Genomic DNA, 57,671 nt, shown 5'->3' on the forward strand with positions numbered 1-57,671 from the left:
TTTCCAATGAGAATCAATACTTGAGCGATTATATCAAATGGAAGGGGCTTACAGAGGATTTTGAATACTTCAAAGCTCATGCCCATAAGGTTCATCTTGATGAGGACCTGCCATTCGAAAACTATGTATTATAACTAAAGTAACTCGGGGAATGCTGCTATTGCGGTGTTCCCCATAACAAGAAACTTGGTGGTAAACTTTTTCGGTAGCGTTAGTGGTAAACTTTTTCAGTATCGCTACTGGTAAACTTATTCACCAGCGAAAAATGGTCAAATGGTAAAGTTTTTCGCTAGCGAAGTGGTAAACTAATTCGGTAGCGAGTGGTAAACTTTTTCATTGACGTTTACAATGTAGTGTAGAACGGTAAAATGGGATTTTTGTAAAAAAAGAATAGGCCTGAATTGAAGGATCCAATTCAGGCCAAGTACTCACTTATTCTTGTTTATTATGTTCACTTTGTAATTTAGAAATTTTAGAGTGCTTTTCAGCAATCTCAGCTTTTTTTTCAGCGATAAGTTTTTCTTTTCCGGCAATCTCAGCTTCTTTTTCAGCAATAAGCCTTTCTTTTTCGGCAATCTCGGCGTCTATTTTAGCGATAAGTCTTTCTTTTTCAGCAATCTCAGCATCTTTTTTAGCAATCTCAGCTTTGCATTTTTCTTCAGCATCAGTATAACCTGCGGTATACTGAGAATTCATCTGCTCTCTGTAACGACGCTGGCCTTCAAGAATATATTTTTCTTGATCGGCGTAATTTAGTTCGAATATCAACTTTTCTACCTCCTCGATGTCAGGATGATTCTTGGCAAAAAATATGTAGTTAAATTGTAGCACATTTATACCGAATTTATCAGTATATAACCGGAATCTATTGTGGATAAAGGACAGAATATATATATCATAAGTATTTTTGTATACTAACTACCTGTTTGACATGCACATGCTTTGCGTGTATAATATAATTATGATAAAGACATTTGCTGACAAAGAAACTGAAAAGGTTTATAATCAGTTTTTTTCAACAAAATTGCCACAGAATATTCAAAGAGTTGCCTTAAGAAAATTGATTATGATTGATAATGCTGAGGGCGTGGAGGACCTTAGGATTCCTCCTTCCAACAGGCTTGAGAAGCTTGTTGGTGATAGGGAAGGACAATATAGTATTAGGATTAATGATCAGTATCGGATATGTTTTGTTGCTGATAGAAATAATTTTTATAATGTTGAAATAGTTGATTACCATTAAATGAAATTATTGTTGCGATGTATGCGTGTGTTTAATAATAGGAGAGTTGTTATGGGAAGATTTATTGAAGCTCCAACGATGAGTGAAATATTGTATGAAGAATTCATGGAACCGTTAGGAATATCTGCTTATAAGCTGGCACAGGCTATTCATGTTCCTGTATCAAGAATTCAAGATATTCTTCATGATAGAAGGAAAGTGACTGTTGATACATCTCTAAGATTGGCGAGATTTTTTGGGGTGTCGGATCGATATTTTTTAGACATCCAAAATGATATAGATATAAGAAATCTTAGAATATCTATGGCGGATGATATTAAAATGATTCATCCGTATAATACAGCGGTGATGTAAGTGAAAAAACGAACGAATTAGTAGGTCTGAGTTGAGAAAATCAATTCAGACCTTTCTTTCAACTACTGCATGCTTTTTAAATTATGGTATTATATTTATACAAGAACATGTCGAAAAACCATATAGATATTTCTGATATATAACAGGAGATTTTGGTTTATGAAGATGCAAAGAATGAAGACAACTGCATTATTAACAGGGATTTGTATGGTGGTTATGTCGATCATCAGTCCTGCCTATGCATTGGCGGTTGATACGGTGACTCTTCCGCTTGAAGTATATGGGAAAGATGTGGTGTCTGTAGCGCTGCCTGCCATCAGCGAAGGCGGTGAGTCTCCTTTTGATTTTGTTATAGATCCGCAGGGACTTATTTTTGCGACCGATGCAGCCAAGTATGGTGGAGGAAAGGTCGAAGAGGGTGCAACGATACTGTTTAGGAATCATGAAGGAGAATATGATTTCTCAAGGCGAAGTGACAGCCTTACGGTAAAAAACAGAAGTAACGTGCCTGTCGTTGTTACGGTAACGGCAAGTATAGAGGATCTCGGAGACATAGAGATTGCCGGAAGTACAGACTTTGGTGATTCTGATGTTTGCGGTATGTATCTTGCCGTTGTGGATGATGAGGGTAATGAGAAGCCTATTTCGGAGGGCGGTGAAATATCGATCAGTACCGAAATGCGCAAGGCGCCTGATGATGCTTATGTTTACAGGATTGATGAGGAGAACGGAAGTTATTCTTACGAGCTTTCAAGGTCTCCTGAAGAGATAGATTTTGATTCGTATTCTTTTGGACTTACCGGATATTGTAATCCCAACGGAAACTGGCAGGATATTTCAGTACATCCGGTTGTAAGGGTTACTTGGAAGGTTGAACCGGTACTGTCCGAGGAAGAAGAGGAAGAGCCTGAACAGCAGGAAGAGCTTGAAGAAGCCGCAACTGCAGCAAGCAGTGAGCAGACTGAGGAGCAAGAGGAGGCCAAAGAGCCTGAATCTGATACTTCTGAAGCCGGAGTAAAAGAAGCTGAACAGAATAACTCCGAAACTACGGAGCAAAAGACTGACGCAGCGTCTACCGGAGCTTCGGTTGCAGAAAAAAGACCTGTTCTGGGTGAGCAGGTAGATACTGAGCAGGCGAGTACAGCTGCAAGCGTGAGCGCTCCTGTAGAAGAAAAAGCAGAGGAGAGATCTGAGGATGAAGTGACGGCAAAGCATGACGCTGAATCTTCTCGCGAACAGGAGAACACTGACACTTCAGAAAGCATGCAGCCGCCGGCATATGAAGAAAATGCTACAAATTCAGCTTCTGATGAACAATAAAAATCTAGAGACAAAGTTGTCGGCTGATTACTGGAAGCGACTTGATTGCTAATATTTATTGATTACGTTTTGGAGAATTATATGCATAATGCGGAACTTATAAAGCAGATTAATGAAATACTTGCATATATCTGTAATAATGCTGAAAATATGGAGGAAGATGCTGTAAGAGAAAGCTTCTTATCTGTACATAAGACGCTTTGCGATAATTTGTTATGTCAAGAGAATAAAGATGTGTTGAATATGCTGTACAAAGCGGTTAATGAGAACATCAACTATATTGATGGATTAAGAATATTGGCGATGGATGCGATCATAAAATACGCATGTGCCGACGGAAGTGGAGAAATAACCAAGGAAGTTGAGGATAGTCTCAAACTTGCGACAAGTGAACTTGATAAGAAAAATAAGCAGATTGCCAATGTGATGGACTATGTCAGTCAGATTGACTATATCAGAACACGTTATCATTTAAGATATGCAGAGTCTTTGGATAAGTTCAAAGGAAAAGGTGTTGTTTATACCGTTATAACAGGTGACTATGATGCTATAAATGAACCTGAGGTTGGAGACTCAGAGCTTTCATATATTCTGCTGACAGATAAGGAAAGACCTGATTACAATGGAAGATGGGAAATAAGGATAATCGACAATCCGGACAATCTTGACAACGTGCGCTTTTCAAGGTATCCCAAGATGTTTCCGCATATTTTTTTTCCGGAGTACGACTATTCTGTGTATGTCGACGGATCTATTGCACTGAAGAAAGACATCAGAAGCTTTATAGATACCTATAGTAAAGATTGCGGAATGATCTGTTTTCCGTATTTTAGTTCCAAAAGTATAGTTGATGAAGCGAAGCTGCTGGTTGAGCGTGGAAAAGCAGACAAGGCAGTACTTGATAAGCAGATAGAAAATTATATGGTAAGCGGCTATACATCAAAGGGATATATAGCGGAACTTGGCTGCATAGTAAGGGACCACCATGATGAGGCACTTAAGAAAGTGATGCAGGATTGGTGGGATGAATATATGGCCTATGATCACAGAAGGGATCAGATTAGTTTTGATTATGTATGTCAAAAAGACGGATATTTATTTGATCTGTGTGACCTTTCGGTATATTTAAATCCTTGGATGGAAATAAAAAAGATACATTAGTACTTAATTCTTTTTGCACCATTCAAGGAACTTATCACAATCTTTTTCAAAAGAGCTCTTTTCTGATGCAATCATTTTTCTGTAATCTGCAAATTTATCCTGATGTTCTTTGAAGTTATCGCAAATATCGTGAAGAAGCGAATCAAGCTCATCAAGTGAATCAGCGGGGGCTTCAAATTTGTAGTTATCCGGAATCGGAACATCTTTAGAAAAGGCGGCAGCGCCTTTTTTGTTTGTGATTACGCAGCAGCCGTTTGCAGCGGCTTCTCTGGGGATTCTGTCTTTACCCGGATGCTCGCCAAAGTCTACATAAATCTTGCTATTCTGCATCATAAATACCATATGTTCAACATCAAGACCTGTAAGTGCGATCCACTTAAGCCAGGAAGCTTTATCTATAAGAGGTTTTAGTTCGTTATAACCTTTAGCCGGATTGTATAGCGCAATATCCTGTCTTAGATGTGCGGGAAAAAGAAATTGCCCATGAGCATCGTTTATATAGTCGGATAAGTACATCCCGTTGGCATTCGGAATTTTACTCTCTACATAGTCCTTGGAATAATAAGATTGATATAGATGTAGGGAAACTTCATTTCTTATTTGGCTTAGGTTTGATTCTTTAGTAGAAATGATATAGTTATCTACACTCATCCACCATAAAACTTTTTTTGCATTTTTGATAAAAGGAAGAGACAATGTAAGCCCTTCGGGAAATACAAATACGTTATCGGGAGTATCGGCAGCAGCATAATCTGAAATGTGTTCGGTATCATATATCGCATAAGCTTCAGGTGCAGGAACATCTGCACCTAAATCCTCTCCGACAGGGCGATTCAGATCAACATATATCATAAACGCCGTACCCGGTGAGAGCTCGTTTATTCTGTGGCACATCTGATGTGCGAGCTCAGGACCTCCGCTTGTTCTGTTTGCAGGTGCGAGAATGTATACGTTCATGAATTGTTCTCCATGTTTTCCATAATGGTTTTGATAATCACAATGACTCTGTGAAGAACTGTGTCTTCCGCGCAGACTTTCTTGTAACCGTTTAGTGCGATTTCTTCACGTTCTTTATCATGAGTCAGGTAATAATTGGCTTTTTCTATCAGCTCATCGTGAGAACGGTATGTCTCCAGATGAACGCCGGGAGTCAGGAACATATCAAGTTCCGGCTGATAATTGGTCAAAAGAAATCCTCCGCAGCCAAGGATATCCCATATTCTCTGAGGAAGTCCCGATCTTATAGACCTCATTGTCGTATTGAGATTGATCTTGCTTTTCTTGAATATCACAGGCATATCTGTAAATGATTTGGCTAAACCACGTTTACGTACATGCTTAGATAAAACTGTTGTGTCACTTCCCGTAAAAAGGTTGAGATTAAAAGGCTGTATATTATCTGCAAGAAAATTCATAAGTTTTATGCGTTCCATAGCTGTAATGTGATAACCAATATAGTCATCAATTGCAATCTGCCTGTCTAGATTTCTGATACTAAGCGCTGAAGAATAGAAATTTGGATCGGTATCCTTTAAACACTGTATTTCGTTATCGGTAATGGTATTTTCGATATATTCAAGCCCGTATATGCTTTCCTGGAGCTGACACTGCATTTTTTCTTCAAGAGAAGTGCTGATTTCCGAAGGCAAAGATAACTCGCCGTACGGATCTTTTTCTGTATAAAGAGATCCTATAAAAGATACATCATAGTCATAACCTGTAGTATCGCCTATTGTAGCATCCAGTCTGGCTGTTGCGGCACCGAGCGGCAAGTGGAAGATACAGCTTGGGTTAGCGTCTTTTATAGATTCATATTGTTTTTGGTCGAAAAGAAAAACTCTGTTATAAGGGCTCTTGATCGCATTATTGTATATTTCAAGAACGGGGCAATCTACTGAAACGCAGACGTAAGGAAGTTTGATCCTTTCACATACCATTGCAATAAATGGAAAAAAATTTATAGAGAAAACGAATAAAGGCTTATGATCAGCAATGAGATTACCAAGATGGGCAATCTTGCTGTCAACATAAAGGGTGTTTTCCGATAATCCCTGTTTGTCTTCAATTATTGTTAGGCCGACAGCTTTTAGTGCGTCAATATAATCGGGCTCACATATGCTGTCATATCTGTAAAATATTATATTCATAAATTCATTCTACCATAAATGGGATAATTATGATGTTATGTGGACGTTTTTGGATAAAAAATGTTGTTTATAAAAAGTTTATACATTATTTTTTAAAAAAGGGGTTATTTTTTTAGATTTATAGTCGATAATAAAAGTGTAAAAACAAAACAGAGATGGTTTTTAGGCCAGCACTAAGAACTATTTCGAAACGAGCAAACGAGTGGCAAGGATGCCACCGTACAAATTCAAGGAGGAATTATATTATGGTAGTACAACACAACATTACAGCAATGAATGCAAACAGACAGCTTGGAATCACAACAGGAATTCAGGCTAAGTCAAGTGAGAAGTTATCATCCGGTTACAAGATCAACAGAGCAGCAGATGATGCAGCAGGTCTTGCAATTTCCGAAAAGATGAGACGTCAGGTTAGAGGTCTTACACAGGCTTCAGCTAACGCTCAGGATGGTATTTCTGCAGTTCAGACAGCTGAGGGTGCTCTTAACGAAGTACACGATATGCTTCAGAGAATGAACGAGCTTGCTACAAAGGCAGCTAACGACACTCTTCAGACAACAGATCGTGAGTACATCCAGTCAGAGCTTAATGCACTTACAAACGAGATCAATCGTACAGGTGCTGCTACAGAGTTCAACAACCAGGCTCTTCTTGATGGAACATTCAAGAATAAGAACATTCAGGTTGGATCTGAGACATCTGCTGAGAACCAGATTAAGATTGACATCGATAAGATGACTGCAACCGGATTGGGACTTAGCGCAGATGTTACAGGAACTGATGCTACGAATGCAAAAGAAACTATCGACAATATCAAGGGATGCCTTGAGAAGGTTTCAAAGCAGAGATCTGATCTCGGTGCTATCCAGAACAGACTTGAGCACACAATCAAGAACCTTGATAACGTTGTTGAGAACACACAGTCTGCTGAATCTGCTATCCGTGATACAGATATGGCTACCGAGATGGTTAAGTATTCTAACAACAACATCCTTGCACAGGCTGGACAGTCAATGCTGGCTCAGGCTAACCAGACAAACCAGGGTGTTCTTTCACTTCTCGGATAATCTTAGATGGTTCACAAGAAAACTTGGTCATTTGCATAATTGCAACTACCAAAGGGGGCTCCGGAAACGGAGCCCTTTTTCTTTTGAAATTTCTTATTAAGATTTGTATTTGTCTATATACAAAAGTCTGTATTTATTATATAGACCAAGTTTCATTATTCCGTCGTCGTGTGCTGCCCAGGGAGATGACTGATTGGACACAACAATCTTGTAACCGAGTTTCAGATATTCGGTGCACTGGGAAATATCGTAAAAATCAAAACCGTCAAAGATATCATCTCGCCATTCTATTCTTTTGTTACTGATCATAAGAAATCCATCTATTGCTTCAACCGAAGTAATCGCTTGAACTGTTTTTTGGGGATTATAGTCATATGACAGGTTATCAGGAGATAAAGAATATAAATTTCCGACTCTCTTGTCATGCCACATGACCGCATCCGGTGGAAGCGCAGGACTTCCTACAAGGCCTATCATTCCGACAGCGTTGTCAGATTCAAAAATATCAGCAATTTCATAAATGAAAAACGGGTTCAATATACAGACATCTTGGTGAAGAAAAACGTTTATATCGGCTCCGCTTTTGGATTGCCCCATGTTATATCCTTCAGCCATACCTGATGCGTCGCTTATTGAAATCGTTTCTACTTCAAATCCTGCGGGGACAAGTAATTTATTTATGTAATAACAGCATTCGTCGTACATAAGACTGTTATTCACGCAGGTTATAAAACAGATCTTTTGGGGATGGTTGTATGAACGATCCGGATGATAAATCTTTTGCTTATTTATTGGAATATATTCATATTTTTTTTCGGAAAAAGATTTTATCAGCAGGGCTTCATTTTTGTAGCCCGATTTTTCGTAGTAATGCGAAAGTTTTTCTGCAACTGCGAATTTATTACCTGTGCACGATTCATCCAGCATCTGAAGAATGTAAAAAAATGAAGGATTTATATTCAGAATGTTGCCAAAAAATGCGTAAGTTTCATCTTCAGGGAAGCACATCTGTATTCTCCTGAATAAATAAAAAGTCATCTGCTTTAAACTAACGTAGTCATCTACAGAACCTATAAGAGAAAAAATATTTCCCTGTATCCCTGCGGATTTTTCTGTCTGATAGATTATATGGGCGGACAAGAATCTGTCGAAGTCGGTAAAAATCTTAGACAGTTTGTGGTATTCATATGATTCGCAAATGCTGCATATCTCTGCATAAGCAGTATCTGTGCGCTCCGAAAGAAGAGAGTTTATTTTATCCAGTAACTTTTGATGAGAGAGCACATCTTCACTGTATCTTTCTGAAAAGATTTCATAGTCTTTGGCGGTATCAGCCATCATCTCACGGCGCCCTGATTCTGTATAATTGCCGTTACTGTCTTGATATTTTGTTATATCTATTGTAGGGCGAAGTATCATAAGTAATTACCTCGTATTAGACACTCTTTACGATGTCAATTATCTGTCCTACACGTACATCAAAGGAGTGCTCTTTTTGAATTTTGTAATGGGCGTTTTGAGCAATCTGCTTTCGCTCGGATTCATTTGCAAGATAGTAATCAATCTTGTTAAGGAGGTCTTTTCTATCCTCGTAATACACAAAGTCTTCTCCCGGAACGAAGATATTGGCGAGATCTACCTGATAATTGGACATAAGAAAACCACCTGCGCCGAGGATATCATAGGCTCTGAGCGGGATTCCCCTCTGGATACTCCTAAGAGTTATGTTGAGGTTGATCTTGCTAAGTTTGAAGATATAAGGCATTTCAAGAAAATAATCCGCTGCACCCATATTTTCAACGCCTTTTGGGCAGAAAGCCTTGTTTTGCCCGTAAGTATAGAGTCTCATGTCGTGGTGCGCACCTATCATTGTGAGGATTTCTCTTCGCTCGATGATGGTTGCCTGTCTGTTTATTATGTAATTTGCATAGAGGTATGCAGGTGTTTCGGCGCTGTCGGGATAAGGATATATGTTACTTACTTTCTGGATCTCATCGACTATTTCCTGAGGAAGGCATTCTTCTATATAGTTTATTCCGTCGACCTGAAGCTGACCGCGGATAAGCCCGTCAATGTATCCGAGTGAATATGGGCTTAATTTGGGAGCAATCTCATCATAGTATTGCTTTCTTTCTGTATATAAGGAGCCGACAAAAGAGATGTCTGCCGAAAATTTTTCTTTTTCTTTTTTACCCGGAACCATTTTATCAAGGCGTCTTGTTGATGCGGCGAGAGGAAGGTAATGTACGGTTTTTATGCCGCCTAATCTGAATGTCTCGAATTCCTTGGAATCAAACATAAGAACTATATTACAGGGATTTATGACCTGACATGAGTAAAGGAAAACTTCCGGATTGTCATAGACCCAAGAGACATATTTAACGCCGTCAATATTGCAGACTTTGGAAACTACCGGCAGGAAATTAAATGAGAATACGAAGTCCGGATCTGTTGCCCTGATGGTTTTAAGAAAGTCTGCTTCAAAATCGGGATCGTTTGTTGCTTTTTTTTCTTCATAGGCATATGGATATTTTACTATTTCAAGATGATTTCCTTCACTATCCGTGTACTTTTCCAATGCGTCCAGCATGTCCATATTTGCGAAAAAAATTGATATATCAAGATAAAGAACTTTCATGTCAGTCCTCCAAAGATTGGTATTTGGTATAGTTATTACTATCATACCATTGGTTTAATTGAATGTGTGGGAATATTTAGGTATAATTTGATTATGATTTCGGGGATTTTGGGGGATTGCGGATCATGCAGGATAAAATTAAGATGGCTTTTATCGCCTGTGTAAACGATGACCGGGCGGCAAGTGAGTGTGCATGGTATATTGACAGGCTGAATGTGCCTGAAAACATGGAGATTGATTTTATCACTATCAAGGATGCCCCCTCGATGTGCGCCGGCTATAATGCGGCGATGAGATCTACAGATGCTGATTATAAGATCTATATCCATCAGGATGTTTTTATTCTGAACAGGGATTTTCCTATAGACCTGGTCAGAGTTTTTGAAGAAAATGCGCAATATGGGCTTCTTGGCGTAATCGGAGGTTTCCTTCCACCAAACGGATCAGGATGGGATCATTGGACTGTTGGCGCAACTTATGCGGTGAATGAAGACAAGAACCTTGACCTAAGATTTAAAAGGATGACGGAAGAGGCTGTTGTCGAGACAGATGCGGTTGATGGAATGTTTATAGCGACAAATGAGGACATTCCGTGGAGAGAAGACATTTTTGACGGATTTGATTTCTATGATTTATCCCAATGTGAAGAATTTAAGAGAAGAGGGCGCAAGGTGGGCGTGATAATGCAGGACGAGCCCTGGTGTATGCATGACTGCGGGCTGAGTAAGCTTACAAGTTATGATAGTTACAGAGAGAAGTTTTGCAATGAATATAGCGATAAATACAGATTTGATGAGTATTATACAGTGTCATCCGAAAAGGAAGAAATGTATAAGCTTGGATTGCAGTTTCTTGAAACGATTGAAGAAGCGCTTGGTATGGGCAATTACGAATTTGTATACAGAGTGCTTGCGGAGCTTAAGGATAGGCGGAAGCTTGATAATAAACTTAATGCTCTTATGGATGTAAGGGAGCTGTGCGAAATAAATGGCGGAGTCGTTTCTTTTTCACAATTTGGAGGAAGTGTCGGCGAAATAGTCGGAAGGCTTAATGAGTATAAGTTTCAGATGCGAAGGGCGGCTTTGGGAGATGAGAATGCACTGAATTTCTTAAGGACAGAACTTGATGCGGGCATGCTTTCGCAGCAAGGAATCGATTTTTTGAATAGAAGGTTTATGTGAATTTCTATAGGAGTTTATTCAGGCTTTGAAAGGAACTGATCATTTTATATGGATAAGACCGATATAGTACGTTCAATAGATGAAGCGCTTGGTAACAGAGATTTTGAGCGGCTCTTTCAGATAAGGGAAGAGTATGAGAAGGTAGAGAAAAACGATGCGGACCTTGCATATTTTTTTCTTGTTTATGATATGGAAAAAGAAATTACGGGTAATATTTCAGATGGGATAATAAGTGCGGCAGGGAACTTTAAAAATGCAGTAAGGACAATAAAAAAACTAAAGAGCTTCATGATAAGAAGCGAGTGGGCAGAGGAGTTTTCCGTGGACGATGCAGGCGATTATGCATTGTCTGTAGGAGCAAGCTCCAATGAGATACTTCTTTTACACAGTATTTGGACGAGAGACAGCAAAGCCGGTAACAACACGAATGATGCGAATATAAAGAGCAGGATATGCGAGGGTGATGATTATGCGCCTGAAAAGTTCGCGTTTATCATATGCTCCAATGATAAAGATGAATTTGATGAAGCAAAGTGGTGGATAGACAGATTATATGTGCCGGAGGGATGCGGTGTAGAAGTTCTTGAGATAACGGATGCAAGATCTATGTGCAGCGGCTATAACGAGGGAATGGAGTATGCAGCTTCACTTGGAGTAAAGTACAAGATATATATGCATCATGATGTTCGCATAATAAATCAATATTTACTGTACGATCTTATCGATATATTTAAGGACGAATCCATAGGTATGGTTGGAATGGTTGGACCTAAAGAGGTTCCGAATGACGGAGTCATGTGGTCTGACAGGCAGTATGGGAATATTGTTGAAGCAAGGATAAGCAAGATCTTAAATTACAGAGAAGACAATATAACGCTTGCGTATCCCGATAGTAAAAGCGTAGATGTGTCGCTTGTGGACGGCTGCTTTATTGCTACGTCCAAGGATATTCCGTGGAGAGAAGATATTTTCGACGGATTCGATTTCTACGACGCTTCGCAAAGTATGGAGTTTAAGCAAAAAGGTTATAGGATAATCATTCCATATATGGAAACGCCGTGGATATTTCATGATTTTGGTATGCCTGAGCTTGGAAGATACGATTACTATAAAGACATTTTTGTAAAAGAGTATTTACGGGAGAAGTCTTTATCTGAGATAGAAAGCGGGTTTAAAAAGAATTCCGAAGATTATGAGTTATATTATCAATTGGGAAATTATTATCTGAAGGAAAATCCTAATACGGCTTTTTTGTCTTATGAAAATGCATATTGTATGGCATGCAAGAAATATGGTGTTGGTAGCAATGAGGCAACTTCTATGAAGGATGTCTTATGTAAGAGTAAGATGTCGGGAAAGGTCAATGCAAGAAACGTTTCTTTTGTGATATTGTCATATAACTCTCTTGAATATACGAGAGAATGTATAGAATCTGTGCGCGCAAACTGCTATGATGGTGCGGTAGAGATAGTTGTGGTTGACAATAATTCTGGTGATGGAAGTGTCAAGTGGCTGGAAGAACAGGAAGATATTGTTTTTGTTAGAAATAAGGAAAATACAGGATTTCCGAGAGGCTGCAATATAGGAATAAAGGCAGCAAATCCGGATAATGATATTTTTCTTTTAAACAGTGATGCACTTATGCTTCCGAATTCTTTGTATATGATGCGCATGGCATTGTATTCTGATGAAAAGATCGGTGCATGCGGAGCTTCTACGAATAATGCATCGAACAATCAGGTGGTTAATATTCCTCTGAATACGGTGCCTGAATATACGGAATATGCGCGTGTTACCAATATTCCCGCCGAAAATATCGTTGAACTTAAGTCGAAGCTTGTAATGTTTGCTATGCTTATAAAAAGGGATGCATACGATAAGGTGGGAGAACTGGATGAGAGATATACTCCCGGTAATTACGAAGATGACGACTACGGAATGAGGCTTATGGAAGCCGGTTTTAGGAGCGTTATGTGCTGGAATGCTTTTGTTTATCACTATGGAAGCAAAAGCTTTGGAAAGATGTCCGATAAGTACAGAGAGCTTCTTGAGAGAAACAGGATTAAATTCATTGATAAATGGGGATTTACTCCCGAGAGAAGCATGCACTTTAAAGGAAAACATTTGGCTGAGATAAAAAGGAACTTTGATGAGAAGTTCAGTGTTCTTGAAGTTCAATGCGGTTTTGGAGAGATGCTTTCAAGAATAAAATTGATATATCCTTTTGCTGAAGTTAAAGGTATTGAAAGTTACGAAAAGATTGCGACGCTTGGTAAGAATAAACTCGATATTGAGTGTGTGGATCTTTTAAAAGAAGATTTTTCTCCGAATGAAAAATATGACTATGTGATTCTTGATACGTCGGTAATTGACTGTAAAGATGAAGAAGTTTGGAGAAAAAAGCTTTCACTGTATGTAAAAGATACAGGTAAGCTGCTTATTGGATGATTCGGATAATCGGATCATATATGAAATGCAGGGGGTATTATGAATAATTTTATGCTTACGGCGTCTATGATGTGCGCTGATTTTGGGAATCTTGAAAGGGAAGTCAGAGCGCTTGAGGCAGCCGGAATAGATTCTTTTCACATTGATATTATGGATGGTCGTTACGTTAATAATTTCGCCATGTCACTTTATGACATGATAGTAATTGCGCGTGTGAGCAATAAGCCTCTCGACGTGCATCTTATGATCGAACATCCAAGGAATAATATAGATCTTTTTCTAAGATATCTCAGAAAAGGAGATACCGTATATATCCATCCGGAGGCTGAGTATCATCCGTCTGCGACAATACAGAAGATAATTGATCACGGAATGCATCCGGGAATAGCAATAAATCCGGGAACAAGTGTTGAATCGGTAAAAGAACAGCTTCGTATAGTTGACAGAGTTCTTGTTATGGCTGTTAATCCCGGTAATGCCAGCCAGATGTTTCTTCCTTTTGTCGGTGAGAAGATTGATGTACTTCTTCATCTTCGTAAAAAGATGGGGTTTGAACTTTACTGGGACGGAGCGTGCGGAGCAGAGAGGATGCTTGAATATGCTCCCAAGAAAATGGATGGCTTTGTTCTTGGAACAACACTTCTGTTTGGGAAAAAAGCTGAATATGCTGATATCATACCGGCAATAAGGAAACTGGATTTTTCATATCTGAAAAAGGAGTCTGTGTAAATTAAATGATCAACAATAATTCCGATGAAATGAATATGGTACCGCTTGAAAATATCAGTTTTCCCGAGGCTTTTTTCAGACCGGAAGTCAGGAACGGTTTTTATATCTCTACGATGATGAAGCGCTATTGGGCGGGACAGCTTCAGATGCTGGCAGATATTGATAAGTTGTGCAGAGAACATGATATCAAGTGGTTTGCCGAATACGGTACTCTTATCGGAACGGTGCGTCATGGCGGATATATTCCATGGGATGACGATTTTGATATATGCATGCTCAGGGATGATTATGAGCGCTTTTTCGAGATCGCAAGAAAAGAATTACCGAGTGTCTATATAATACTCACGCTTAATGATATAGAGAATGAATATAATAATTATCTTGGAAGAATAGTAAACAGTCATGCTATTGATTGCAGCAAGGAGCATCTTGATTTGTTCAGTGGCTGTCCGTACACTGTGGGCGTCGATATTTTTCCGATGGACGGTGTATATAATGATGCGGAGAAAGAGAAGGAACGTCAGGAGCGTGTTAGGAGGATCATAACTGCACATGATGCGATTTCTGAAAAAGATTCTCTTGGGGAATACACAAATGAAATCGAGAACCTTTTAATAGATGTGGAAAAAGAGAATAACGTTCATTTTCACAGAGGCAAAAAGCTTTTGCATGAAATGGAAGTTCTCATAGATAAAATATTTATGGAATGTCCTGTATCTGAAGCTGATAATGTTGCTTTGATGCCGTTTTATCTTAAGTATGGTGATCACATTTTCCCCAAAAAGTATTTCCAAAGTTCTATTGATATGAAGTTTGAGAATACTATGCTCAAAGTTTCAGCTTACTATGACAGGATATTATCGAGTAACTACGGAAACTATATGGAAATACACAAAAGCGGCGGTATGCATGAATATCCCATATATATCAGTCAGGAAAATCTGTTGAAGGAAAAGTTGGGACACAATCCCTACAGATATACGCTTGATACCAATGAACTTTTGAATTCTGTCAAAAGATATATGGGCAGAATGCTTATGCCTGTGCAGGAAAAAGAAAAGATGACGATTGTGTTCCTTCCGTGCAGGGTGAAGTTGTGGAATACTCTTGAGGGGTTGTGGCACAAGTATAAGTCTGAAGGACACGAGGTGCATGTGCTTCCGATAAATTATTATGATTGTGATTATACGGGAAAGGTCGGGGAGATGCATGATGAGAGAGCTCTTTTCCCTGATTATCTGGGTGCTGAGGATTGCGAGAAGTTTGACTATGCGGGAATTCATCCCGATAAGATTGTGATACAGGTGCCGTATGATGCCTGGAATACAGCGTTTACCGTACATGAATTCTTTTATTCGGGGAATCTTTTAAATGTGACGGATGAGCTTATTTATGTGCCTTGTTATGATATCGACGATCCTGTCGATGACGATGATAAGGCATGTAGGTGTATAGAAATTCTTGCGGAGCAGCCTGCGGTGGTAAATGCGGATAAGGTTCTTCTTAAGTCCGAAAAACAAAGAGAGCTGTATCTAAAGAAATTAATTGGGCTGACAGGAGAAGAAACGAGGGCTTTCTGGGAGCAAAAGATAGATGTTTCGGATTTTGCTGCTGAGCAGGAATCTGATATAGATACCTTTACGAGCGATGAAGGCGAGTGGAATGAGTTTCTTGGTAAGTATGAAGGACGCAAGGTTGTTGTTTATTACTTTAGTATCAGCACTTTGATGGAGTACGGAGAAAAGGCGGTTGATAAATTTGAACGGGCGCTTCAGATTTTTTCAGAGCATACAGACAGAATGACTGTTTTATTTGTTCCTCAGGATTATCTGACGGCGAATCTTGATATTGTTGATGGAACAGTAAGAAAAAGGTATATCGCTTTTGTTGATAAGGTTAAGGATACGGAAGGATGTATCTATGACGAGGAAAACCGTTCGCTTCAGTTCATTGACAGGTGGAATGGTTACTATGGCGATTCGGGAGTGGTTGCCAGAAAGTGTGTTGATATGAAAATTCCCGTAATGCTCGAAGATGTGAATGTATAAACATAAGCGGGCGTTGAGGAGGTTTGTGTGTTTTCGTTTTCAGTGTGCATGATCGCAAAAAATGAATCGAAGAATATCGGGAAGTGCATTGATTCAATAATGCCTTTGGTAAAGTATTTTGACGGTTCGGAGGTTGTTGTCGTTGATACGGGTTCTTCCGATGATACGGCTGAGATAGCCAAAAGCAAAGGTGCTGTGCTATATAACTTTGAATGGACGGGAAACTTTGCAGAAGCACGAAATTATGCGTGTTCTAAGGCTGTAAATGATTATATTTTATCTGTTGATTGTGATGAATTTCTCGAGGATTATTCTACGGAGCTTGCTGATAAATTTATGAAAACAGTTATGGCAAATCCGGGAAAAATAGGGATGTCTACGATTGCAAGTACGTATGTACAAAATGGTGAAGAACTTAGATCACGCGACAAGATAGGACGTTTCTACAATAGGAAAGTGTACAGCTTTTTTGGCGACATACATGAGAATCTTCGAACTATAGACAGAGATGATGAAAACGGATATTTCGATTTGCCGCTTTCTTTTGATCACGTCGGATATGACACTCCGGAATTAAGAAAGAGTAAGGCTGAGAGAAATAAAAAGCTTTTGCTTAAGGCACTTAATGATAATCCTGAAGATCCGTATGTTTTGTTCCAGATAGGAAAATGCTGCATTGCAATGGAGGACTATAAAGAGGGAACAGACTATTACGAGCAGGTTATGGAACAGACGATAGATCCTAAGCTTTCCTATATTCAAGACATGATGGTTTCATACGGATATGGGTTAATGGCGCAGAAAAGATTTCCGGATGCACTGTGTCTTGAAGGGGTTACGGATCTTTTTGAAGGCAACGCGGATTTTATGTTTATGATGGGACTTATCTATATGAATAATGCTCTTTTCGACGATGCGACAGCAGCTTTTTTGAAAGCGACAAAAGCAAAGATCTATTCGGTAGAGGGTGTTAACAGTTTTAAGGCATATTATAATATTGGAGTTATAGAGGAAGTCAGAGGAAATATTTTAAAGGCAAAAGATTTTTATAAAAAGTGCGCCGGATATAGGCCTGCAAACGACAGGCTAAAGGCACTTGGTTAGAATGGACTACAAAAAAATTTCAAAAAGTAGTATATTACTGAGTATCAATTTGGTGGCACTATGTAACCCAACGGGAAGGAAAGAGAGATTAGATGAAAGTTGTAATTTTAGCGGGAGGTTTCGGAACAAGGATTAGTGAAGAGAGCCATCTTCGCCCAAAGCCAATGATTGAGATCGGGGGTAAGCCGATCCTTTGGCACATCATGAAAGAATATTCACATTACGGATTTAATGAGTTTATTATATGCGCGGGATACAAGCAGGAAGTTATAAAAGAGTATTTCGCAAATTACTATCTCCACAACTGCGATGTGACTTTCGATTTTGCAAACGAGAATAAGACAACGTTCCACTCACAGAAGGCGGAGCCCTGGAAGGTAACTGTTGTCGACACAGGATACAGCACCATGACGGGTGGACGTATCAAGAGGATAAGAGAGCATGTCGGAAACGAGGCGTTCTTCATGACCTACGGTGACGGCGTGTGTGACATAGACATGACAAAGCTCCTTGAGTTTCACAAGGAAAACGGCAAACTTGCGACCGTGACTGCGATTCTTGCCGGACAGCGTTTTGGTGTGTTTGACATTGATAAAGGTGATGGTTCTACCATTAAAGATTTCAGAGAAAAAGCAAGCATGGACGGCGCCAGAATTAATGGCGGTTACATGGTTCTTGAGCCCGGAGTTTTTGATTATATCGAGGGCGATGCGACATTCTTTGAAAAAGAACCTATGCACAACCTCGTAAAAGACGGCGAGATGGTCGCATACAAGTATGATGGCTTCTGGAAGTGCATGGATACGGCAAGAGAAAGAGATGAACTTACGGAACTTGTTGAAACAGGTAGAGCACCTTGGATAAGGTGGTAAATATGAGAGTTTCTGATTATATAGCAGAATTTTTGGTAAAAAAGGGCGTCACCGACTGTTTCACTGTAGTAGGCGGTGGCGCTATGTATTTGAATAATTCTTTTGGCCATACCAAAGGAATGACATGCACGCACTTCCATCATGAGCAGGGAGCGGCCATAGCTGCTGAGAGCTACTCAAGATATGACGGAAGAGTTGCGGCTCTTTGCGTGACTTCGGGCCCCGGCGGAACCAACGCGATAACGGGAGTGCTCGGAGGCTGGCTTGATTCGCTTCCTATGTTCGTAGTGAGTGGGCAGGTTCGTTATGACACAACAGTCAGATATGAGCATAAGCTCATGGGAAAAGAGTATGATCGCAAGGGACTTCGTTCTCTCGGAGATCAGGAGTACGATATAACCCGCATGACTGAGCACATGTGCAAGTACGCAGTTATGCTTGAAGATCCCGCAGACATAAGATATCACATGGAAAAAGCTTGGCATCTTATGAACGTCGGAAGACCGGGCCCTGTGTGGATCGATGTTCCCGTTAATTTCCAGGGCGCTGAGATCGATCCCGATTCGCTCAGAGGCTACAGCGAGGAAGAAGCAGCTTCTTATGAAAAAGAGACTCCGGAAGTTTCTGATGAAACAATAAACGAAGTAATAGAGATGGTCAAAAAAGCTGAGCGTCCCGTCATCTATGCAGGCGGCGGAGTGCGTATTTCAGGTGGTTTTGACGCGTTCAGAAAAGTTGTGGATAAACTCGGAGTTCCCGTTTGTACATACTGGAATTCAATCGATGTTATAGAAACAGATAATCCGCTTTACTGCGGCCGCGGCGGTAATATGGGTGACAGACCGGGGAACTTTGCAATACAGAATGCGGATCTTGTCATCGTCATAGGCAGCAGGCTTTCAATCAGACAGGTAGGCTACACATGGGGAACATGGGCAAGAGCTGCCAAGGTCGTAATGGTCGACATTGAACCTGCCGAGATGGAGAAACACACTGTTCATGTTGATATGAAGATTCACGCTGACGCAAAAGAGTTTCTTGAAAAGCTCTATGCGGCAGCAGATAAGTGTGGCGAGACTTACGTTTCTCCTGCCGATGCATGGAGAAAACAGTGCGTGGCATGGAAAGAAAAATATCCCGTTGTATCGGAAAGTCAGCTCCATACAGGCGATAACAAGGTTAATGTATACGGATTTATCAAAGCTCTTTCTGCGGCACTTCCTAAGGGAAGTCTTACTGCAGTAAGTAACGGTGCGTGTTGCGTAGCGGGCCACCAGAGCTGGGTAGTAAAAGAAGGCACGAGATTTATAATAAACAACGCGGTAGCCAGCATGGGATATGGTCTTCCCGCAGCGATAGGTCTTTGCATCGCGGCAGGAAGAAAAGAAACAATATGTCTTGAGGGCGACGGAAGTATAATGATGAACCTTCAGGAGCTTCAGACTGTTATCACAAACAAGCTCCCTATCAAGGTATTTCTCATAAACAATGAGGGCTATCATTCGATCAGACTTACTCAGAACAATCTGTTCAAAGAGTATTCAAAAGTCGGAATCGGCCCCGAGAGCGGAGATCTCGCATTCCCGTCTTTTGAAAAGATTGCGGAAGCGTTCGGTTATCCCTACAGCAGAGTGATCACGGGAAATGAGCTTGAAGATGCGATGAAGATGGCGGTAGATGCCGACAGTCCTGTGTTCGTTGAAGTTTATACCGATACTGAGCAGGTTTGGGCACCCAAGAGCTCGGCGCGAAGAGAGCCGGATGGAAGCCTATCAAGTCCTCCGCTTGAAGATCTTGCGCCTTTCCTTTCAAGGGAAGAACTTGCCGAGAACATGTATATTTGACGATCGGATGAAAAGTTATTGAATTAAAAAGAGGTATAGAAGTGAATTTTTTTAAGAAAAAAGGTAAGAACAGCGTTAGGATAGTTGCGTTTATAATGCTGTTGTTTATGGTTTTGACGACGGTTGGTTCCGGAATATTCGCAGCGCGCGGTATAACGGACGGCGAGGATGCATCCTCATATGATAACTCAGGAATAAGCGATATTTCTGCCGAGGATCTGTCGATTCTTTTTACTGACGGAGCGGGCAACGCGATAACTTTGGACGGTGATGCGCTTGCGTCCGATATTGTAAGTGAAGTGTCGGAGAGCGGTAATTCAGGAGAAGAAGCTTCAAATGCTGCGGGTTCCGATGCAGCGGCAGCAGGTGATAATGAGAAGGCATCTGCGGTTTCTGAAGACGGAACGTATACATCAAAAGATGATGTGGCTCTTTATATCCACACTTACGGCAAACTTCCTTCCAATTTCATCACTAAGAATGAGGCCAAAAAGCTTGGCTGGACAGGCGGAGGGCTCGATGAATTCGCCAAAGGAAAGTGCATAGGCGGAGACAGATTTGGCAACAACGAGGGAAAGCTCCCCGATGGAAAGAAGTACAAAGAATGTGATATAGATACGCTGGGTGCCGATTCAAGAGGAGCAAAGCGTATAGTTTACTCAGACGACGGAAGTGTGTATTATACAGACGATCATTATGAAAACTTTGAGCAGGTGTATTAAACTATGGAGAAGGTTTTTTATATTGATTTAGCAGAAATTGCAACGCCGGAGGGACTTCAGGCAGAGCTTGTAAAAGAGCTCCCTCTTCCGGATTATTACGGCCGAAATCTTGACGCGCTCTATGATGTTCTTACGGAGAGCGGCGACGGCTGGAATATTATTTTTTACAATGCCAAATTTGCACAGTACAGGCTCGGAAAATATTATGATGCGCTTTGCAGGCTTTGCAGGGAAGCGGCGGAAGATGTGCATGACCTGAAGATCAGGTTTTATATGTGATAAAAGTTTTTTCAACAGAAGGAGTAAAGAAACTTGAAAACTTTAGCCATTGTTTTATTTGTAATAATGTATGTTCTTATGGTGGTTCTGCCTAAGAAAAGAGCATACGTTGCGCTTTCTACGGCGCTTATTTTTGTGATCACGGGAATTCTTCCGTTTAATCAGGTGTTTTCGGCAATAGACTGGAACGTCCTTATGATGATCTTCGGAACCATGGTAATCGTTGATTACTTCATCGAATCCAAGATGCCCAATTACATTGCGGACAAGATTCTTAATGTTGCGCCGAATGTGTTGTGGGTTACGATATCGATGTCTCTTTTCTCGGGAATCATTTCTGCATTTATCGATAACGTTGCGACGGTTCTTATGGTTGCACCTGTCGGACTTGCTATCTGCAAAAAACTCAAGATCTCGCCGGTTGCGATGATAATCTGTATCGCGGTTTCATCAAACCTTCAGGGAGCTGCGACACTTGTTGGAGATACGACATCCATCATGCTCGCAGGAGCTGCAGGGATGGACTTTAACGATTTCTTCTGGATGGACGGAAAGCTTGGAATTTTCTTTGCTGTTGAGCTCGGAGCGCTTGCTACGGTTCCTATCATGATGGTTCTTTTCAGAAAAGACAAAGAACCCGTAAGCTCAGATGAGAAGACTGTTGTAACCGATTATGTTCCTACGATAATGATGCTTGGGCACGTTGTGCTTCTTGTTATCGCATCCTTTTTCCAGAATAAGCCTGAGATCACAAACGGTGTGATATGCATGGTATGCGGAATCATCAATATCATCTGGGAGATTTTTCTTTCAAAGGGAACAGATAGCATGTGGCATTCGCTCAAAGCAATCGACTACGATACTATGCTCCTTCTTGCAGGTCTGTTCTGCGTTATCAGCGGAATTACCAATGTCGGCATCATTGACGAACTTGCAAATATCATAGCCGATGCGGGAAAAGGAAATGTCTTTATGCTGTACACGGTTATAGTTTTCGGTTCTGTTGCAATCTCGGCGTTTATCGATAACATCCCGTATGTTGCGACCATGCTTCCGGTACTTGGAAGTCTGTCTGCCGTGATGTCGGCAAGTCCGCTTCTTTTGTACTTCGGACTTTTGATCGGTGCAACACTTGGCGGAAACCTTACACCTATCGGTGCTTCCGCCAATATCGCCGGTGTGGGAATGCTTAGAAAAGAAGGTTACGAAGTTTCTTTCGGTGATTTCATGAAGATAGGAGTTCCGTTTACATTAACTGCAGTGTTAGTGGGATATCTTTTCATTTGGTTTGTATATGCGTAAATCTAATATGATAAAAATGTAGTGACCATGAGGGCTTTCGACTATCCAAAGAGTCGGAGCCCTCTTTTTATGCGGTTTAAGAGGAATAGAAAAGTTCAAAAAAAATTTACATATAGTTCTATGAAAACTGCTTGATATATTGAGCCTGTGCGTGCTAGAATGTTAATGCTTTATTTATATAATTAATATGACGATAACAGGATGATCGCATATCTTTGAAAACAAATTTAGGCTATAATTATATTTGGTTGTAGTTTACATAAACTGCAATGAATATGATAAAAGGCGGAAAAGTAATATGAAGAATATAACAGAAAAAATGCTTGAGTTTATTGACGCATCACCTACATGTTTTCACGTGGTCGACAATCTTAGGAAAGAGCTTGACGACAGGGGGTACGTGGAACTGAAGGAATCTGAGGAGTGGGAACTTAAGCCCGGAAAGTTTTTTGTTACAAGAAACGATTCTTCTGTGATTTCTTTCAGGATACCCGATAAGAAGTTCAAAGGTTTTTATGTGATCGCAAGTCACAGTGATTCTCCTTCTTTTAAGATAAAAGAGAATCCTGAGATGGAGGAAGTTTCGGCATATGTAAAATTAAATACCGAGAAGTACGGCGGAATGCTCTGCGCACCTTGGTTTGACAGACCGCTTTCGGTTGCGGGAAGACTTATCGTGCGAGATGGAAAAGGCGGATTTGTATCAAAACTCGTAAATGTGGACAGAGATCTTTTGATGATACCTTCACTTGCTATCCATATGAACAGAGATGCAAACAGCTCAGCCAAGTACAATCCTCAGACCGATTGCATACCGCTTTTTGGAGATTTAAGCTCCAAGGGCAGTTTTTTTGAAGTGGTTGCAGAGGCTGCAGGGGTGAAAAAAGAAGACATCTTAAGCCATGATCTCTTTTTGTACAACAGGGTGAAACCCACATTTTGGGGCGCAAACAATGAGTACATCGCAAGTTCGAGACTTGACGATCAGGAGTGCGTATATGCCACATTCGAGGGATTTATTACAGCAAAAGAATCTGAGAATGTTGTTTTGCACTGCGTTTTCGACAATGAAGAAGTCGGAAGCGGAACCAAGCAGGGAGCGGATTCGACATTTTTGAAGGATACGCTTATCAGGATAAATGAAGGCCTTGGAAGAACGCAACAGCAGTATTTCACAGCTGTTGCAAACAGTTTCATGATCTCCGCCGACAACGCACATGCCGTACATCCCAATTACAAGGAAAAGGCGGATCCTGTAAACAGACCGCTTATGAACGGCGGAATCGTTATTAAATATAACGCAAATCAAAAATATACGACGGATGCGGTATCCGCAGCCACATTTAAACTTATTTGCGAGAAGGCGAATGTTCCCTATCAGACATTTACCAATCGCTCGGATATTGCCGGAGGTTCAACGCTCGGTAATATCTCAACATCGCAGGTTTCTGTTAACACGGTGGACATAGGACTTGCCCAGCTTGCAATGCATTCGCCCTATGAATCCGCGGGAAGCCGTGACCCCGAGTATCTTGCAGGGGTATCAAAAACATTTTACGAGAGCTGACTACAGCATCAGACGAAAGAGGGATATAGATGGGATTATTTAGTTTGTTGGGGGGAAAAAAAGAGAAGGCGCTCCGGCCCGGACAACTTGATGAAGAAATCAGAATAGCAAGAGAGAGGGAACTTGAGGAAGTAAGAGAAGCTCATGCAGCCCTTGACTGGCCGACAATACCGAAGTTAAATCATGTGAATCTTCCGGGTGTCGAGTGCTGTCTTGCTGAGACTGTATCCGAGGAACGCAAGGATGATATCGGACAGATAATATATGAGGATGACATTTCGATAGATGAACTTAGGGAGCTTAACGATCAGGAGCTTTTGTTTGTTCTTACGACTTTTGATGAGTTTGACAGAGAGGTTCCGATTCCCGACTATGAGAGAAATCGCAGAAAAGTTTACAACGAAATAATCCGCAGGGTCAGAGACGCTGAAATTCTATATGTGATCTATGATAAGTCGACGGGATATCCGTTTATCGATCATGGATACGGTCTTTTGTATTTTGGAAAAGAGATGGCGGAAGAAGCTGCAGAACTTTATAAGAAGCAGTACCGTCAGGTTATGGTAAAAGAGATAGAGGTTGAACCGCAGCAGGAAGAACAAGGTGCGGCAAGAAAAGGATATTTTGATTTCCTTTACTGCATCGGCCTTGAGGATCTGATAATAGACAACGGCGCTTACAGAGTGAAGTTTAAGAGAGACGAGATCTCAGCTGCTCCCGGCGAGTGGAACAGAGTTATAAAAGATGCTCCCGTAAATCCGCAGCTTTGCTTCTCAATGCTCGATATGCTTGAAGAGCGCAGATGGCCCGTAAAATATGAGAAGAGAGATGAGATACTTGCTCTTAAAGAAAAGAGAATGATCGGAAATCTCTTTAACGGAAAATATATAGTTCCCATGCAGTATGAGGGACATGCTGAAAAGACAGAGAGCGGCAGAGTGAGAATGGGAAAAGATACAAAGTTCACATTCTTCATGGTAAAGACTGCCGATGATAAGATCTTTATGCCGGTATTCACCGACGGATTCGAGTTTGGGAAAATGAAGCTCGGACATGAGTGGAATGCCGCAGTATTTTCTTTTAGCGACATCGCAAGATTTATCCGAGATAAGGACGGCGTAGCGATCAATCCTGCGGGACACAGGATTTTCATGCCGAAGGAACAGATAATTGCGATAGACAGCGCCAACAGAGCTTACAGAGAGACAAAGGCACAGCAGAACAGAAGAGCTGATGACGACAACGCTGTAAAGAGGGCTGTGAATGGCGCGATGGCGCATATGGAAAATAATTAAGAAAAATATAATAAAACGTTCCGGGAAATTGTATGCCGGGTGAACGATGAATGATTCAGCGTCTCCTTGGTGTACAATTTATTGTTATGTAGCGAAATAAATAGTCTTGTTTATATACGGATAATGGTCTAAAATGGTACTGTAAGTTATAAACAAATTTTTATGTATAGGAGCTACAGCAATGTTCGATCGTCTAATTGGTGTATATTTGGTTGAGAAAGGCTTGCTCGACAAGAGTCAGCTTGAGAAGGCATATCAGATACAAGAATCCAATTGCGCTAAGCTTGGTGTTATAGCTGTTGCAGAGAAGCTTATGACTATAGCACAGGCTGAACAGGTAAATGCCATGCAGGCATCTATGGATAAGCGTTTTGGTGATATTGCCATCGAGCGTGGGTACTTGACAGAGACTCAGGTAAGCCGTCTTGTGGAGTTGCAGGGAAATCCGTATCTCGCATTTATTCAGGCACTTACGGATATGGGAGCTATTTCCATGAGTAAGTTGGCAGAGGTGGAGGAAGAATATCAGAAACTTCACGGTTTCACAGAGTCGGATATGGCAACACTTAAGTCCGGTGATGTTGAAAAGATCGTGCCTATTTTCCTTGAGACTGAAGACCAGATGTACAGAGGAATGTTTTCCATGGGTATTAAGAATATGTACAGACTCGTGGATAGTCATGTATTTGTCGGAAAGGCATATACGACAAAAAATATCAAGGATGAAGTCCTTGGCTATCAGAAATTCCATGGAGATCAGAATGCGTTTGTAGGCATTTCAGGCAAGTTTGAAGATGTGCAGAGAATGGCTAAAGCGTACACTAAGGAAGAATTTATTGAAACAAGAGAAGACGCGCTTGACGCGGTTTGCGAACTTATAAATTGTATCAACGGTTTATATGTAACAGAACAGAGTAAGGAATCAAAGTTCATTGAGCTTGAGCCCCCGGCATTCTCTGTTTCAGAAACAGAAGCTAGCTGTGATGAGATCATGGTAATGCCTGTTTACATCTGTGGTGGTGAGGTTAAATATCTCATTGCAGTATCAAAAGACACAAAAATAACGACCATGTAATAGGTTGGAGGAATATAGAAAATGAAGAACGTTTTAATAGTAGATGATTCCAGAACTTCAAGAAAAGTTTTGAGAGATATATTGGAAAGAGCCGGCTATTCAATTGTAGGTGAAGCTGTTAACGGCCAGGAAGGTTTTGATGAGTACATGAAACTTAAGCCCGACATTGTTACCATGGATATCACTATGCCTGTACTTGACGGTATTGATTCACTCAAGCTTATCAGAGAAGCTGATCCCAATGCAAAGGTTGTTATGATTACAGCTGCAGGACAGAAGCATAAGATGATGGAAGCGGTTAAGCTCGGAGCAGCAGAATTTGTTGCAAAGCCTTTTGTTGAAGAAACTGTTATCGATGCACTTTCACATTGCTGCTAATGGCTGTATGTGATCTGCAAGGCTGATCGTTTAATACAAGACAGAATATGTGCGCTGCTCTTTTATGGGGGCAGCGCATTTTGATTTAATATAAAGGAGGCGCGAAGTGAACAGAAAAGTCCTTATAACCGGTGCATCAAGAGGAATAGGAAAGGCTATTGCGGAAGCTTTCGCTGCAATGGGAGATGAACTTTTTTTGACCTGTAAGCAGAGCGAAAAGCAGTTGGCCGGTTTTGCCGAGTATCTTCGAAACGAGTACGGTATAAAATGCAGCAGTTTCACTTGCGATGCCGCTGATTATGATTCGGTGACGGATCTTTTTGCAAGGAAGATAAAAGACATAGATGTTGTCATAAACAATGCGGGAATAGCGCATATAGGGCTCCTTACCGATATGAGTGTCGCTGATTGGCGAAAGGTAATGAGCACTAATCTTGATTCGGTATTTTTTACATGCAAATCAGCTGCTGCTGTCATGTTGAGGAAACATTGTGGTAAGATAATAAACATAACTTCAGTGTGGGGTTCCGTCGGAGCATCCTGTGAAGTTGCGTATTCCGCATCTAAGGGCGGCGTGAATGCTTTTACCAAAGCGCTGGCAAAAGAGCTTGCGCCAAGTAACATTCAGGTTAATGCCATAGCGTGCGGAGTTATTGATACCGCGATGAACAGAGAACATCTGACGGAGGAAGATCTCAGCGCACTTGAGGATGAGATACCCGCCGGAAGAATGGGCGAAGCGACAGAAGTTGCCAAGCTTGCGGTCATGCTTGCGGACTCGCCCGAATATATGACCGGACAGATAATAACCCTCGATGGAGGATGGATTTAGGGTGGAAAAGATTAATGATTCTATTTTTTGATATTGACGGAACGCTTTGGGACTACAAGAATTACATCCCGGAGAGCACAAAAGAAGGAATAAGGAAGGCAAAGAAGAACGGACATAAGTGCTTTATAAACACAGGAAGATCAAGATCTTTTGTAAGCAATAAAGAACTTTTGGGAATGGGTTTTGACGGTATCGTTTCGGCGTGCGGATGTATGATCGAATACGACGGAAAGACTATTTACAACAGAATTATGGATAAAGATGATGCGATAAGAACTGTGGAAACGGTTCAAAGATATGGATTCAGACCAATCCTTGAAGGTCCGGAATATCTCTATATGGAAAGAAAAGATTTTGAAAATGATATGTACGGCAAAAAAGTTATGGCAGATATGGGAGACAGACTTCGCGGTATCAATGATAATTGGGGAAACTGGCAGATCAACAAATTGTCATGCGCGACGACGGGATGTGATACCAAGAGCTGTTTTGCTGAGCTTGAAGATCTTTATGATTACATGATCCACAACGAGCATGCTGTAGAGATGGTTCCCAAGGGCTTTAATAAGGGTACGGGAATTGAGAAAGTCTGTGAACTCTTATCTGAAGATGTAAAAAACACTTTCGCTTTTGGTGACAGCGTAAATGATATGGAAATGATGCAGACTGCAGGAACGGCTATTGCAATGGGAAGATGCGCTGATGAGATCGCAGATATAGCGGACTTTGTCACAACTCATCTTGAGGATGACGGAATTTGGAATGCGCTTAAAAAGTATGAGCTTGTATAGTCGGTTTAATTGGTTATAAAAATTTTACTTTTAAAATATTCGAAATAGTGATAGGATTAGGTTGTGCACAATCTAATCCTTTTTCTTTTTATGCGGATATAGAGGAGTGCTTTTGAGTTTTATAGTTTAGGAGGAAATACAAATGTTTGATATTATAATAATCGGTTCCGGCCCTGCAGGGCTTTCGGCTGCGGTATATGCAAAGAGAGCCGGACTTAATATGCTTGTTATAGAAAAAAATCCTGTGAGCGGAGGGCAGATAATCGATACGTATGAAGTTGACAATTATCTCGGTATCCCCGGTGTTAACGGATTCGATCTTGCAATGAAATTCAGGGAACATGCCGATAAATTAGGTGCAGAGTTTGCTGACGGAATAGTTACGGGAATCGAGAAGAGTTCTACGGATGAAAAAGGAAAAACTATATTTAAAGTAAATACAGAGAATGAGAGCTATGAGACGCGCACAGTTCTTATAGCTGCAGGTGCACATCATTCCAAGCTCGGGATTCCCGGAGAAGAGGAATATATCGGAAAGGGAGTTTCATATTGTGCAACTTGCGACGGGGCTTTTTATAAGGGAAAGGTAGCTGCGGTTAACGGTGGCGGAGACGTAGCTGTTGAAGATGCGATATTCCTTGCAAGGTTCTGTGAGAAAGTTTATCTCATTCACAGAAGAGACGAGCTTCGTGCTGCGAAGATCTTGCAGGATGAGCTCTTTGGCCTTCCGAATGTAGAAGTTATCTGGGACAGCGTAGTTCAGGAAATACAGGGAGAGGGCAAAGTTACAAATTTAAGAGTTAAGAATATTAAAGAAAATAAAATCTCTGACCTTAATGTTGATGGTATTTTTGTGGCAATCGGTATACATCCGTCTACAGAAATCTTTGCAGATATTGTCGAATGTGACGAAAACGGATATGTGATTGCCGGAGAAGATTGTGCAACAAATGTACCCGGAATCTTTGCTGCGGGGGATTGCAGGAAGAAGAGGCTTCGTCAAATTGTTACTTCGGTGGCAGATGGTGCAAATGCCGTAACTGCGGCACAAGATTATCTTATAGTGTAAATAAATGCGTTATATCCTAATAATAACCGGAATACGAATTTTTTGTGAAAAATATATACAAAAAATTTGGTCAAAATTTGTTTGTTGTATATTTTTTTCAGTAATACTCTGGGAATATTGAAATTTTGGTGAACGTGTTGCAAAAGTTGACAAACGGAAGCAAATAGCGTATATTTGTATATGCGTAACAAAAATGTAACAAACCGGAGGTTTCTTTTGAAAAAAACTGCTAAACAGATTATGACCGCTAGTGTTGTAGCTGCAATAACAATTTCCAACATGAATAGTGTTTTAGTACATGCTGCACCTTCAAGGAGAGTAACGAGCGTTTTGCCTCAGGCAGGTTTTACATACGCTCTAGGGGATAATCAAGTATCACTTTCAACTCTTCAGAACAGTATCGACGAAGAAGAGAGTAGTTCAGGTAAAGGATCGAGCAAGAAATCGGGGAAGTCGGGGAGTCATGGGGATTCTTCAACTATCAGCAAATCTGTTGCTGATAAGATCGAATTAAGTTCTGCCGTTACCGATGCGACACCAAATGCTTCAAATATTACAGGAAGTCTTCTGCGTGATATTTTGAATGCGACCGGATCCGCAAGCGGAGACGAGTCAGGTAGTGATGAACAATCCCAGGATGATTCAGAAAAACAGAATGTTGACAATTTCGTAGTTGCCAAAGTTGAAGGTTATGTAAACATTCGTGATAACCCGAGTGAAACTAACACTGAAAAAATTGGTAAACTGCCTAATAAAGCCCTTGGTACTCTTTTAGAGGAAAAAGACGGCTGGTATAAGATTAAATCAGGCGATGTAACAGGTTGGGTTAAGGCTCAGTACTGTATCGTTGGCCAGGAAGCTGCCGAGTATGCAGAAGATGTTGCTACCCAGATGGGTACTGTTAATACACAGGAAGGTGTTCTTAAGACCAGAAAAGAACCCGGCACAGATGCTGACGTAATGGGTTATGTTGCTCCTGATGAACAGGTTATTATTCTTGCTGAAGAAGAAGACAGCTCAGGCCAGAAATGGTATAAGATAAGTATGGAGGAAGGTGACGTATACATTTGTGCTGAATACGTTAAACCTTGGCTCGATTATAAAGTGGCTGAATCTAATGACGCTGAGAAGAAACGTCTCGCAGAAGAAAAAGCTAAGACTGATGCCAATAAGAAAGCTGCTAGTAAGAATACATCCGATAAGGCTGTAGGTAAGGACTATAAGTCAGCTGCTTCTTATACAACAGAGACAAGCTCAATCGGATCTGCGGTTGCAGAGTTCGCTAAACAGTTCGTTGGTAACCCTTATGTTTACGGCGGAACAAGTTTGACAAACGGTGCTGACTGCTCAGGTTTCGTAATGAGTGTATATCAGAACTTCGGTGTAAGTCTTCCTCACAGTTCATCTGCTGATAGAACACAGGGAGCTGCAGTCGATGGACTTGCAAATGCACAGCCCGGTGATATCGTATGCTACTCAGGTCACGTTGCTATCTATATTGGTGGCGGACAGATTGTACATGCTTCAACAGCTAAGACAGGTATTAAGATTTCTAACGCTGATTACCGTAAGGTACTCGCAGTAAGAAGAATCTTGTAATTGAATATTGAATTAGACTTTAGCAAGGAGCTGATTATTCAGCTCCTTGTTCATGTTTTCAATAAAGTGCACATAATAACAAAAGTCAATAACAAAAAGATTATTTTTTGAGAACAAAAGATTAATAAGTTATCCACAGGATGTGAGAAAAATTGTCTAAAAAATGGACTTATACACGAAGTTATCCACATTATCCACGAAAATATGAAGGATTAATTGATTTTTCCACGTTAAAAATCATGAAATAATTTTGTGCATCATTCACAAAAAAAGCGAAAATTTCAAAAGAGGTGGGTCAATTTTCGCTTATAAAATGTACTTATCGGGCTCGAAATGGTATACTGTACATATATAAATAACGGCCAAGGTGCAGTGAGCGTCAAATCTTAATATTGATGAAACATTACACGGGTCGAAGCAAAGGGGATGATTGCATGAAATTTACTATTGTAGGCAAGAACATTGATGTAACACCCGGACTTAAGGCAGCGGTAGAAGAGAAGATCGGAAAACTCGAGAAGTATTTCACCTCTGATACAGATGCCAATGTTACCCTCAGCGTTGATAAGGATAGACATAAGATCGAGGTTACCATTCCCGTTAAGGGCAAAATTATCCGTGCAGAGCAGGTCAGCAATGACATGTATGTATCGATTGACTTGGTAGAGGAGGTTATTGAGAGACAACTTAAGAAATACAGAAGTAAGATCGTTGATAAGCAGCAGGCTGAAGTCAGCAACTTCAAGAAAGAATATCTTGAGGCTGATTACATGGATGAGGAGACTATCCGCATCGAGAGGATCAAGAAATTCGATCCCAAGCCTATGTATGCAGAAGACGCATGCGTTCAGATGGAACTTTTGGGACACAACTTCTTTGTATTTGTTAATGCAGAAACAGACATGGTTAATGTAGTTTATAAGAGAAAGGGAAATACATACGGATTGATAGAGCCTGAAGTATGATACGAGAATTCTTTTTTGGCAAAACTAAATATACCATAGTATTTACAGGGTTGCTGGCTGTCAGCGCAGCAACCCTTTTTTGTTGCGGGCTTGTAAAAGACAGCAGAACGGTCGTTATAAATGAAGTGTGTGCGGATAATTTCGGCGCATACAGAAATGATGCCGGAGAGTACACGGATTATGTGGAGCTCTACAACATGTCCGGTTCGGAAGTTTCAGGATTATATATTTCCGATAGTAGAAAGGACCTGAAGAAATTCAGAATAGAAGAGGCGATTCCTGCAAACGGATTTTTTGTGGCAAGCATCTCCAAAGATGCGGAGAACGGCTTTGGCATTAGCAAAGACGGAGAAACGATCTATCTAAGTGATGAGGACGGCAATATGCTTGATGCCGTGACTCTTCCGAGACTTTCCTATGATGTGACTTATTCTAGGGAAGAAGACGGTAAAGGTAAGTTCGCATCTCTTTCGGCAACTCCCGGAGAGACAAACAGCGGTGCTTCCCATATTGATAATTCTTATATCGAAGGACCTGTTTTTTCTATAGAAGACGGATTCTATGACGAGGGAACCAAATTAAAGATCTCGTCTTCGCCGTGGGTGAATATTTTTTACACCGACGACGGAAGTGTTCCCGATGAGAATTCACAGAAATATAAGGGCGAGATTACTCTTACCGACGCGTCCGCAAAAGAAAATGTGTATGCGAATGAGATAATGTACCCGACCTACAATCCGCCCGGCTACAAGATTGACAAGGCGAATGTGATCAGTGCCGTGGCGATAAATAAGCTTACGGGCAAGAAGAGCAAAGTTGTGACGCACACGTATTTTGTCGGATATGATAAGAAGGAAAAATACAAGGATAAACAGATAATGTCCCTTGTCTTTGACCCTGCGGATCTTTTTGACCATGACAGAGGAATCTATACTCTGGGCAAGAAATATGATGAGTACAAGGAACTCGGGGGATTTACGGATTTGCCTGAAGATGAAGTTCCGGGAAGTTTCACGGATGATAACGGAGAAGTGTATTATAGAAGTTACTTCACTAATTCGGAGTTCTCGGGAAAAGAGTGGGAGAGAAAAGCGCATATGACTGCGTTTGATTCCGCTCATAAGGATTTCTTTTCCCAGGATATAGGTGTCAGGATATCGGGCGAGTCGACGAGGTTCGTGTATCAGAAAGCGCTCAACCTGTTTGCGAGAGATATTTATGATGGGCAAAAGAACTTTGCTAAGAGTTTTGTCTGTAACAATGAAAAGAAAGTGCGACTTCGAAAAGGCGATGGCAGGATAATATATCAGGAGCCGTTCATTCAGTCCGTGATAGGAGAAACGGGAATTCCTTTCCAGAATTCCGTCCCTGAAGTTGTCTTTATAAACGGCGAGTATTGGGGAATTTACAATCTCAGAGAACAGTACGATGATAACTATTTTGCCGAGCGCTACGGCATTCCGAAAGATATGTTATGGACTGAGAAAAACAGCGCAGTCGAGTGCGGAGATCCGGAGACGGATGAGAATTACAAGGCGCTGTATGATGTGATGATGAATGGCGATATGAGTGATGATGCGGTTTATTCGCAAGTTGAGAGCGAGATTGATATAGACAATATGGTCGATTATTATTGCATGCTCTTATTCTTTAACGATACCGACATCGACGGCGAGCATAACAGATTTATGTTCAGGTCAAAAGAGCCGGGATACGGCGATTACGGTGACGGCAAGTGGCGCTTTGCTGCGTACGATCTTGATATTACCTGTGAGGATGTGGAAGCGGATACGGTTTCATATTACAGGGAACTTGATGAAAAGATGTTTATGCCGGGATTTTTCTATGAAAGACCTGGATTTAAGGAGCTCTTTTACAACAGGATGGTTGAGCTTACTGAGAATGAGCTGTCCTACGAGCATCTGAGTAAGAAGCTTGCTGAGTGGGACAAAATATACCGCGAGCAGAACATCGAGACGGTAAGAAGGTTTGAAGAGGACGGATACTCTGAAAAGGAGTATGAGAAAGATCTTGCGGCGCTTGACTCATTTTTTAAAAACCGAAAAGAATATGTCCTTAAAATGCTTGAAAAAGATATAAAAGAGAATTAAAAATCATGAAGGAAACTTCCTGCGACGGTTTGGCAATTTGCTAAATAAAAACGTTTGTGGGAAGTTTCTTTTTATTGCATTTGACAAGGGGGTATGCTACAATAAACCTGTTCTGACAAAAATTTGTCAATCAAAGGTTTTATTAAGAAAAATCGAATAACGGACAGATAATTTTTTCAAAAAATGGAGGTAATACGTTATGGCACAGAAAGTAGTATTAGCGGGCGCGTGTAGAACAGCTATCGGCAAGATGGGTGGAGCACTCAGCGGCACACCGGCAGCAGAGCTTGGTTCTATAGTTATCAAGGAAGCACTTAACCGTGCAGGTGTTAAGCCTGAACAGGTTGATGAAGTTCTTATGGGTTGCGTAATCCAGGCAGGTCTTGGACAGAACGTAGCAAGACAGGCTTCAATCAAAGCCGGACTTCCTATCGAGACTCCTGCTGTAACTCTTAACGTAGTTTGCGGATCAGGTCTTAACTGTGTCAATATGGCAGCTGACCTTATCAAGGCCGGTGAGGCTGATATAGTAGTAGCAGGCGGAATGGAGAACATGTCTATGGCTCCTTACGCACTTCCCAATGCACGTTTCGGATATCGTATGAACAACGGAACAGTTGTAGATACAATGGTAAACGATGCTCTTACAGATGCATTCAATCACTATCACATGATGATAACAGCAGAGAATATCTGCGACAGATGGAACCTTACAAGAGAAGAGCTTGACGCATTTTCAGCAAATTCTCAGCAGAAGTGCGAGAAGGCTATGGCTGAAGGCAAGTTCAACGACGAGATCGTTCCCGTTCCCGTTAAGGTTAAAAAAGAAATGGTAGACTTCAAGGTTGATGAGGGCCCTCGTGCCGGCACAACAGCTGAGTCACTTTCAAAGCTTAAGTGCTGCTCAGGTAAGGAAGGCGGACTTGTAACAGCAGGTAACGCTTCAGGTATCAACGACGGTGCAGCAGCAATCGTTGTTATGAGCGAAGAGAAGGCTAAAGAGCTCGGAATCAAGCCTATGGCTACATGGGTTGGCGGAGCACTTGCAGGTGTTGAGCCCGAGGTTATGGGTATCGGACCTGTTGCAGCTACAAACAAAGTTCTTAAGAAGACAGGACTTTCACTTGACAATATCGATCTTATCGAGGCTAACGAGGCATTTGCAGCACAGTCTGTTGCAGTAGCTAAGGACCTTGGATTCGATATGAACAAGGTTAATGTAAACGGTGGCGCTATCGCACTCGGACATCCCGTAGGAGCTTCAGGATGCCGTATCCTTGTAACTCTTCTTCACGAGATGGGCAGAAGAGCAGATGCTAAGAAGGGTCTTGCAACTCTTTGCATCGGTGGCGGAATGGGTTGCGCTACAATAGTTGAAAAGTACGAGTAATATAGGGAAGAAAATGTGTGACGACTGCTGTGCTTGCACAGAGCAGTCGTTATACATTTGATGACCGCGTATATCACGAAAAAATATAAATTGAATATTCAAAGGAGATAAAGACATGAGTTTTGTAAATTGCGAAGTTAAAGACAAGATCGCTGTTATTACAATCAATCGTCCTGAAGCACTCAATGCACTTAACTCACAGGTACTTGATGACCTTAATGCTGCTTTTGACAGCATCGACGTTAATGTTGTAAGAGCTGTTGTTCTTACAGGTGCAGGCGAAAAGTCTTTTGTTGCAGGTGCCGATATCGGAGAGATGAGCACACTCACAAAGGCTGAGGGTGAAGCTTTCGGTAAGAAAGGTAACGACGTATTCCGTAAGATCGAAGAGTTCCCGCTTCCTGTTATCGCTGCAGTTAACGGATTCGCTCTTGGCGGCGGATGCGAGATTTCGATGAGCTGTGATATTCGTATCTGCTCAGAGAACGCTATGTTTGGTCAGCCTGAGGTTGGTCTCGGAATCACACCCGGATTTGGCGGAACACAGAGACTTGCACGTCTTATCGGTGCAGGAATGGCTAAGCAGCTTATCTACACAGCACGTAACATCAAAGCAGACGAGGCTTACAGAATCGGTCTTGTTAATGCCGTATATCCGCAGGAAGAGCTCCTTGCAGCTGCTGAGAAGATGGCATCACAGATCGCTGCAAATGCACCTATCGCTGTTCGTGCTTGCAAGAAGGCTATCAACGATGGACTTCAGACAGACATCGATGCTGCACTTGTAATCGAAGAGAAGCTCTTTGGTTCTTGCTTCGAGACAGAGGATCAGAAAGAGGGAATGGCTAACTTCCTCAGAAAGAAAGACGATCCGAAGAAGGTTAAAGTTGTAGATTTTAAAAATGCATAAAGTAATCACTTGGCGAGGTTTTATCGAGCCTAGTGTACTACTTTGTTCCGGCGAGCGAAGCGAGAGCGGAACTTCCGATAGGGAAATAGTATATACACATAATAATTTATATATAGGAGGATTTTATAATGAAAGTAGCTGTTATTGGCGCAGGTACAATGGGCTCAGGAATTGCTCAGACTTTTGCTCAGGCTGAGAGCGTAGAGAAAGTATATCTTTGCGATATCAAGACTGAGTTTGCAGAAGGCGGATTTGCTAAGATCAAGAAGGGACTTGATAAGCAGGTTGCTAAGGGAAAGAAGACTCAGGAAGAGGCTGACAAGATCACAGGAAAGATTCAGACAGGTCTTAACGACATCTGTGCTGATGCTGATCTTGTAGTTGAGGCTGCTCTTGAGGTTATGGATATCAAGAAGAACCTCTTCAAAGAGCTTCAGGATAACATCGTTAAGAATCCTGATTGCATCTTTGCATCAAACACATCATCACTTTCAATCACAGAGATCGGATCGGGACTTACAAAGCCTATCATCGGTATGCACTTCTTCAATCCCGCTCCTGTTATGAAGCTTGTTGAAGTTATCCAGGGTGCAAACACACCTGCAGATATGGTTGACAAGATCAAGAAGATTTCTGAGGATCTCGGAAAGACTCCTGTACAGGTTAACGAGGCAGCAGGATTCGTTGTTAACAGAATTCTTGTTCCTATGATCAACGAAGGTATCTTCGTATATTCAGAAGGTGTTTCAGATATCCAGGGTATCGACACAGCTATGAAGCTTGGATGTAACCATCCTATGGGACCCCTTGAGCTTGGTGACTACATCGGACTTGATATCGTTCTTGCTATCATGGATGTTCTTTACTCAGAGACAGGCGATTCTAAGTATCGTGCTTGCCCTCTTCTTCGTAAGATGGTTCGTGGTAAGCAGCTCGGTGTTAAGACTGGAATCGGCTTCTACAATTACGCAGACGGAAACAAGGTGCCTACTGATAAGTAATCACCTGGCGGCTGTGAGAACCTGACGAGGTAATTTCGAGTCTGGTTCGAACGTGTTACGCCGAGTAAAACGAGGTGTAACTTCTGCTTTTGTAAGCACGAGAGCAGAACCTCTGCTTTTTAAGTATGAGAGCAGAACTTCTGCTTTTGTAAGCACGAGAGCAGAACCTCATTATGAAAAATAATTATTATTTAAAGAAAAAATTTGGAGGAAATTATAATGGATTTTCAGCTTGATCAGCAACATGAAATGGCGAGAGCTCTTTTCAAAGAATTCGCAGAAAAAGAAGTTAAGCCACATGCAATAGACGTTGATGAGACAGAGGAATTCCCTATCGAAACTGTAAAGAAAATGCAGAAATTCGGTTTCATGGGTATTCCGATTCCCAAGGAGTACGGCGGACAGGGATGTGATCCCCTTACATACGCTATGTGTGTAGAGGAGCTTGCTAAAGTATGCGGTACTACAGCAGTTATCGTATCAGCTCACACATCACTTTGCTGTGACCCTATCATGACATATGGTACAGAAGAGCAGAAGCAGAAGTACCTTGTTCCCCTTGCAAAGGGTGAGAAACTTGGTGCTTTCGGTCTTACAGAGCCCATGGCAGGAACAGATGCTCAGGGTGTTCAGACTAAGGCTGTTCTTACAGAAGATGGTAAAGAGTGGATCCTTAACGGTTCTAAGTGCTTTATCACAAACGGTGAGGTTGCTGATGTTTACATCATCATCGCTTACACAGATATCGTAGAAGATAAGAAGGGAAGAAAGCAGAAGAAGTTCTCAGCATTCATCGTTGAGAAGGGAACTCCCGGATTCACATTCGGAACAAAGGAGAACAAGATGGGTATCCGTGGTTCTTCTACATACGAGCTTATCTTCCAGGATTGCCATATTCCTGCTGAGAACCTTCTCGGTGCTCGCGGAAAGGGCTTCAATATCGCAATGCACACTCTTGACGGCGGACGTATCGGTATCGCTGCTCAGGCTCTTGGTATTGCTGAAGGCGCACTTGACAGAACTGTTGAGTACGTTAAGGAGAGAAAGCAGTTCGGAAGATCGATCGGCGCTTTCCAGAACACACAGTTCCAGCTTGCTAACATGGCTACACAGTGTGAAGCTGCAAGGCTTCTTGTATATCAGGCTGCTGATGCAAAGAAGAATCAGGCATACTACGGCGTAGAAGCTGCTAAGGCTAAGCTTTATGCTGCAGAAGTTGCTATGGATGTTACAACAAAGGCTGTACAGCTTCACGGTGGTTACGGATACATCAGAGAGTACGAAGTAGAGCGCATGATGCGTGATGCTAAGATCACAGAGATCTACGAAGGAACATCAGAAGTTCAGAGAATGGTTATCTCTGGCGCACTTTTGAAGTAATCATAAGTAATCACTTGGCGAGGTCCTTTCGAGCCTAGTGTACTACTTAGTTCTGGCGAGCACGAAGTGCGAGAGCAGAACTTCCTTATGAAGAACATAAGACTATAAAGGAGAAAAAATAATGAAAATTGTAGTTTGCGTTAAGCAGGTTCCCGATACAAAGGGCGGCGTTAAATTCAAACCCGATGGAACATTGGATAGAGGTGCTATGCTTGCAATCATGAACCCTGATGATAAGGCAGGACTTGAAGCAGCACTTAGATTAAAAGATCAGTACGGCGCAGAGGTTACAGTTCTTACAATGGGACTTCCTAAGGCTGAGGCTGTACTTAGAGAAGCATTTGCTATGGGCGCTGACAAGGGAATCCTTGTAACAGACAGAGTACTCGGCGGTGCTGACACATGGGCAACATCTTCAACTATCGCAGGTGCTATCAGAAACCTTGAGTATGATCTCATCATCACAGGCCGTCAGGCTATCGATGGAGATACAGCTCAGGTTGGACCTCAGATCTCTGAGCACCTTAACCTTCCTGTTATCTCTTACGCAGAAGAGATCAAAGTTGATGAGAAGGCTAAGACTGTAGAAGTTAAGAGACAGTTCGAAGACAGATATCACATTGTAAAGGCTAAGATGCCTTGCCTTGTAACTGCTCTTTCAGAGCTCAACGAGCCCAGATATATGACTCCCGGCGGAATTTTCGATGCTTTCGAGAAGGAAGTAACAGTTTGGGGCAGAGCAGATCTTAAGGACGTTGATGATTCTAACCTTGGACTTAAGGGATCACCTACACAGATTGCAAAGGCTTCTGACAAGGTTAAGAAGGGTCAGGGAGAGAAGGTTGTTCTTGACTCTGCTGATGAAGCAGTTGAATATCTGATGGGTAAGCTTGTAGAGAAGCATATCGTTTAATTAACATAGGAAAAGGAGAAGCGTCATGTCTTTAGAAGAATATAAAGGTGTATTTATCTTTGCTCAGCAGGTTGACAATGAAATTTCAAGCATTGCACTTGAGCTTCTGGGCAAAGCAAAGAATCTTGCAGAAGATCTTGATGAGAAGAAAGTTACTGCAGTATTACTTGGAAGTGGAGTAAAGGGTCTTGTTGACGAGCTTGCACAGTACGGTGCTGACAGAGTTATCGTTGTTGACGATCCTGCTCTTAAGGATTACAGAACAGAGCCTTACACACACGCTCTTGCATCTGTTATCGATGAGTTCAAGCCTGAGATCCTCCTTGTTGGTGCTACAGCAATCGGTAGAGATCTTGGTCCCAGAGTATCATCAAGAGTACATACAGGACTTACAGCTGACTGTACAAGTCTTGAGATCGGTGATTTCCCGATCAATCCTGTTCCGAATCAGGAGCAGAAGCACAAACAGCTTCTTATGACACGTCCTGCATTCGGTGGAAACACAATCGCTACAATCGCATGTCCTGACTTCCGTCCTCAGATGGCTACAGTACGTCCGGGCGTTATGCAGAAGATTGATCCTATCAAGGGTGCTAAGGCAGAAGTTGTTGAATTCAATCCCGGATTCGAAGAGAACAATTGCTATACAGAGATCGTTAAGATCGTAAAGGAAGCTACAAGCGTAGCTGATATCCAGGCTGCTAAGATCCTCGTATCAGGTGGTCGTGGAGTTGGTTCTGCAGAGAACTTCAAGCTTCTTGATGACCTTGCAGAGGTTCTTAACGGAACAGTATCATGTTCACGTGCCGTTGTAGATTCAGGCTGGAAGCCCAAGGATCTTCAGGTTGGACAGACAGGTAAGACTGTTCGTCCCGCACTTTACTTTGCAATTGGTATTTCAGGTGCTATCCAGCACGTTGCAGGTATGGAAGAGTCAGACATCATCATCGCTATCAACAAAGATGAGAATGCTCCTATCTTTGACGTAGCTGATTACGGTGTAGTAGGAGATCTTAACAAGATCCTTCCTGTACTCACAAAGAAGATTAAGGAAGCTCTTGCAAACAAGTAAAAAAGTGCTCCACGAACCCCCTAGGGGGCTTGTGGAGCGTTTTTATTCTGCCGTATACTCATTTATGGTGTTAAAAAAATAACAGTATTGGAGGATATGGCTATGCATATGGCGGACGCATTGGTTGCTCCGGCGGTTGCCGGAACGATGTATGTATTATCTACAGGAGCAGCCGGAGTTTCTGTAAAGAAGGTAAGAGAGGAAAGTGATGAATCCAAGATCCCGGTAATGGGAGTTATGGGAGCATTCGTATTTGCTACACAGATGCTTAATTTCACAATCCCCGGTACAGGTTCATCGGGACATCTTTGCGGAGGTATGATGCTCTCAGCGATGCTCGGACCATTCGCGGGATTTCTTACAATGATAGGAGTGCTGCTGGTTCAGTGCCTGTTGTTTGCAGACGGCGGACTGATGGCGCTTGGATGTAATATCTGGAATATGGCGTTCTACGGGTGCTTTATCGGATCTCTTTTGATATGGCGTCCCATCATGAAGAAAGGCGCTACGAAAATAAAAATTGCACTTGCATCGATACTTGGATGTGTTCTGACATTGCAGCTTGGAGCATTCTCGGTTACTATGGAGACATTGATATCGGGAATCACTGAACTTCCTTTTTCGACTTTTGTTGCAACAATGCAGCCAATCCACCTTGCAATAGGATTCGTGGAAGGGCTTATCACATCTGCGGTTCTTATATTTATACATGAAGCAAGACCTGAACTTCTCTGGGGAATCGGCGAGAGCACAGAGAAAAGGGATGCTAAGCTTTCATTTAAGAAAACAATCATTACGATAGCGGTAGCAGCAGCACTTTGCGGCGGCGTTGTTTCACTTTTTGCATCTGCATTCCCTGACGGACTTGAGTGGTCCATGGAGCAGGTTGCAGGAACAACAGAGCTTGAAGCTCAGGGACAGGCTTACGAGACAGCGGAAGCAATCCAAGAGACGACATCTCTTTTGCCCGATTATGCATTCCCCGACAGCGAAGCGGCAGCGGGAACAAGCTTTTCGGGAATTGTCGGAGCGCTTATCGTTGCCGGACTTTCAGCAGCTTGCTGCTATGCATTCAGATTCTTTAGAAGAAAGACTGAGACTCAGACAGCTTAATGGACAGTATTGAGAAAAAAATCTTAGAACTGAACAGACTACAAGACATTCAGCAGCGTTCTCATTGGATGAATAACCTTCATCCTTTGGGAAAGCTGCTTATTAGCATTATGTACATTTTTTTGGTGACGTCGGTTGGAAAGTACGATTTGGTCACGCTTATTCTTATGTCGGTGTACGTTATCTTTACCTTTATCATTGGCGAACTCTCGGTAAAAGAGGGAATCTACAGAATGAGACTGATCTTGCCGCTTGTAATGTTTGTGGGAGTGTTCAATCCTTTTTTTGACAAAAGCAGCGTGCCGGTCGCGGGCTTTGCGGTGCGCGGCGGGATAGTATCAATGGTCACGCTTGTCATCAAAGGACTGTACACGGTGTTTGCGGTCTATGCTCTTGTTGCGACGACTTCCATAGATGATATCTGTTACGCGCTTAGGAGCATCAAGGTGCCCAAGATAATCGTTATTGTCATAATGCTGATATACAGATATATTGATGTTATGGCGGGCGAAGCGGACAGGATATACACTGCGTACAGGTTAAGGGCGCCGGGGCAAAAAGGCATCGAATACAGATCCTGGGGCACTCTGGTCGGACAGTGGCTTCTTCGCAGCATGGACAAGGCGCAGATTGTATATGAGAGTATGCTCCTTCGCGGATTTAGGGGCGATTTTATCCCTAAGAAAAAGGGGGTAAAAAAACTTGATGTGATATATCCGCTTGTCTGGGCAACAGTTCTTTTGCTCATAAGGTTTCATGTGTTTGGCGCATAAGCTTTGTGAATATGATGGGTAAAAATGGTTTGAGTGAGGTGCGTTATGAAAACCGGAGTAAACGGTGAACTTTTGAATATAGAGAACTTGAGCTTTTCGTATGAAAAAGACAATGTGGTCTTAAAAGACATTTCTTTTAAGGCATGCTACGGTGAGAGTATCGCGCTTGTCGGTGCGAACGGAATCGGCAAATCGACGCTAATGAAGCTCATGGTCGGGCTGTATATGAACTACACGGGTGACATAACCGTTGCGGGACATAAGATGTGCAAAAAAAATCTCGACCATATAAGAGAGCATATCGGCTATGTTTTTCAGGATTCGGACAGCCAGCTCTTTTTGTCAACGGTCGAAGACGATGTGGCATTCGGCCCTCGTAACTACGGGCTTTCTGAGAAAGAAGTTGAAGAAAGGGTATCAGAGGCGCTTAGACTTGTGGGAATAGAGCGGCTTAGAAATAATAAGACATACAAATTGTCGGGCGGTGAAAAAAAACTTGCGGCGATAGCAACGATTCTTTCGATGAAACCCGATATAATAATTATGGATGAACCTTCGATAGCCTTGGATCCGAGGAACAGGAAAAATCTTATCAAGGTGCTCACGGGAATCGGCGGGCTTAAGATCATAGCTTCGCACGACCTTGATTTTGTGAGAAATACCTGTGAGAGAACGATTCTTTTGGACGAGGGAACAATAGTTGCCGACGGAAGAACGGAAGATGTTCTCGGAGACGAAAAGCTGTTAGAGGAACATGGACTTTAATGAGAAAAAGTGTATACATTAATGCGTTGAGAGCTTATCATTAAAGTGATAAAATAATAATTGATACAGTGTATATTTTGGAGGTAGACACATGAGAAAAGTAGTACTTGCAGGAGCATGCAGAACAGCAATCGGAACAATGGGGGGAGCACTTAGCACAACACCTGCTCCGGCACTTGGAACTATTGTTATCAAAGAGGCACTTAACCGTGCAGGAGTTAAACCTGAACAGGTTGATGAAGTATATATGGGATGTGTTATCCAGGCAGGACTTGGGCAGAATCCCGCAAGACAGGCAGCATTAAACGCAGGTATTCCTGTTGAGGTTCCCGCTACAACAATCAACGTATTGTGCGGATCGGGTCTTCATTGCGTTAACCTTGCAGCAAAGCTTATCGGAATGGGCGATGCTGATATCATCGTAGCAGGCGGAATGGAGAACATGTCAATGGCTCCCTACCTTATGCAGCAGGGAAGATACGGATATCGTATGGGATCCGGAGAACTTCAGGATGCTATGATTAAAGACGCACTCACAGATGCTTTTGGCGGATATCACATGGGTATCACAGCAGAGAACATCGCAGAGCAGTGGCATCTTACAAGAGAGCAGCTTGATGAGTTTGCAGCATGGTCTCAGAACAAGGCTGAGAAAGCAATTGCAGACGGAAAATTCAAGGAAGAGATCGTTCCTGTAGAGATAAAGAAAAAGAAAGAGACAATCATTTTTGACACGGACGAAGGCCCGAGAAAGGGCGTTACAGCTGAAGGTATCGCACACCTTAAGCCTGCGTTCAAGAAGGACGGCGTGGTTACTGCGGCAAATTCTTCGGGAATCAACGATGCCGCATCGGCAATAATCGTTATGAGTGAAGAGAAGGCAAAAGAGCTTGGTGTTAAGCCTCTCGGAACATGGATTGCCGGAGAGCTTGCAGGTGTAGAGCCCAGCATCATGGGAATCGGACCTGTAGCAGCAACTCAGAAAGTTATGAAAAAAGCCGGATATTCAATCGGTGATTTTGATCTTATCGAAGCAAATGAGGCTTTTGCCGCACAGTCAGTGGCTGTTCAGCATGACCTCGGATTCAGCAAAGATGTACTTAACGTAAACGGTGGAGCAATTGCACTCGGACATCCCGTTGGATGCTCCGGAAACAGAATTCTTGTTTCACTTCTGTATGAGATGCAGAGAAGAGATGTTCATAAGGGACTTGCAACTCTTTGTGTTGGCGGTGGAATGGGCTGCGCTGCAATTGTAGAGCGATAAATGACTTAAAACTCATGGAGGCTTTTGATGGCTGATCGTTCAATTATGCTTGTTGATGATAATGACATTAACAGAGGTATCCTTGCAGAGATTTTTAAAGATAAGTACAACATCATAGAGGCGAGTGACGGAAGTGAAGCTGTGAGACTTATCAATCAGGAGCGCTCAAAGCTTGCTGCCATATTGCTTGATGTTATCATGCCGGGAATGGACGGTTATGCTGTTCTGGAATCTATGGTAAGCCAGGACAACTTAAACGAGAAAATTCCCGTGCTCATGATCACTGCGGATACGTCTACCGAGGCAGAAAGAACCAGCTATGAGAAAGGCGCGGCGGATGTGATCCATAAGCCTTTCGATCCTGTCATCGTAGACAGGCGCGTTTCGAAAGCGATTGAGTTATACGATCATAAGAACAATCTTGAGACCAAGGTGGACGATCAGACGAGAGTCTTGAAAAAGCAGTTCATCTACCTTAAGAAACAGGAAGAAAAACTTCGTTACAGTAACGAAAAAGTCATAGATACAATAGCAACGATCATTGAGTTCAGAAATATGGAATCGGGCTATCACCTTAAGAGAATAAAAGGATTCGTGCGAATACTTGCTCTTACGGCGATGAACAATTATCCGGAGCTCGGTCTTACACCTCACATGATAGAGGTAATAACACAGGCTTCCGCCATGCATGATGTAGGTAAGATCTCGGTTCCCGATTCAATCCTTCTTAAACCCGGAAGACTTACTTCGGAAGAGTTTGAAGTAATGAAGTCTCACACGACAAGAGGGTGCGAGATAATCGAGAAGCTCAAAGATATTCAGGATAAAGAATACTATGAAGCATGCCTTGATATCTGCAGACACCACCACGAAAGATATGATGGAAGAGGTTATCCCGACGGACTCAAGGGCGAAGAGAACTCTATAGGAGCTCAGCTCACAGCCATTGCAGACGTATATGACGCGCTTGTGAGCGATCGTGTATACAAATCCGCATACCCTGTGGATAAAGCCTATGAGATGATCAAGGACGGCGAATGCGGTGTGTTCTCACCCAAGCTTCTTGCTTGTTTCGAATTTGCGAGACCCGATATGGAAAAGCTTGTTGCTCAGACCAAAGCCGCCGAAGCGGCAGAGAAAAACAGCTATTCGCCTTACGGAAGTTGAAAAAAATATTATTGACAAAGACGCCTGCGGTACATATAATATAGTTTGTTGCCGCAGGCGACACTATGTGAGTGTAGCTCAGCTGGATAGAGCGTCTGGCTACGGACCAGAAGGTCGCGAGTTCGAATCTTGTCACTCACATTACTACTTAAAAGCGTATCGGATTGATACGCTTTTTTCTTTTTGGTATACTAATTTGGTATGAAAAAGATGGAATTGATAGCCCCTTGCCACTTTGGCCTGGAGGCGGTACTCAAAAAAGAAATAATAGATCTTGGCTACGATATAACTGAGGTCTCGGACGGCAGGATAACTTTCGCGGGCGATGCGGATGCAGTATGCCGTGCCAATATTGGTCTTAGAACTGCGGAGAGAATACTCATAAAAGTAGGAGCATTCCGCGCAGAGTCTTTCGAAGAGCTGTACCAGGGAGTCAAGGAACTTCCTTGGGAAGAGTTTATCCCCGAGCGAGGAAAGTTCTGGGTAAAAAAAGCATCAAGCGTTAAGAGCAAACTCTTTAGCCCTTCAGATATTCAATCAATTACTAAAAAAGCTATAGTTGAAAAGCTTAAACTCAGTTATCACACAGACTGGTTTAAGGAGGATGCGGAGAGCTATCCGATCAGAGTTTTTATCATGAAGGACGAAGTCACTGTGGCGCTTGATACGACAGGTGATTCCCTTCACAAAAGAGGCTACAGAAAGCTTGAATCCAAGGCACCTATCGCCGAGAATCTTGCGGCTGCGCTTATTATGCTGACACCTTGGAATGGCAGCAGAATACTTGTGGATCCTTTTTGCGGAAGCGGAACTATCCCTATCGAAGCTGCGATGATGGCGGCAAATATAGCTCCCGGAATGAACAGAAACTTTACCGCGGAGAGCTGGACACATCTTATTACACCTCAGAACTGGAAGGATGTAAGAGAAGAGGCTCAGGAAGAGATAATCACAGATATTGATGTCGATATTCAGGGCTACGATCTTGATCCCGAGATGGTTGAGATTGCAAGGATCAACGCCAAAAAAGCGGGTGTTGAGAACATGATTCACTTCCAGGCCAGAGATATAGCGGATTTAAGCCACAGGAAGAAATACGGATTTATTATCACGAACCCTCCGTACGGTGAGAGAATCGGTGAAAAAGAAATCCTTCCGCAGCTTTACAAGACAATAGGAGAAAGATACAAGAGCCTTGACGCGTGGTCGATGTACCTTATAACAGGCTATGAGCAGGCTGAAAAATATATAGGCAAAAAAGCTGATAAGAACAGAAAAATTTATAACGGAATGATCAAGACTTACTTTTATCAGTTTATGGGACCCAAGCCTCCAAGAAGAAGCGAGTGAGCCATTGTCATGAAAAAAGAGGAAATGAGAAAAGCAGCGGTTCTGACAGCAGTATTCGGTGTTGTTTCTATCACGCTTATGCTTCACAGATCCGCAACCAAACATATACTTATAACGGATGCCGCAGAAATGCCCGTGAGTAGTGTTAATTCGGGAAAATCTTTTGACCTGCTGATCCAAAAAGGAGAGCCGGAAGACGGAAAGATGAAACTTATCATTCCTCTTGCAAAGAGCGTAAGTTCTGAGGATATCAAGCTTGAAGACAGGTATTCCGACCATGAACTTCTTATCTACGTTGACTGTAGAGAAGAGGGGTTTTACGGCGACAATGCGATTGTTTCGGATAACGATATTCTGGAGAGCGCCGTTTGCCATACAGAAAACGATGCGGGCAGAGTGTGCCTTGATTTTAAACTTGACGGCTTTTATGCAAATGAGAGCGCGCTTACCGATCACAGTACGATTGAGGTCGAGTTTTTTAAACCAAAGGAAAGATATGACAAAGTTGTCCTTATCGATCCTGAGATAAACACGACGTTTGGCGGAATTTTGTCGGCAGCAGGTCTGTCCGAAAATGAGGTCACGCTTGATGTTGCGCAGAGACTTCGCAGTATCGCGGAAAAAGATGTGGAGAACAAGGTCAAGTTCTTTTTTACCCATATGACGGATACCGATATTTCGGATGAGAGTAAAGAGCTGCTGATCAAAGAATCTTGCGCCGATATGGCTGTCAAGATAGCTACGTCTGATTCTGAAGACAAAGACAACAACGGAATAGAAACATATTACAACGGAACTTATTTTATAAGAGATCTTAGCAACGTGAGATTTGCCGATATTGTGGAGCGTAGCTGCGCGGACAATACGGGAAACACGGCGCTTGGAATATATGAATGTGACGAGAGCGAGGCTCTTATCAAAAACTCCGGAGTTCCTTCCGCCAAGATTTCATTGGGATATCTGACGGGAAATAAGGATGCGGAGAAGCTTGCTACGGGCTCTTACAGGCAAAAGGCCGCTGAGGGCATCTATCAGGCGATTTTAGACGGCTATAAGGAGATGGAATGAGAATAGTATTTGCAACCGGAAATAACGACAAATTGAAGGAAATACGCGAGATTTTGGATACTCTGAATATAGAGATCATCTCGATGAAAGAAGCAGGCGTTTTTGAAGACGTGGAAGAAAACGGTAAGACGTTTGCGGAAAACTCAATGATCAAGGCATCTGCGATTGCACAGATCATTAAGGATAAGTTCCCGAAAGAAGCGGAAGAGACGATAGTTCTTGCTGATGATTCGGGACTTGAGATTGACTATCTAAACGGCGAGCCGGGTGTATATTCGGCAAGATATATGGGAAAAGAAACATCATATACCGAGAAGAACAACAATCTCATAGAGAGATTAAACGGAGTTCCCGACAGCGAGCGTACCGCGAGATTTGTATGTGCCATTTCAGCTGTTCTCCCTGACGGAAAAAAAATTTTTACAGTCGGAACAATGGAAGGCATAATAGGCTACGAGATTGCCGGAGCAAACGGTTTTGGTTACGATCCGATCTTTTATCTTCCCGAATACAAGAAGACAAGTGCTGAGATATCGGCGGATGAAAAGAATGCAATTAGTCACAGAGGAAAAGCGCTCAGAGAGATGGCTAAACTTCTGAAAGAAGAGTTGGCATAATTGTCATTTGATGGCAGGATAGGATGATTTCCTGTTATTTCGAATAATGCGCTATACATATTTGGTACGGGAGACTGATTGATGCACAGATATTTGGTGGTGAGTGATACTCACGGGAGAGATGACAACTTTTATAAAGTTCTTGACATAGAAGGAGCGGTTGACGGAATAATCCACTGCGGAGATTTTGAAGGCTCTGAAGGGAAATTTGCGTTGGCTGCCGATTGTCCCGTGTACTTTGTTGCGGGAAATAACGACTTCTTTTCATCGCTTGGAAGAGAGCTGACATTTACACTTGACGGGCATAAGGCGTTTCTTACGCACGGACATCAGTATCTTGTGAGTATGGATCTTGAGAATCTTCGAAGTGAAGGAATTTCGAGAGGCGCAGAGCTTATTTTTTACGGACATACACACAAGCCTGTTGCGAAAACTATGGGCGGTGTATACATCTTCAACCCCGGAAGTCTCGCATATCCCAGACAGGAAGGGAGACGGCCAAGTTACCTCATTTTGACCATCGAAAAAGATGATATAAAATATGAAATAAAATACCTGTAAATACGGGATTTTGCAACATAAAAATATTTAAAAAATAAGAAAAAATAATGTTGACAAGCCCCGAAAGACTATTATATAATAAATCTCGCGTTACGGCTTAGACCTTAATGCGAACAAGACGGGGTGTGGCTCAGCTTGGCTAGAGCACCTGCTTTGGGAGCAGGGGGTCGCAGGTTCGAATCCTGTCACCCCGATCAGGGGACAAGCTAAACATTATCTGAATATTGTATATGTGCGGGTGTAGTTCAATGGTAGAACACTAGCCTTCCAAGCTAGATACGTGGGTTCGATTCCCATCACCCGCTTTGAGCAGAACACTTGGCGAGCTGAGAGAACTTGCTGAGGTTTTACCGAAGCTAGTTCGAACGTCTTCCGGCGAGCGAATGCGAGAGCGGAAGTTCCTTTTTATTAACGTCAAGTTCGGCAAATCAGTGCACTGCTTCTAAGACATGTGTCCGTAGCTCAGCTGGATAGAGCAACGGCCTTCTAAGCCGTGGGTCGGGGGTTCGAATCCCTTCGGGCACATTTTTATATGGTGGCTATAGCGTAGTTGGTTAACGCGCCAGATTGTGGTTCTGGAGACCGAGGGTTCGAGTCCCTCTAGCCACCCTAAGTAATCACTTAATTACTTTTGTGTATTACTTAGTTCTGACAAACACATAGTGTGAGTTCGGAACAAACTTTTGTAATTGCTACAGCGGAGTATAGCGTTAAGCTCTTACAATCTTGGGCTATCGCCAAGCGGTAAGGCACAGCACTTTGACTGCTGCATACGACGGTTCGAATCCGGCTAGCCCAGTTAGCGGTGAGATGTTTCGTCGCAAAATTACATAATATTTACATGGGATATTAGCTCAGGTGGTAGAGCACTTGACTTTTAATCAAGTTGTCGGGGGTTCGAATCCCCCATGTCTCATTATTGAAGATCGCTTAAACAGTACGTTTGAGCGATCTTTTTTGTGTAGCATCTTTAATAAAACCCCCTGCTATGCAGGGGGACAACAGCTGCTTCAGCTTACAGTAAAAAACCTCCCGTGCTAGAATTACTACGGTTCGCCAACCAAAGTAAAGCACAGGAGGTAGTCCAAAATGGACATGAATAGTTTATCACACACTAGATGGGAGTGTAAGTATCACATAGTATTTGCACCTAAGTTCAGGAGAAAGGTTGCGTATGGTCAGATCAAGCAGGACATTGCAAATATTCTCAGTACATTATGCAAGAGGAAAGGTGTAGAGATAATAGAGGCAGAGGTATGCCCAGATCACATACATATGCTGGTAAGGATCCCACCGAGTATGAGTGTTTCGAGTTTCGTAGGGTACTTGAAAGGAAAAAGTACGCTTATGATATTTGAGAGGCATGCAAATCTCAAGTATAAGTACGGCAATAGACATTTCTGGTGCAGAGGCTATTACGTAGATACTGTAGGTAAGAATGCAAAGAAAATCGAGGAGTACATAAAGAATCAGTTAAAAGAGGATTTAGAGTACGACCAAATGACACTAAAAGAGTATATTGACCCGTTCACGGGTGAGCCGGTAAAGCAAAACAAATAAAAATGAGCCCAGGGGGCTCTGTAGGAAAATGATGTTGCGGCTGGCGAACCATTCGGCGAGTCTTTAGACTCAGTGCCGGCAACAGGCCCTTATAGGGCCAGAACAAACCACCGGCTAAGCCGGTGGTTCTGATTATACGCGTGTCATACTTTGAAACGTGTATGGTATTAGAAAGTAAAGTGCACCGTACAGGGAGCAAAGAGAACAATCTGTGTGGTGCATATTTTTGCTTCAGCACCGTACAGGTAACGAAGAGAATAATCTGTGTGGTATTTGTTCGCTCAACAGCGCAATATTCAAAAAATGTTGAATCCAAGTTACTGATAATAGTAAAGAATAAAATCAAGAGATGTCGGACGCCCTATATTAAAGTGAAACACACTCGAGAGATGCTGGGCGTCCAATATATAGATCAAGTTATCAACGGGATAAGCCCGTCGCTTTAAATTTCATGTAATACGTGTAATAGAATAGGAACAGAATAGTAGTGGTTATCCATGTTATCGGGTAGCTTGCTTCTATTGTCTCAATCTGAGGGTAGAAAGGAAATACTCCCTTTATCCATACGATTCGAAGAGCACAGATTCCGCAGAGCGTAATGATCATTGGAATAATAGCGGTTCCCATTCCGCGAAGCGTTCCTGAGAAAATCTCAACACCAAGGAATGTGAAGTAGAACGGGGCAAGGAAGTGCATCATCTGAACACCGATAGCAATTGTCTCGGGACTGTCAGGCGTGAAGAATGACAGTAGCTGTGCAGCCCAGATGTAGAAGATCAGTGTTATCGGAAGTGTGATCGAAAGCGCGATTCCAAAGGCGCACTTTGTGCTTTCTTTTACCCTGTCAAGTTTTCCTGCACCGTAGTTCTGTCCCGAGAACGTTGTAACGGCGATTCCGAGCGAATTTATGCCCATCCAGAATATTGAATCAAGCTTTCCATACGCTGCCCATGCTGCGATGTAATTAAGTCCGAAACCGTTTATAGATGTCTGTATGAGCAGGTTTGAGAATGTGTACATTGTGGACTGAATTGCAGCGGGAAAACCGATGCTGATAATCTTAAGTAAAATGAGCACATCAAAGCGTATCTTGCTGAGTATAAGCTTATATGAATCGGTTGCCTTAGTAAGCAAAAAGATAATGATACAGGCGCTTATAAACTGACAGATTATTGTTGCGATAGCGGCACCTGCAACACCCATCTTGAAATGAACCACAAAGAGAATATCGAGAAAGATATTTATAAAGCAGCTTACGATCAAGACATAGAGCGGTCTCTTGGAATCACCGACAGCTCTTAATATGCCGGCTCCGATATTGTAGACAAAGTTAAATACCATTCCCATAAAGAATATGCGAAGATATGTAACGGAAGAATCTATGATATCGGGAGCTGTATCCATAAGGATGATTATGCGTCTTGAAAAGGTATACCCCAAATACGTAATAATAAGCCCACCGACGATTGCAAGAGCGATTGCGGTATGAACTGCCTTGGACACTTCTTCGTGCCTCTTAGCACCGTAAAATTGCGCAATAATGACCGTTGCACCGGACGATAGTCCCATAAAGATTCCCACAAAGATATTTACGATGATCGCAGAAGATCCACCGACGGACGCAAGACCCTCCGGACCCAGTACGTTACCTACTATCAGAGTATCGGATATATTGTAGAGTTGCTGGAAAAAAGAGCCCAAAAGAAGAGTAAGGAAGTACATAAGCATACTTCCCAGAATAGGCCCTGTAATGATCGAATTATCAATCTTTTTGTTCATAGAAAAAAGTCCCTCATAAAAATATTTACAGCAGATATTATAGCAGGAGTTGTAAAATAATTAAATCGTGATTATATAGATAAAATCGTACATCCGAAGCATAGAACTGTAATATTTGCTGGGAAAAATATTACAAAGAACAATGAGACGTGAGCATTTCTGTTGAACAGAAGTTTCCGATTCAATAAAAAAGGCTCTTCATGCATACACATGAAAAGCCTTAAAAACTGCCTGCGGATAAAGGGACTTGAACCCTTACGTCGAAGACACTAGAACCTAAATCTAGCGCGTCTGCCAATTCCGCCATATCCGCACGTGTCAAATACGACAACAAAATGATTATACATATGTTGTAATGGCTTTGCAAGAGAAAAAAGAAAACGCAGTCCGTAAATGTATCGGGCTGCGCTCCATTTATATTCATGATTTATATACCAGTTGTTGCTACGATGATCACGTAATTAGCCACCTTCATTGTTTCCCTCAGGTTGTGGTTGAGGTTCCGGCTGCGGCTGAGGTTGCGGCTCGGGCTGAGGTTGTGGTTGCGGATCAGGTTGAGGTTGTGGCTGGTCGCCCTGATTCTGACCGTCTTGAGGCTGTGGTTGTGGCTGGCCTCCGCCTCCCCAACCGCCTGCAGCGATCTGAGCTCTTTCGGCTGCGAGTATGCCTTCAATACCCGGCTGAGACATAAATTCTGCGGTGTGATGGCATGAGCCTGACATACCGCCGGTGCTTACGCCGCCAGAGAAGCCATCTGCAATTATCTCAAGTCTCTTTGGATCTCTTCCGCCGTAACCGATAGTCTTGAAAGGACATTCAGGTGATGCGGATTTGTGATCGAGCTGACATATTTCTCCCAGACTGTGAACGTCACATATTTCACTTGGAACATTGTCTTTATCAAAAATCTCACTTATTCCTCCACCACATCCTTCGAAGGGGAGAAGACCTGAAAGCGCACATACATTTTCGGTAACAATACCTGCAGGTTGCTCAAAGTGCATCGGATCGAGATCTTCATGTATCTTCTCCATGGTCTTTCTCCACAGGGATTTTGCGAGGTTATGCTCATCACCGCTACCGGGCAAATGTACGTTATTATCATAACCGGCCCATGTTGTTGCGGTATAATAGTTGGTATATCCGGCAAACCAAACATCTACGTTGCTGGTTGTTGTACCGGTCTTACCTGCGATATCTGTTTTACCGAAGTTTACAGATGTAGCGGTACCTTTTGTCACAACATCTTTCATTGCGCTTGTAAGAAGATAAGCGCTTGTCTCTTTAAGAGCACGCTCGCCTTCGGGAGCAATGTTATCAAGAAGAACATTTCCGTCATGGTCAAGAACCTGCACATACAAGTGTGGCTTATAATACATGCCGCCGCTTGCTATAGAGGCATATGCGGCATTAAGTTCCGAGCAATATACACCTTTTGCAATACCTCCAAGGGCAGTAGCCTGCTGATGACAGTCATTGTCAGTAAGTGTAGAAAAATGAAACCTATCTCTAAGATAATCGGAAGCAATTTCCGGAGTTATACGGGTTATATAAGTAAATGCCTCAACTGTCAAAACGTTAGCTGATTTGATTATTGCATATCTTACTGATTGAAGGCCTCTGTATTCAGCACCCCAGTGGTTTTTTACAGGTCGACCGGTATCATAATGAAATTCTGCATCCTTGAATGTTGTTGCAAGGGTGAGGTCACCGTGGTCGATTCCCGGTGCAAAGGTTGAAAGAACCTTAAATGTAGAACCGGGCTGTCTGGGAGACTTTGTGGCTCTGTTAAGTGAACGGTTGAATTTCTTATCGCCTCGTCCACCGATAAGCGCAACTATCTGGCCGTTCCGCTGGTCGCAGATTGTTATTGATACCTGAGGCTGAGGAACGTAATCAAGGAAAATATCTTTCTCGCCTACATATTCACCTTTTTCTTTATCGATAAGAGATTCTTTAAATTTCTCAACAGCGGCATCAACGTCTTCCTTTGACTTAAAGATCATATTGTTTTTGCCACCTACAAATTTATCCATTGAATAGCTGTCATAGTTTTGCTTTACCGAACCGTCGGCATTACGAACAGTGATGGCAAGCTGAGGAAATAGCTTTGTATTTTTAGGAAAGTTATCGGGGTTTCTGAAAACTTCGTCGCAGATACTCTGAATATGACTGTCCTGAGAGGAATAAATCTGAAGTCCTCCGGAATATACTGCCTGTTCAGCCTCATATTTGGTCATCGGCTTATTACCGGTCTGACTCATAAGTTTTTCATCCATAAGTGAGGCAATTACGTCATCAATAAGTGCATCGATAAAATAAGAGTTGGGCTTTTTGGTTCCTGCTTCTTCATTGATTGCTTTGATGCGGTCATATACTGCATCGGTTTTGGCAATATCGTATTCTTCCTGTGTGATGTATCCTTGCGTGAGCATCTTATCAAGGACGATATTTCTTTTTTCCTTATTGTTGTCAGGATGCCTTCTTGGATCGTATTTACTTGGGTTCTGAGTAATTCCGGCAATTACTGCACATTCCGAGAGGTCAAGTTCTTCTACTTTTTTGCCGAAATAATCGTTTGCTGCAGCCTGAACGCCATAGATACTCTGACCTAAGGCGATGGTATTCATGTAGTTTAAAAGAATATCTTCCTTGCTGATCTTTTTCTCAAGTTCTACTGCAAGGAACTGCTCCTGAATCTTACGTTTAATTCTGTCGAGCTTGGATTCTTTTGTCCAGGTCTCTCTGAATACCGTGTTCTTAATGAGCTGCTGGGTTATTGTACTTGCACCCTGAGACAGATCTCCTGATGAAAAAGCTTTGAATCCGGCACGGATCATACCGTGAATATCAATTCCGTTATGCTCGTAGAAACGCTCGTCTTCTACAGCAATAAAAGCGTTTGTCAGATTTTCGGGAATCTTATCCCTGTTTTCTTTGGCTATGGTCTGTCTGTTTGAATCAGCTGAGTCGATCTTCTTAATCTTATTTCCCTCTATGTCATAAACGAAAGAAGAAAATCCCGTGGGTTTAGCGAGGTTCTCAAGCTGATCGGTTTTTTCGTTGACCTGATCCTTGATTCCCATAAACACGCCGATTCCGGCGCTTGCAGTTATTATGATAGAACCTAAAATTGCTGAGATGAGAGAGTAGAAGCCGAAAAGACTGAATTTCTTTCCCCATCTGTCGGCACGTGCGCTAAGTGACTTTGCTTGCGCTACAATACCCCTTCTTCCAAAGTCCATAAAATGACCTCTCCTTTAGTATCAGTTATTCTGATTGTCACCGCCTTGGTTGTCATCGGGTTGCGGTGCAGGCTGCGGGTCCGGTTGAGGTTGTGGCTGTGGCTGTGGCGTGTTATCCTGGCTGTTCTGCCAATCGTGATTCTGGTCACCGCCATTGTCTTCGCCATGATTATCACCGCCGTGATCGTCGCCATCATGGTTGTCGCCGTCATGGTAATCATTATTCTGGTCATCACCGTCGTGATCTCCCATAAATCCATTGAACCATTGTTCGAAAACGTTATTGTTCTGCCAGCTTTGCTGGTATGCTTCAACCTTATCCTGATTTCCGCTCTGTACCAATTCATTCGTGAGTATTTCAGCTATATTTCCCTGCGCCATAAATCCTGCGTCATGATGACAGTGATCGCCAAAAAAGCCATCCAAAAAACCACCGCCACCGCCGCCGGTGTTGTCGCCGCCCAAATTAAGTGGCTGAGCAAAGCCGTCCTTGATCTTTTCAAGTCTCATAGGGTCTCTTTCGCCGTTTATCTGGAAAGGACAAGTCGGGCATGCGGGCTTATGATCGATAAGACACATTGGCCCCATTCCGCCGGTATGCACATCACACATTTCGCTTTCGCCGGGAACATTATCTTTATCGAAAATTTCATTTATTACTTGGTCTCCGCATCCACCTGTCGGACGAAGACCTGACTTGGAACATACATCCATCTTTACAATGCCGTCCGGAACTTCGAATTGCTCTGCAGGAAGCTCTAAGTCGGCATGTATCTGTTGCATTACTTTTTTCCACATGGATTTTGCAAGATCATGTTCAGCGCCGCTGCCGGGCAAAGGATAATTGTTGTCGTAACCTGCCCAGGATGTTGCGGTGTAGTTGTTTGTAAAACCTGCAAACCATACATCTACGTTACCGGTTGTTGTACCTGTTTTACCTGCAATATCTCTGCTCTTGTCGAAGTTGACTGATGTAGCTGTACCTTTTGTTACAACGTCTTTCATTGCGCTCTTAAGAAGATAAGCGCTGGTTTCTTTGAGGGCACGTTCGCCTTCAGGCGCTGTATTGTCGATAAGCGTCTCTCCTTTGCAGTCTTCAACTCTCTGGAAAAGATGTGGTTTATAATATATACCGCCATTTGCTATAGTGGCATATGCTGCATTAAGCTCGTTGCAATATACACCATGTTCAACACCACCAAGGCAGGTTGCCTGCTGTTCAAGGTCAGTTTTTGTAAGTGTTGTGAAATGGAATTTATTCTTAAGGTAATCTGCACCAACTGCAGGAGTTATGTATGTGTATGCTTCAACTGTAAGAACGTTGGCAGATTTGATTATAGCGTATCGTACAGACTGAAGCCCTCTGTATTCGGCACCCCAGTGGTTCTTAACAGCTCGGCCTCGTCCGTTGTCATAGCGGAATTCTGCATCCTTGAAGGTAGTAGCAAGGGTGAGGTCTCCATGGTCTATTCCGGGTGCAAAGCACGCAATAACCTTAAATGTTGAACCGGGCTGTCTTTTGGCCCCTGTTGCTCTGTTAAGTGATCTGTTTTGCTTCTTTTCGCCGCGTCCACCTATAAGTGCAACAATCTGACCGGT

Annotated in this window: 49 protein-coding genes and 8 tRNA genes (1 of these 57 running past the window's edge); 48 read left to right on the forward strand and 9 right to left on the reverse strand. The window is 42.3% G+C overall.

Annotation, left to right across the window (positions count from 1 at the left end; genetic code table 11):
• Window positions 1-432: 432 nt before the first annotated feature.
• A complete protein-coding gene (locus G628_RS0113020) occupies window positions 433-696 on the reverse strand; it encodes a hypothetical protein (protein ID WP_155833816.1) in 264 nt (87 codons plus the stop codon).
• Window positions 697-961: 265 nt separating this feature from the next.
• Here G628_RS0113020 and G628_RS0113025 point away from each other — a divergent pair, with 265 nt between their 5' ends.
• From G628_RS0113025 to G628_RS0113040, 4 genes are all read left to right on the forward strand, one after another.
• Window positions 962-1,243 carry a type II toxin-antitoxin system RelE/ParE family toxin gene (locus G628_RS0113025; RefSeq protein ID WP_026656737.1) on the forward strand — a complete coding sequence of 94 codons (282 nt, stop codon included), beginning with the start codon at window positions 962-964 and terminating at the stop codon, window positions 1,241-1,243.
• Between the two features lie 51 nt (window positions 1,244-1,294).
• On the forward strand, window positions 1,295-1,597 hold the full coding sequence (locus G628_RS0113030; RefSeq protein WP_034462160.1) for a HigA family addiction module antitoxin: 303 nt from the start codon (window positions 1,295-1,297) through the stop codon (window positions 1,595-1,597).
• A 159-nt stretch (window positions 1,598-1,756) separates the two neighbouring features.
• On the forward strand, window positions 1,757-2,917 hold the full coding sequence (locus G628_RS0113035) for a hypothetical protein (protein WP_027209324.1): 1,161 nt from the start codon (window positions 1,757-1,759) through the stop codon (window positions 2,915-2,917).
• Window positions 2,918-2,998: 81 nt separating this feature from the next.
• The gene (locus G628_RS0113040; protein ID WP_027209325.1) at window positions 2,999-4,078 is read left to right on the forward strand and encodes a glycosyltransferase domain-containing protein; all 1,080 of its coding nucleotides are present in this window, start codon (window positions 2,999-3,001) and stop codon (window positions 4,076-4,078) included.
• Between the two features lie 3 nt (window positions 4,079-4,081).
• Here G628_RS0113040 and G628_RS17470 read toward each other — a convergent pair whose 3' ends face one another.
• Both G628_RS17470 and G628_RS0113050 read right to left on the reverse strand, forming a co-directional pair.
• Window positions 4,082-5,035 (reverse strand): hypothetical protein, encoded by a 954-nt coding sequence (locus G628_RS17470; RefSeq protein ID WP_034500971.1) that lies wholly within the window; start codon window positions 5,033-5,035, stop codon window positions 4,082-4,084.
• Window positions 5,032-6,225 carry a CgeB family protein gene (locus G628_RS0113050; protein WP_027209326.1) on the reverse strand — a complete coding sequence of 398 codons (1,194 nt, stop codon included), beginning with the start codon at window positions 6,223-6,225 and terminating at the stop codon, window positions 5,032-5,034. Before G628_RS0113050 ends, G628_RS17470 begins: the two co-directional genes overlap by 4 nt.
• Before the next feature lie 245 nt (window positions 6,226-6,470).
• Between G628_RS0113050 and G628_RS0113055 the strand changes: the two genes are divergently transcribed.
• Window positions 6,471-7,292 carry a flagellin gene (locus G628_RS0113055; RefSeq protein WP_026656742.1) on the forward strand — a complete coding sequence of 274 codons (822 nt, stop codon included), beginning with the start codon at window positions 6,471-6,473 and terminating at the stop codon, window positions 7,290-7,292.
• Between the two features lie 96 nt (window positions 7,293-7,388).
• On the opposite strand, the gene G628_RS18280 is transcribed toward G628_RS0113055, so the two are convergent.
• Together G628_RS18280 and G628_RS0113065 are read right to left on the reverse strand one after the other, a co-directional pair.
• Entirely contained in the window at window positions 7,389-8,711 is a 1,323-nt protein-coding gene (locus tag G628_RS18280; protein WP_051199207.1) for a glycosyltransferase family protein, read from the reverse strand.
• A 16-nt stretch (window positions 8,712-8,727) separates the two neighbouring features.
• Entirely contained in the window at window positions 8,728-9,930 is a 1,203-nt protein-coding gene (locus G628_RS0113065; protein WP_027209328.1) for a CgeB family protein, read from the reverse strand.
• A gap of 125 nt (window positions 9,931-10,055) precedes the next feature.
• Here G628_RS0113065 and G628_RS18285 point away from each other — a divergent pair, with 125 nt between their 5' ends.
• The 43 genes from G628_RS18285 to tnpA all read left to right on the forward strand — a co-directional run bounded on the left by G628_RS18285 (window position 10,056) and on the right by tnpA (window position 51,048).
• Complete coding sequence (locus G628_RS18285; RefSeq protein ID WP_051199208.1) at window positions 10,056-11,111, forward strand: glycosyltransferase family protein; 1,056 nt, start codon at window positions 10,056-10,058, stop codon at window positions 11,109-11,111.
• Window positions 11,112-11,159: 48 nt separating this feature from the next.
• Window positions 11,160-13,559 (forward strand): glycosyltransferase, encoded by a 2,400-nt coding sequence (locus G628_RS18290; RefSeq protein ID WP_051199209.1) that lies wholly within the window; start codon window positions 11,160-11,162, stop codon window positions 13,557-13,559.
• Window positions 13,560-13,598: 39 nt separating this feature from the next.
• Window positions 13,599-14,288, forward strand: a complete 690-nt coding sequence (locus G628_RS0113080) for a ribulose-phosphate 3-epimerase (protein ID WP_027209329.1) — start codon at window positions 13,599-13,601, stop codon at window positions 14,286-14,288.
• A 5-nt stretch (window positions 14,289-14,293) separates the two neighbouring features.
• Window positions 14,294-16,336 carry a LicD family protein gene (locus G628_RS0113085; RefSeq protein ID WP_027209330.1) on the forward strand — a complete coding sequence of 681 codons (2,043 nt, stop codon included), beginning with the start codon at window positions 14,294-14,296 and terminating at the stop codon, window positions 16,334-16,336.
• A 27-nt stretch (window positions 16,337-16,363) separates the two neighbouring features.
• Window positions 16,364-17,440, forward strand: coding sequence for a glycosyltransferase (locus G628_RS0113090; RefSeq protein WP_155833817.1), 1,077 nt, complete (start codon window positions 16,364-16,366; stop codon window positions 17,438-17,440).
• A 92-nt stretch (window positions 17,441-17,532) separates the two neighbouring features.
• Window positions 17,533-18,312 (forward strand): glucose-1-phosphate cytidylyltransferase, encoded by a 780-nt coding sequence (rfbF, locus tag G628_RS0113095; RefSeq protein ID WP_026656752.1) that lies wholly within the window; start codon window positions 17,533-17,535, stop codon window positions 18,310-18,312.
• A gap of 2 nt (window positions 18,313-18,314) precedes the next feature.
• Window positions 18,315-20,156 carry a thiamine pyrophosphate-binding protein gene (locus G628_RS0113100; protein ID WP_027209332.1) on the forward strand — a complete coding sequence of 614 codons (1,842 nt, stop codon included), beginning with the start codon at window positions 18,315-18,317 and terminating at the stop codon, window positions 20,154-20,156.
• A gap of 41 nt (window positions 20,157-20,197) precedes the next feature.
• Window positions 20,198-20,878, forward strand: coding sequence for a ribonuclease domain-containing protein (locus G628_RS0113105; protein WP_242827231.1), 681 nt, complete (start codon window positions 20,198-20,200; stop codon window positions 20,876-20,878).
• A 3-nt stretch (window positions 20,879-20,881) separates the two neighbouring features.
• A complete protein-coding gene (locus tag G628_RS17485) occupies window positions 20,882-21,157 on the forward strand; it encodes a barstar family protein (protein WP_027209333.1) in 276 nt (91 codons plus the stop codon).
• 33 nt (window positions 21,158-21,190) lie between these two features.
• Window positions 21,191-22,459, forward strand: a complete 1,269-nt coding sequence (locus tag G628_RS0113115) for an SLC13 family permease (RefSeq protein WP_026656755.1) — start codon at window positions 21,191-21,193, stop codon at window positions 22,457-22,459.
• A gap of 298 nt (window positions 22,460-22,757) precedes the next feature.
• The gene (locus tag G628_RS0113120; RefSeq protein WP_027209334.1) at window positions 22,758-24,026 is read left to right on the forward strand and encodes a M18 family aminopeptidase; all 1,269 of its coding nucleotides are present in this window, start codon (window positions 22,758-22,760) and stop codon (window positions 24,024-24,026) included.
• 29 nt (window positions 24,027-24,055) lie between these two features.
• Entirely contained in the window at window positions 24,056-25,321 is a 1,266-nt protein-coding gene (locus tag G628_RS0113125) for an SseB family protein (protein WP_026656756.1), read from the forward strand.
• Window positions 25,322-25,502: 181 nt separating this feature from the next.
• Entirely contained in the window at window positions 25,503-26,396 is an 894-nt protein-coding gene (locus G628_RS0113130) for a chemotaxis protein CheX (RefSeq protein WP_026667961.1), read from the forward strand.
• A 21-nt stretch (window positions 26,397-26,417) separates the two neighbouring features.
• Window positions 26,418-26,774, forward strand: a complete 357-nt coding sequence (locus G628_RS0113135) for a response regulator (RefSeq protein ID WP_026656758.1) — start codon at window positions 26,418-26,420, stop codon at window positions 26,772-26,774.
• 106 nt (window positions 26,775-26,880) lie between these two features.
• Window positions 26,881-27,606, forward strand: a complete 726-nt coding sequence (gene ymfI / locus G628_RS0113140) for an elongation factor P 5-aminopentanone reductase (protein ID WP_026656760.1) — start codon at window positions 26,881-26,883, stop codon at window positions 27,604-27,606.
• A 14-nt stretch (window positions 27,607-27,620) separates the two neighbouring features.
• Window positions 27,621-28,397 carry a Cof-type HAD-IIB family hydrolase gene (locus G628_RS0113145; RefSeq protein WP_034500973.1) on the forward strand — a complete coding sequence of 259 codons (777 nt, stop codon included), beginning with the start codon at window positions 27,621-27,623 and terminating at the stop codon, window positions 28,395-28,397.
• A 142-nt stretch (window positions 28,398-28,539) separates the two neighbouring features.
• Window positions 28,540-29,466: a thioredoxin-disulfide reductase gene (gene trxB, locus G628_RS0113150; protein WP_027209336.1), complete on the forward strand. Its 927-nt coding sequence runs from the start codon at window positions 28,540-28,542 to the stop codon at window positions 29,464-29,466.
• 216 nt (window positions 29,467-29,682) lie between these two features.
• Window positions 29,683-31,065, forward strand: coding sequence for a C40 family peptidase (locus G628_RS0113155; protein ID WP_026667169.1), 1,383 nt, complete (start codon window positions 29,683-29,685; stop codon window positions 31,063-31,065).
• A 434-nt stretch (window positions 31,066-31,499) separates the two neighbouring features.
• Window positions 31,500-32,030 (forward strand): ribosome hibernation-promoting factor, HPF/YfiA family, encoded by a 531-nt coding sequence (gene hpf / locus G628_RS0113160; RefSeq protein ID WP_026656764.1) that lies wholly within the window; start codon window positions 31,500-31,502, stop codon window positions 32,028-32,030.
• On the forward strand, window positions 32,027-34,141 hold the full coding sequence (locus G628_RS0113165; protein ID WP_027209337.1) for a CotH kinase family protein: 2,115 nt from the start codon (window positions 32,027-32,029) through the stop codon (window positions 34,139-34,141). The genes hpf and G628_RS0113165 overlap by 4 nt, the downstream gene beginning before the upstream one ends.
• Before the next feature lie 199 nt (window positions 34,142-34,340).
• Window positions 34,341-35,531 carry an acetyl-CoA C-acetyltransferase gene (locus G628_RS0113170; protein ID WP_026667171.1) on the forward strand — a complete coding sequence of 397 codons (1,191 nt, stop codon included), beginning with the start codon at window positions 34,341-34,343 and terminating at the stop codon, window positions 35,529-35,531.
• Window positions 35,532-35,646: 115 nt separating this feature from the next.
• Window positions 35,647-36,441 carry an enoyl-CoA hydratase-related protein gene (locus tag G628_RS0113175; RefSeq protein ID WP_026656769.1) on the forward strand — a complete coding sequence of 265 codons (795 nt, stop codon included), beginning with the start codon at window positions 35,647-35,649 and terminating at the stop codon, window positions 36,439-36,441.
• A 128-nt stretch (window positions 36,442-36,569) separates the two neighbouring features.
• A complete protein-coding gene (locus tag G628_RS0113180) occupies window positions 36,570-37,442 on the forward strand; it encodes a 3-hydroxyacyl-CoA dehydrogenase family protein (protein WP_026656770.1) in 873 nt (290 codons plus the stop codon).
• A gap of 219 nt (window positions 37,443-37,661) precedes the next feature.
• Entirely contained in the window at window positions 37,662-38,822 is a 1,161-nt protein-coding gene (locus G628_RS0113185) for an acyl-CoA dehydrogenase (RefSeq protein WP_027209338.1), read from the forward strand.
• 121 nt (window positions 38,823-38,943) lie between these two features.
• Window positions 38,944-39,735, forward strand: coding sequence for an electron transfer flavoprotein subunit beta/FixA family protein (locus G628_RS0113190; RefSeq protein WP_026514598.1), 792 nt, complete (start codon window positions 38,944-38,946; stop codon window positions 39,733-39,735).
• A gap of 25 nt (window positions 39,736-39,760) precedes the next feature.
• A complete protein-coding gene (locus G628_RS0113195; RefSeq protein WP_026656772.1) occupies window positions 39,761-40,807 on the forward strand; it encodes an electron transfer flavoprotein subunit alpha/FixB family protein in 1,047 nt (348 codons plus the stop codon).
• Between the two features lie 102 nt (window positions 40,808-40,909).
• A complete protein-coding gene (locus G628_RS0113200) occupies window positions 40,910-41,920 on the forward strand; it encodes an energy-coupling factor ABC transporter permease (protein ID WP_026667172.1) in 1,011 nt (336 codons plus the stop codon).
• The gene (gene cbiQ, locus G628_RS0113205) at window positions 41,920-42,693 is read left to right on the forward strand and encodes a cobalt ECF transporter T component CbiQ (RefSeq protein WP_026667173.1); all 774 of its coding nucleotides are present in this window, start codon (window positions 41,920-41,922) and stop codon (window positions 42,691-42,693) included. The genes G628_RS0113200 and cbiQ overlap by 1 nt, the downstream gene beginning before the upstream one ends.
• Before the next feature lie 45 nt (window positions 42,694-42,738).
• Window positions 42,739-43,458: an energy-coupling factor ABC transporter ATP-binding protein gene (locus tag G628_RS0113210; protein WP_026667174.1), complete on the forward strand. Its 720-nt coding sequence runs from the start codon at window positions 42,739-42,741 to the stop codon at window positions 43,456-43,458.
• Between the two features lie 91 nt (window positions 43,459-43,549).
• Window positions 43,550-44,725, forward strand: a complete 1,176-nt coding sequence (locus G628_RS0113215) for an acetyl-CoA C-acetyltransferase (protein WP_026656774.1) — start codon at window positions 43,550-43,552, stop codon at window positions 44,723-44,725.
• A gap of 27 nt (window positions 44,726-44,752) precedes the next feature.
• Entirely contained in the window at window positions 44,753-45,892 is a 1,140-nt protein-coding gene (locus G628_RS17490) for an HD domain-containing phosphohydrolase (RefSeq protein ID WP_034462165.1), read from the forward strand.
• A 67-nt stretch (window positions 45,893-45,959) separates the two neighbouring features.
• Window positions 45,960-46,033: transfer RNA gene (locus G628_RS0113225), tRNA-Arg, on the forward strand.
• Window positions 46,034-46,093: 60 nt separating this feature from the next.
• Window positions 46,094-47,242, forward strand: a complete 1,149-nt coding sequence (locus tag G628_RS0113230) for a THUMP domain-containing class I SAM-dependent RNA methyltransferase (RefSeq protein ID WP_027209339.1) — start codon at window positions 46,094-46,096, stop codon at window positions 47,240-47,242.
• Window positions 47,243-47,251: 9 nt separating this feature from the next.
• On the forward strand, window positions 47,252-48,310 hold the full coding sequence (locus G628_RS0113235) for an N-acetylmuramoyl-L-alanine amidase family protein (protein WP_026667176.1): 1,059 nt from the start codon (window positions 47,252-47,254) through the stop codon (window positions 48,308-48,310).
• Window positions 48,307-48,927, forward strand: coding sequence for an XTP/dITP diphosphatase (locus tag G628_RS0113240; RefSeq protein WP_027209340.1), 621 nt, complete (start codon window positions 48,307-48,309; stop codon window positions 48,925-48,927). Before G628_RS0113235 ends, G628_RS0113240 begins: the two co-directional genes overlap by 4 nt.
• An 81-nt stretch (window positions 48,928-49,008) precedes the next feature.
• Window positions 49,009-49,488, forward strand: coding sequence for a metallophosphoesterase family protein (locus G628_RS0113245; RefSeq protein WP_026656778.1), 480 nt, complete (start codon window positions 49,009-49,011; stop codon window positions 49,486-49,488).
• Between the two features lie 119 nt (window positions 49,489-49,607).
• Window positions 49,608-49,682: transfer RNA gene (locus G628_RS0113250), tRNA-Pro, on the forward strand.
• 40 nt (window positions 49,683-49,722) lie between these two features.
• Window positions 49,723-49,793: transfer RNA gene (locus G628_RS0113255), tRNA-Gly, on the forward strand.
• Window positions 49,794-49,939: 146 nt separating this feature from the next.
• Window positions 49,940-50,013 (forward strand) — tRNA-Arg (locus G628_RS0113260).
• A gap of 10 nt (window positions 50,014-50,023) precedes the next feature.
• Window positions 50,024-50,097: transfer RNA gene (locus tag G628_RS0113265), tRNA-His, on the forward strand.
• 118 nt (window positions 50,098-50,215) lie between these two features.
• Window positions 50,216-50,287: transfer RNA gene (locus tag G628_RS0113270), tRNA-Gln, on the forward strand.
• Window positions 50,288-50,331: 44 nt separating this feature from the next.
• Window positions 50,332-50,404: transfer RNA gene (locus G628_RS0113275), tRNA-Lys, on the forward strand.
• 173 nt (window positions 50,405-50,577) lie between these two features.
• Window positions 50,578-51,048, forward strand: coding sequence for an IS200/IS605 family transposase (gene tnpA / locus G628_RS0113280; RefSeq protein ID WP_027209341.1), 471 nt, complete (start codon window positions 50,578-50,580; stop codon window positions 51,046-51,048).
• A 420-nt stretch (window positions 51,049-51,468) separates the two neighbouring features.
• Here tnpA and G628_RS0113285 read toward each other — a convergent pair whose 3' ends face one another.
• The 4 genes from G628_RS0113285 to G628_RS17500 all read right to left on the reverse strand — a co-directional run.
• A complete protein-coding gene (locus G628_RS0113285; RefSeq protein ID WP_027209342.1) occupies window positions 51,469-52,827 on the reverse strand; it encodes an MATE family efflux transporter in 1,359 nt (452 codons plus the stop codon).
• Between the two features lie 232 nt (window positions 52,828-53,059).
• Window positions 53,060-53,140: transfer RNA gene (locus tag G628_RS0113290), tRNA-Leu, on the reverse strand.
• A 148-nt stretch (window positions 53,141-53,288) separates the two neighbouring features.
• Window positions 53,289-56,072, reverse strand: a complete 2,784-nt coding sequence (locus G628_RS17495; protein WP_051199211.1) for a transglycosylase domain-containing protein — start codon at window positions 56,070-56,072, stop codon at window positions 53,289-53,291.
• 21 nt (window positions 56,073-56,093) lie between these two features.
• Window positions 56,094-57,671: the 3' portion of a transglycosylase domain-containing protein gene (locus tag G628_RS17500; protein ID WP_081670734.1), read on the reverse strand. Its footprint extends 1,371 nt past the window's final position; 1,578 of the gene's 2,949 nt are visible here — the last part of the coding sequence; the start codon falls outside the window, past its right edge — the gene reads right to left on this strand; its stop codon occupies window positions 56,094-56,096.

Origin of the sequence: Butyrivibrio hungatei NK4A153 (assembly GCF_000424465.1) — a bacterium.
Taxonomy (GTDB): Bacteria; Bacillota; Clostridia; order Lachnospirales; family Lachnospiraceae; genus Butyrivibrio; species Butyrivibrio hungatei_A.

Bases quoted from the DNA above. Each gene is read 5' to 3' on its own strand.
- G628_RS0113020 (WP_155833816.1), bottom strand. From the start codon at position 696: ATGAATTCTCAGTATACCGCAGGTTATACTGATGCTGAAGAAAAATGC.
- G628_RS0113025 (WP_026656737.1), top strand. From the start codon at position 962: ATGATAAAGACATTTGCTGACAAAGAAACTGAAAAGGTTTATAATCAG.
- G628_RS0113030 (WP_034462160.1), top strand. From the start codon at position 1,295: ATGGGAAGATTTATTGAAGCTCCAACGATGAGTGAAATATTGTATGAA.
- G628_RS0113035 (WP_027209324.1), top strand. From the start codon at position 1,757: ATGAAGATGCAAAGAATGAAGACAACTGCATTATTAACAGGGATTTGT.
- G628_RS0113040 (WP_027209325.1), top strand. From the start codon at position 2,999: ATGCATAATGCGGAACTTATAAAGCAGATTAATGAAATACTTGCATAT.
- G628_RS17470 (WP_034500971.1), bottom strand. From the start codon at position 5,035: ATGAACGTATACATTCTCGCACCTGCAAACAGAACAAGCGGAGGTCCT.
- G628_RS0113050 (WP_027209326.1), bottom strand. From the start codon at position 6,225: ATGAATATAATATTTTACAGATATGACAGCATATGTGAGCCCGATTAT.
- G628_RS0113055 (WP_026656742.1), top strand. From the start codon at position 6,471: ATGGTAGTACAACACAACATTACAGCAATGAATGCAAACAGACAGCTT.
- G628_RS18280 (WP_051199207.1), bottom strand. From the start codon at position 8,711: ATGATACTTCGCCCTACAATAGATATAACAAAATATCAAGACAGTAAC.
- G628_RS0113065 (WP_027209328.1), bottom strand. From the start codon at position 9,930: ATGAAAGTTCTTTATCTTGATATATCAATTTTTTTCGCAAATATGGAC.
- G628_RS18285 (WP_051199208.1), top strand. From the start codon at position 10,056: ATGCAGGATAAAATTAAGATGGCTTTTATCGCCTGTGTAAACGATGAC.
- G628_RS18290 (WP_051199209.1), top strand. From the start codon at position 11,160: ATGGATAAGACCGATATAGTACGTTCAATAGATGAAGCGCTTGGTAAC.
- G628_RS0113080 (WP_027209329.1), top strand. From the start codon at position 13,599: ATGAATAATTTTATGCTTACGGCGTCTATGATGTGCGCTGATTTTGGG.
- G628_RS0113085 (WP_027209330.1), top strand. From the start codon at position 14,294: ATGATCAACAATAATTCCGATGAAATGAATATGGTACCGCTTGAAAAT.
- rfbF (WP_026656752.1), top strand. From the start codon at position 17,533: ATGAAAGTTGTAATTTTAGCGGGAGGTTTCGGAACAAGGATTAGTGAA.
- G628_RS0113100 (WP_027209332.1), top strand. From the start codon at position 18,315: ATGAGAGTTTCTGATTATATAGCAGAATTTTTGGTAAAAAAGGGCGTC.
- G628_RS17485 (WP_027209333.1), top strand. From the start codon at position 20,882: ATGGAGAAGGTTTTTTATATTGATTTAGCAGAAATTGCAACGCCGGAG.
- G628_RS0113120 (WP_027209334.1), top strand. From the start codon at position 22,758: ATGAAGAATATAACAGAAAAAATGCTTGAGTTTATTGACGCATCACCT.
- G628_RS0113125 (WP_026656756.1), top strand. From the start codon at position 24,056: ATGGGATTATTTAGTTTGTTGGGGGGAAAAAAAGAGAAGGCGCTCCGG.
- G628_RS0113130 (WP_026667961.1), top strand. From the start codon at position 25,503: ATGTTCGATCGTCTAATTGGTGTATATTTGGTTGAGAAAGGCTTGCTC.
- G628_RS0113135 (WP_026656758.1), top strand. From the start codon at position 26,418: ATGAAGAACGTTTTAATAGTAGATGATTCCAGAACTTCAAGAAAAGTT.
- G628_RS0113145 (WP_034500973.1), top strand. From the start codon at position 27,621: ATGATTCTATTTTTTGATATTGACGGAACGCTTTGGGACTACAAGAAT.
- trxB (WP_027209336.1), top strand. From the start codon at position 28,540: ATGTTTGATATTATAATAATCGGTTCCGGCCCTGCAGGGCTTTCGGCT.
- hpf (WP_026656764.1), top strand. From the start codon at position 31,500: ATGAAATTTACTATTGTAGGCAAGAACATTGATGTAACACCCGGACTT.
- G628_RS0113165 (WP_027209337.1), top strand. From the start codon at position 32,027: ATGATACGAGAATTCTTTTTTGGCAAAACTAAATATACCATAGTATTT.
- G628_RS0113170 (WP_026667171.1), top strand. From the start codon at position 34,341: ATGGCACAGAAAGTAGTATTAGCGGGCGCGTGTAGAACAGCTATCGGC.
- G628_RS0113175 (WP_026656769.1), top strand. From the start codon at position 35,647: ATGAGTTTTGTAAATTGCGAAGTTAAAGACAAGATCGCTGTTATTACA.
- G628_RS0113180 (WP_026656770.1), top strand. From the start codon at position 36,570: ATGAAAGTAGCTGTTATTGGCGCAGGTACAATGGGCTCAGGAATTGCT.
- G628_RS0113185 (WP_027209338.1), top strand. From the start codon at position 37,662: ATGGATTTTCAGCTTGATCAGCAACATGAAATGGCGAGAGCTCTTTTC.
- G628_RS0113190 (WP_026514598.1), top strand. From the start codon at position 38,944: ATGAAAATTGTAGTTTGCGTTAAGCAGGTTCCCGATACAAAGGGCGGC.
- G628_RS0113195 (WP_026656772.1), top strand. From the start codon at position 39,761: ATGTCTTTAGAAGAATATAAAGGTGTATTTATCTTTGCTCAGCAGGTT.
- G628_RS0113200 (WP_026667172.1), top strand. From the start codon at position 40,910: ATGCATATGGCGGACGCATTGGTTGCTCCGGCGGTTGCCGGAACGATG.
- cbiQ (WP_026667173.1), top strand. From the start codon at position 41,920: ATGGACAGTATTGAGAAAAAAATCTTAGAACTGAACAGACTACAAGAC.
- G628_RS0113210 (WP_026667174.1), top strand. From the start codon at position 42,739: ATGAAAACCGGAGTAAACGGTGAACTTTTGAATATAGAGAACTTGAGC.
- G628_RS0113215 (WP_026656774.1), top strand. From the start codon at position 43,550: ATGAGAAAAGTAGTACTTGCAGGAGCATGCAGAACAGCAATCGGAACA.
- G628_RS17490 (WP_034462165.1), top strand. From the start codon at position 44,753: ATGGCTGATCGTTCAATTATGCTTGTTGATGATAATGACATTAACAGA.
- G628_RS0113230 (WP_027209339.1), top strand. From the start codon at position 46,094: ATGAAAAAGATGGAATTGATAGCCCCTTGCCACTTTGGCCTGGAGGCG.
- G628_RS0113235 (WP_026667176.1), top strand. From the start codon at position 47,252: ATGAAAAAAGAGGAAATGAGAAAAGCAGCGGTTCTGACAGCAGTATTC.
- G628_RS0113240 (WP_027209340.1), top strand. From the start codon at position 48,307: ATGAGAATAGTATTTGCAACCGGAAATAACGACAAATTGAAGGAAATA.
- G628_RS0113245 (WP_026656778.1), top strand. From the start codon at position 49,009: ATGCACAGATATTTGGTGGTGAGTGATACTCACGGGAGAGATGACAAC.
- tnpA (WP_027209341.1), top strand. From the start codon at position 50,578: ATGGACATGAATAGTTTATCACACACTAGATGGGAGTGTAAGTATCAC.
- G628_RS0113285 (WP_027209342.1), bottom strand. From the start codon at position 52,827: ATGAACAAAAAGATTGATAATTCGATCATTACAGGGCCTATTCTGGGA.
- G628_RS17495 (WP_051199211.1), bottom strand. From the start codon at position 56,072: ATGGACTTTGGAAGAAGGGGTATTGTAGCGCAAGCAAAGTCACTTAGC.